The 55,662-nt window shown below is 66.9% G+C and carries 53 protein-coding genes (1 of these 53 only partly in view); 30 read left to right on the top strand and 23 right to left on the bottom strand.

All coding sequences use genetic code 11. The features are described from left to right. The 6 genes from ACP15I_RS21925 to ACP15I_RS21900 form a co-directional block, all read left to right on the top strand. On the top strand, positions 1 to 2,348 hold part of the coding region annotated (locus ACP15I_RS21925) for a monovalent cation/H+ antiporter subunit A (protein WP_424976693.1) (this coding region is incomplete at its 5' end). The annotated region extends 398 nt beyond the left edge of the window; 2,348 of 2,746 annotated nt are visible. Position 2,349: 1 nt separating this feature from the next. Further along, positions 2,350 to 2,745: a Na+/H+ antiporter subunit C gene (locus ACP15I_RS21920; RefSeq protein ID WP_424976692.1), complete on the top strand. Its 396-nt coding sequence runs from the start codon at positions 2,350 to 2,352 to the stop codon at positions 2,743 to 2,745. Beyond that, complete coding sequence (locus tag ACP15I_RS21915; RefSeq protein ID WP_424976694.1) at positions 2,742 to 4,280, top strand: monovalent cation/H+ antiporter subunit D; 1,539 nt, start codon at positions 2,742 to 2,744, stop codon at positions 4,278 to 4,280. The genes ACP15I_RS21920 and ACP15I_RS21915 overlap by 4 nt, the downstream gene beginning before the upstream one ends. Positions 4,281 to 4,283: 3 nt before the next feature. Beyond that, positions 4,284 to 4,775, top strand: coding sequence for a Na+/H+ antiporter subunit E (locus ACP15I_RS21910; protein WP_424976691.1), 492 nt, complete (start codon positions 4,284 to 4,286; stop codon positions 4,773 to 4,775). Then, positions 4,772 to 5,041, top strand: coding sequence for a K+/H+ antiporter subunit F (locus ACP15I_RS21905; RefSeq protein WP_424968810.1), 270 nt, complete (start codon positions 4,772 to 4,774; stop codon positions 5,039 to 5,041). Before ACP15I_RS21910 ends, ACP15I_RS21905 begins: the two co-directional genes overlap by 4 nt. Before the next feature lie 9 nt (positions 5,042 to 5,050). Continuing rightward, a complete protein-coding gene (locus ACP15I_RS21900) occupies positions 5,051 to 5,431 on the top strand; it encodes a Na+/H+ antiporter subunit G (RefSeq protein WP_424968811.1) in 381 nt (126 codons plus the stop codon). On the opposite strand, the gene ACP15I_RS21895 is transcribed toward ACP15I_RS21900, so the two are convergent. Beyond that, entirely contained in the window at positions 5,428 to 6,921 is a 1,494-nt protein-coding gene (locus tag ACP15I_RS21895; RefSeq protein ID WP_424976690.1) for an NAD(P)-binding protein, read from the bottom strand. The genes ACP15I_RS21900 and ACP15I_RS21895 overlap by 4 nt on opposite strands. 276 nt (positions 6,922 to 7,197) lie before the next feature. Between ACP15I_RS21895 and ACP15I_RS21890 the strand changes: the two genes are divergently transcribed. From ACP15I_RS21890 to ACP15I_RS21860, 7 genes are all read left to right on the top strand, one after another. Further along, on the top strand, positions 7,198 to 8,970 hold the full coding sequence (locus tag ACP15I_RS21890; protein ID WP_424976689.1) for an SH3 domain-containing protein: 1,773 nt from the start codon (positions 7,198 to 7,200) through the stop codon (positions 8,968 to 8,970). 259 nt (positions 8,971 to 9,229) lie between these two features. Continuing rightward, positions 9,230 to 10,972 carry a serine hydrolase gene (locus ACP15I_RS21885; RefSeq protein ID WP_424976688.1) on the top strand — a complete coding sequence of 581 codons (1,743 nt, stop codon included), beginning with the start codon at positions 9,230 to 9,232 and terminating at the stop codon, positions 10,970 to 10,972. Positions 10,973 to 11,005: 33 nt separating this feature from the next. Then, positions 11,006 to 11,377 carry a glycine zipper family protein gene (locus ACP15I_RS21880; protein ID WP_424976687.1) on the top strand — a complete coding sequence of 124 codons (372 nt, stop codon included), beginning with the start codon at positions 11,006 to 11,008 and terminating at the stop codon, positions 11,375 to 11,377. Continuing rightward, a complete protein-coding gene (locus ACP15I_RS21875) occupies positions 11,361 to 12,461 on the top strand; it encodes a serine hydrolase domain-containing protein (protein ID WP_424976686.1) in 1,101 nt (366 codons plus the stop codon). The genes ACP15I_RS21880 and ACP15I_RS21875 overlap by 17 nt, the downstream gene beginning before the upstream one ends. Then, complete coding sequence (locus tag ACP15I_RS21870; protein WP_424976685.1) at positions 12,458 to 13,123, top strand: hypothetical protein; 666 nt, start codon at positions 12,458 to 12,460, stop codon at positions 13,121 to 13,123. The genes ACP15I_RS21875 and ACP15I_RS21870 overlap by 4 nt, the downstream gene beginning before the upstream one ends. A 22-nt stretch (positions 13,124 to 13,145) precedes the next feature. After that, positions 13,146 to 14,384 carry a helix-turn-helix domain-containing protein gene (locus ACP15I_RS21865; RefSeq protein ID WP_424976684.1) on the top strand — a complete coding sequence of 413 codons (1,239 nt, stop codon included), beginning with the start codon at positions 13,146 to 13,148 and terminating at the stop codon, positions 14,382 to 14,384. A 168-nt stretch (positions 14,385 to 14,552) separates the two neighbouring features. After that, the gene (locus ACP15I_RS21860; protein WP_424976683.1) at positions 14,553 to 15,353 is read left to right on the top strand and encodes an endonuclease/exonuclease/phosphatase family protein; all 801 of its coding nucleotides are present in this window, start codon (positions 14,553 to 14,555) and stop codon (positions 15,351 to 15,353) included. On the opposite strand, the gene queF is transcribed toward ACP15I_RS21860, so the two are convergent. From queF to ACP15I_RS21840, 4 genes are all read right to left on the bottom strand, one after another. After that, positions 15,350 to 15,823 carry a preQ(1) synthase gene (queF, locus tag ACP15I_RS21855; RefSeq protein WP_424976682.1) on the bottom strand — a complete coding sequence of 158 codons (474 nt, stop codon included), beginning with the start codon at positions 15,821 to 15,823 and terminating at the stop codon, positions 15,350 to 15,352. The genes ACP15I_RS21860 and queF overlap by 4 nt on opposite strands. A gap of 70 nt (positions 15,824 to 15,893) precedes the next feature. Beyond that, a complete protein-coding gene (locus ACP15I_RS21850; protein WP_424976681.1) occupies positions 15,894 to 18,110 on the bottom strand; it encodes a PAS-domain containing protein in 2,217 nt (738 codons plus the stop codon). Between the two features lie 160 nt (positions 18,111 to 18,270). Then, positions 18,271 to 19,473, bottom strand: a complete 1,203-nt coding sequence (locus ACP15I_RS21845; RefSeq protein ID WP_424976679.1) for a winged helix-turn-helix domain-containing protein — start codon at positions 19,471 to 19,473, stop codon at positions 18,271 to 18,273. A gap of 75 nt (positions 19,474 to 19,548) precedes the next feature. After that, positions 19,549 to 20,256 (bottom strand): response regulator, encoded by a 708-nt coding sequence (locus ACP15I_RS21840; RefSeq protein ID WP_424976678.1) that lies wholly within the window; start codon positions 20,254 to 20,256, stop codon positions 19,549 to 19,551. Positions 20,257 to 20,610: 354 nt separating this feature from the next. On the opposite strand from ACP15I_RS21840, the gene ACP15I_RS21835 reads away from it, so the two are divergent. Both ACP15I_RS21835 and ACP15I_RS21830 read left to right on the top strand, forming a co-directional pair. After that, positions 20,611 to 20,979, top strand: coding sequence for a hypothetical protein (locus ACP15I_RS21835; RefSeq protein WP_424976677.1), 369 nt, complete (start codon positions 20,611 to 20,613; stop codon positions 20,977 to 20,979). An 86-nt stretch (positions 20,980 to 21,065) separates the two neighbouring features. Beyond that, positions 21,066 to 21,779: a hypothetical protein gene (locus ACP15I_RS21830; protein WP_424976676.1), complete on the top strand. Its 714-nt coding sequence runs from the start codon at positions 21,066 to 21,068 to the stop codon at positions 21,777 to 21,779. A 384-nt stretch (positions 21,780 to 22,163) separates the two neighbouring features. Here the strand turns inward: ACP15I_RS21830 and ACP15I_RS21825 are convergent, their stop codons facing one another. The 3 genes from ACP15I_RS21825 to ACP15I_RS21815 form a co-directional block, all read right to left on the bottom strand. Further along, entirely contained in the window at positions 22,164 to 22,550 is a 387-nt protein-coding gene (locus ACP15I_RS21825) for a type II toxin-antitoxin system VapC family toxin (RefSeq protein WP_424976675.1), read from the bottom strand. Beyond that, complete coding sequence (locus tag ACP15I_RS21820; RefSeq protein ID WP_424976674.1) at positions 22,547 to 22,777, bottom strand: type II toxin-antitoxin system Phd/YefM family antitoxin; 231 nt, start codon at positions 22,775 to 22,777, stop codon at positions 22,547 to 22,549. The genes ACP15I_RS21825 and ACP15I_RS21820 overlap by 4 nt, the downstream gene beginning before the upstream one ends. Positions 22,778 to 22,918: 141 nt before the next feature. After that, positions 22,919 to 23,620 (bottom strand): GntR family transcriptional regulator, encoded by a 702-nt coding sequence (locus ACP15I_RS21815; RefSeq protein ID WP_424976673.1) that lies wholly within the window; start codon positions 23,618 to 23,620, stop codon positions 22,919 to 22,921. 344 nt (positions 23,621 to 23,964) lie between these two features. Between ACP15I_RS21815 and ACP15I_RS21810 the strand changes: the two genes are divergently transcribed. After that, positions 23,965 to 25,026: a hypothetical protein gene (locus ACP15I_RS21810; RefSeq protein ID WP_424976672.1), complete on the top strand. Its 1,062-nt coding sequence runs from the start codon at positions 23,965 to 23,967 to the stop codon at positions 25,024 to 25,026. Positions 25,027 to 25,191: 165 nt separating this feature from the next. On the opposite strand, the gene ACP15I_RS21805 is transcribed toward ACP15I_RS21810, so the two are convergent. Beyond that, a complete protein-coding gene (locus tag ACP15I_RS21805; protein WP_424976671.1) occupies positions 25,192 to 26,304 on the bottom strand; it encodes a ParB/RepB/Spo0J family partition protein in 1,113 nt (370 codons plus the stop codon). After that, positions 26,301 to 27,605 (bottom strand): AAA family ATPase, encoded by a 1,305-nt coding sequence (locus ACP15I_RS21800; protein WP_424976670.1) that lies wholly within the window; start codon positions 27,603 to 27,605, stop codon positions 26,301 to 26,303. Before ACP15I_RS21800 ends, ACP15I_RS21805 begins: the two co-directional genes overlap by 4 nt. Before the next feature lie 468 nt (positions 27,606 to 28,073). Between ACP15I_RS21800 and ACP15I_RS21795 the strand changes: the two genes are divergently transcribed. Both ACP15I_RS21795 and ACP15I_RS21790 read left to right on the top strand, forming a co-directional pair. Beyond that, entirely contained in the window at positions 28,074 to 28,754 is a 681-nt protein-coding gene (locus tag ACP15I_RS21795) for a DnaA N-terminal domain-containing protein (protein ID WP_424976669.1), read from the top strand. Positions 28,755 to 28,872: 118 nt separating this feature from the next. Further along, complete coding sequence (locus tag ACP15I_RS21790) at positions 28,873 to 29,697, top strand: VPLPA-CTERM sorting domain-containing protein (RefSeq protein WP_424976668.1); 825 nt, start codon at positions 28,873 to 28,875, stop codon at positions 29,695 to 29,697. A gap of 148 nt (positions 29,698 to 29,845) precedes the next feature. Here ACP15I_RS21790 and ACP15I_RS21785 read toward each other — a convergent pair whose 3' ends face one another. The 5 genes from ACP15I_RS21785 to ACP15I_RS21765 form a co-directional block, all read right to left on the bottom strand. Then, positions 29,846 to 30,430: a ferric reductase-like transmembrane domain-containing protein gene (locus tag ACP15I_RS21785; protein WP_424976667.1), complete on the bottom strand. Its 585-nt coding sequence runs from the start codon at positions 30,428 to 30,430 to the stop codon at positions 29,846 to 29,848. 6 nt (positions 30,431 to 30,436) lie between these two features. After that, positions 30,437 to 30,925 carry a twin-arginine translocation pathway signal gene (locus tag ACP15I_RS21780; protein ID WP_424968836.1) on the bottom strand — a complete coding sequence of 163 codons (489 nt, stop codon included), beginning with the start codon at positions 30,923 to 30,925 and terminating at the stop codon, positions 30,437 to 30,439. Between the two features lie 274 nt (positions 30,926 to 31,199). Beyond that, a complete protein-coding gene (locus tag ACP15I_RS21775; protein ID WP_424968837.1) occupies positions 31,200 to 32,489 on the bottom strand; it encodes an aspartate aminotransferase family protein in 1,290 nt (429 codons plus the stop codon). 4 nt (positions 32,490 to 32,493) lie between these two features. Further along, on the bottom strand, positions 32,494 to 33,597 hold the full coding sequence (locus ACP15I_RS21770) for a mandelate racemase/muconate lactonizing enzyme family protein (RefSeq protein ID WP_424968838.1): 1,104 nt from the start codon (positions 33,595 to 33,597) through the stop codon (positions 32,494 to 32,496). A 217-nt stretch (positions 33,598 to 33,814) separates the two neighbouring features. Then, positions 33,815 to 36,289, bottom strand: coding sequence for an FAD-dependent oxidoreductase (locus ACP15I_RS21765; RefSeq protein ID WP_424976666.1), 2,475 nt, complete (start codon positions 36,287 to 36,289; stop codon positions 33,815 to 33,817). A gap of 73 nt (positions 36,290 to 36,362) precedes the next feature. On the opposite strand from ACP15I_RS21765, the gene ACP15I_RS21760 reads away from it, so the two are divergent. From ACP15I_RS21760 to ACP15I_RS21740, 5 genes are all read left to right on the top strand, one after another. Next, positions 36,363 to 37,253, top strand: a complete 891-nt coding sequence (locus ACP15I_RS21760) for a MurR/RpiR family transcriptional regulator (RefSeq protein WP_424976665.1) — start codon at positions 36,363 to 36,365, stop codon at positions 37,251 to 37,253. Then, the gene (locus tag ACP15I_RS21755) at positions 37,250 to 38,338 is read left to right on the top strand and encodes an aromatic ring-hydroxylating oxygenase subunit alpha (RefSeq protein ID WP_424976664.1); all 1,089 of its coding nucleotides are present in this window, start codon (positions 37,250 to 37,252) and stop codon (positions 38,336 to 38,338) included. Before ACP15I_RS21760 ends, ACP15I_RS21755 begins: the two co-directional genes overlap by 4 nt. Then, positions 38,331 to 39,788: an aldehyde dehydrogenase family protein gene (locus ACP15I_RS21750; protein ID WP_424976663.1), complete on the top strand. Its 1,458-nt coding sequence runs from the start codon at positions 38,331 to 38,333 to the stop codon at positions 39,786 to 39,788. The genes ACP15I_RS21755 and ACP15I_RS21750 overlap by 8 nt, the downstream gene beginning before the upstream one ends. A 40-nt stretch (positions 39,789 to 39,828) precedes the next feature. After that, the gene (locus ACP15I_RS21745; RefSeq protein ID WP_424968843.1) at positions 39,829 to 40,215 is read left to right on the top strand and encodes a carboxymuconolactone decarboxylase family protein; all 387 of its coding nucleotides are present in this window, start codon (positions 39,829 to 39,831) and stop codon (positions 40,213 to 40,215) included. A 65-nt stretch (positions 40,216 to 40,280) separates the two neighbouring features. After that, on the top strand, positions 40,281 to 40,808 hold the full coding sequence (locus ACP15I_RS21740; protein ID WP_424976662.1) for a lysozyme inhibitor LprI family protein: 528 nt from the start codon (positions 40,281 to 40,283) through the stop codon (positions 40,806 to 40,808). 14 nt (positions 40,809 to 40,822) lie between these two features. Here ACP15I_RS21740 and ACP15I_RS21735 read toward each other — a convergent pair whose 3' ends face one another. From ACP15I_RS21735 to ACP15I_RS21715, 5 genes are all read right to left on the bottom strand, one after another. Further along, on the bottom strand, positions 40,823 to 41,551 hold the full coding sequence (locus ACP15I_RS21735) for an amino acid ABC transporter ATP-binding protein (RefSeq protein ID WP_424976661.1): 729 nt from the start codon (positions 41,549 to 41,551) through the stop codon (positions 40,823 to 40,825). Continuing rightward, positions 41,548 to 42,204 (bottom strand): amino acid ABC transporter permease, encoded by a 657-nt coding sequence (locus ACP15I_RS21730; protein ID WP_424968846.1) that lies wholly within the window; start codon positions 42,202 to 42,204, stop codon positions 41,548 to 41,550. Before ACP15I_RS21730 ends, ACP15I_RS21735 begins: the two co-directional genes overlap by 4 nt. A gap of 3 nt (positions 42,205 to 42,207) precedes the next feature. Further along, the gene (locus ACP15I_RS21725; protein ID WP_424968847.1) at positions 42,208 to 42,924 is read right to left on the bottom strand and encodes an amino acid ABC transporter permease; all 717 of its coding nucleotides are present in this window, start codon (positions 42,922 to 42,924) and stop codon (positions 42,208 to 42,210) included. 63 nt (positions 42,925 to 42,987) lie between these two features. After that, positions 42,988 to 43,854, bottom strand: coding sequence for an amino acid ABC transporter substrate-binding protein (locus ACP15I_RS21720; protein ID WP_424976660.1), 867 nt, complete (start codon positions 43,852 to 43,854; stop codon positions 42,988 to 42,990). Between the two features lie 28 nt (positions 43,855 to 43,882). Continuing rightward, the gene (locus ACP15I_RS21715; protein ID WP_424976659.1) at positions 43,883 to 44,833 is read right to left on the bottom strand and encodes a pyridoxal-phosphate dependent enzyme; all 951 of its coding nucleotides are present in this window, start codon (positions 44,831 to 44,833) and stop codon (positions 43,883 to 43,885) included. A 100-nt stretch (positions 44,834 to 44,933) separates the two neighbouring features. On the opposite strand from ACP15I_RS21715, the gene ACP15I_RS21710 reads away from it, so the two are divergent. Then, on the top strand, positions 44,934 to 45,809 hold the full coding sequence (locus ACP15I_RS21710) for a LysR family transcriptional regulator (protein WP_424968850.1): 876 nt from the start codon (positions 44,934 to 44,936) through the stop codon (positions 45,807 to 45,809). Between the two features lie 33 nt (positions 45,810 to 45,842). Here the strand turns inward: ACP15I_RS21710 and ACP15I_RS21705 are convergent, their stop codons facing one another. Continuing rightward, positions 45,843 to 46,517: a GntR family transcriptional regulator gene (locus ACP15I_RS21705; RefSeq protein WP_424968851.1), complete on the bottom strand. Its 675-nt coding sequence runs from the start codon at positions 46,515 to 46,517 to the stop codon at positions 45,843 to 45,845. 192 nt (positions 46,518 to 46,709) lie between these two features. On the opposite strand from ACP15I_RS21705, the gene ACP15I_RS21700 reads away from it, so the two are divergent. The 4 genes from ACP15I_RS21700 to ACP15I_RS21685 all read left to right on the top strand — a co-directional run bounded on the left by ACP15I_RS21700 (position 46,710) and on the right by ACP15I_RS21685 (position 50,775). After that, on the top strand, positions 46,710 to 47,786 hold the full coding sequence (locus ACP15I_RS21700) for a Gfo/Idh/MocA family protein (RefSeq protein ID WP_424976658.1): 1,077 nt from the start codon (positions 46,710 to 46,712) through the stop codon (positions 47,784 to 47,786). A gap of 89 nt (positions 47,787 to 47,875) precedes the next feature. Continuing rightward, entirely contained in the window at positions 47,876 to 48,889 is a 1,014-nt protein-coding gene (gene dctP / locus ACP15I_RS21695; RefSeq protein WP_424968853.1) for a TRAP transporter substrate-binding protein DctP, read from the top strand. A 33-nt stretch (positions 48,890 to 48,922) separates the two neighbouring features. Continuing rightward, entirely contained in the window at positions 48,923 to 49,483 is a 561-nt protein-coding gene (locus tag ACP15I_RS21690) for a TRAP transporter small permease (RefSeq protein WP_424976657.1), read from the top strand. Continuing rightward, positions 49,480 to 50,775 carry a TRAP transporter large permease gene (locus ACP15I_RS21685; protein ID WP_424976656.1) on the top strand — a complete coding sequence of 432 codons (1,296 nt, stop codon included), beginning with the start codon at positions 49,480 to 49,482 and terminating at the stop codon, positions 50,773 to 50,775. The genes ACP15I_RS21690 and ACP15I_RS21685 overlap by 4 nt, the downstream gene beginning before the upstream one ends. Before the next feature lie 9 nt (positions 50,776 to 50,784). On the opposite strand, the gene ACP15I_RS21680 is transcribed toward ACP15I_RS21685, so the two are convergent. Beyond that, positions 50,785 to 51,549, bottom strand: a complete 765-nt coding sequence (locus ACP15I_RS21680; protein ID WP_424976655.1) for an HpcH/HpaI aldolase family protein — start codon at positions 51,547 to 51,549, stop codon at positions 50,785 to 50,787. Positions 51,550 to 51,692: 143 nt separating this feature from the next. On the opposite strand from ACP15I_RS21680, the gene ACP15I_RS21675 reads away from it, so the two are divergent. Then, positions 51,693 to 52,604 carry a sugar kinase gene (locus ACP15I_RS21675; RefSeq protein ID WP_424976654.1) on the top strand — a complete coding sequence of 304 codons (912 nt, stop codon included), beginning with the start codon at positions 51,693 to 51,695 and terminating at the stop codon, positions 52,602 to 52,604. An 86-nt stretch (positions 52,605 to 52,690) separates the two neighbouring features. Here the strand turns inward: ACP15I_RS21675 and ACP15I_RS21670 are convergent, their stop codons facing one another. Then, complete coding sequence (locus ACP15I_RS21670; RefSeq protein WP_424976653.1) at positions 52,691 to 55,054, bottom strand: hypothetical protein; 2,364 nt, start codon at positions 55,052 to 55,054, stop codon at positions 52,691 to 52,693. Positions 55,055 to 55,479: 425 nt separating this feature from the next. Here ACP15I_RS21670 and ACP15I_RS21665 point away from each other — a divergent pair. Then, positions 55,480 to 55,662: hypothetical protein (locus tag ACP15I_RS21665; protein WP_424976652.1), on the top strand; the 183-nt coding region annotated here is incomplete at its 3' end.

The following is a 55,662-nucleotide window of genomic DNA, read 5'->3' as shown; positions in this document are numbered from 1 at the left end:
CGGGCGCGGGCGGGCTCGCGATGATCGGGGGGATGCTGATCCTCGGGAATATCGTCGGCAGCTTCAACCTGACGGATATTCTCGCAGCCGGAGACCAGATCCGCGCCTCGGAGTGGTATCTGCCCGCGCTGATCCTGATCCTGCTGGGGGCCTTCACGAAATCCGCGCAATTCCCGTTCCATTTCTGGCTGCCCCACGCCATGGCCGCGCCGACACCGGTCTCGGCCTATCTGCACTCGGCGACCATGGTGAAGGCGGGCGTCTTCCTGATGGCGCGCATGTGGCCCGCGCTGGCGGGGACCGATGCGTGGTTCTACATCGTGTCGACCACCGGGCTGATCACCATGGTGCTGGGAGCGGGGATCGCGCTGTTCAAGGATGACCTCAAGGCGCTGCTGGCCTTCTCGACGGTCAGCCATCTGGGCCTTCTGACCATGCTTCTGGGCTTTGGCACCCAGGCCGCGGCGGTGGCGGCGGTGTTCCACATCATCAACCACCTGACCTTCAAGGCGGCACTCTTCATGACCGCGGGGATCGTGGACCACGAGACCCATACCCGCGATATCAAGCGGCTCGGCGGGCTCAGGCATCTGATGCCGATCACCTTTGTCATCGGCACGGTCGCGGCGCTCTCCATGGCGGGGATCCCGCTCTTCAACGGGTTCCTGTCCAAGGAGATGATGCTGGAGGAGGCCGCCCATACGGGCTGGGCCGGGAGCCATTACGCGGTGCCTGTGCTGGCAACGCTCGGCGCGCTGTTGTCGGTGGCGTATTCCTTCCGCTTCATCGCCCATGTCTTCCTCGGACCGGTGCGGGATGACTACCCGCACAAGCCCCATGATCCGCCCTTTGGCATGTGGGCCTCGCCCGCGCTCTTGGTGGTGCTGGTGCTGGTGATCGGCATGGCGCCCTTCCTCGCCGAGGGGATCGTGACGGCGGCGGCCAATGCGGTGACCGGCGCGGATCTGCACCCGCATCTGAAAATCTGGCACGGGTTCACCCCGGCGCTCTGGATGTCCTTTGCCGCGACGCTCGGCGGTCTCGCCCTGCTGAGCCAGCATGGCAAGCTCGACCCGATCTGGCAGGCCGCGCGCCGCCCCGAGGCCAAGGCGATCTTCGACCGTCTCATGGCCGCGGTGCAGGGCGCCTCGGCCCGCCTGACGGAAGTGACCCATAACGGCGCAATTAGCCGCTATCTCGCGATCTTCACGCTGGCCTCGGTCACCATGGGCTGGATCGCCTATTCCGGCAGCGGCCTTTCGGCCGCCACGCGGGAGCTTTTGCCCGTGCCGCCGGTGATTGCCATCGGCTGGCTGATGCTGATCGTGGCCACAGCCTGTGTCGTGAGCATGCACCATTACCGGTTCCGGGCACTGGTCCTGATCGGGATCATCGGGCTGTCGATCTCGGCGGGCTTTGTCTATCTCTCGGCCCCCGATCTCGCCCTGACGCAGATCTCGGTCGAGACGGTGACCATCATGCTGTTGCTGCTGGCGCTGCATTTCCTACCGAAAGTGACCCCGAAAGAGAGCCCCACGGGCCTCAAGATCCGCGATGGCATCATCGCCGTGGCGGCCGGGCTCGGGGTCGGAGGTCTGGCGTTTGCCTTTCTGCAACGGGACATCTCGACCATCTCGGATTACCACATCGCCAACAGCTATGAGGGCGGCGGCGGCACCAATGTGGTCAACGTGATCCTCGTGGATTTCCGGGGCTATGACACCTATGGCGAGATCATCGTGCTGGGGATTGCCGGGCTCGTGATCTATGCGCTGATGCATGCCCTGCTCAGCGGACCCGCCGCGCGGCGGCTGCGGAATGCCGATTACGATCAGGACCGCTCCCGCGATCGCCACCCGATGATGATGGTCGTGGTGACCCGGGTGCTGATGCCTATCGCGGTGGTGGTCGGGCTCTATATCTTCCTGCGCGGCCATAACCAGCCGGGCGGGGGCTTCGTCGCCGGTCTGGTCATCGCTATCGCGCTTTTGATGCAATACATGGCCTCGGGCTTTGCCTGGACGCAGGAGCGCAAGCGGATCGAGTATCACACCATGATCGGCTTCGGCGTGGTGATTGCCGGTCTGACCGGGGCAGGGGCCTGGCTGGTGGGGCGGCCCTTCCTGACCAGCGCCTATACCTATGTCCACCTGCCGCCCATCGAGGAGTTCGAGCTTGCCACCGCCATGCTGTTCGATCTCGGCGTGTTCCTGACGGTGCTCGGGGCGGTGATGTTGATGCTCTACAGCCTCAGCCGGATCGCGCGTTTCGCGGGCGAGACGGTGAATGTGGAGCCCATGGATTACGACCCGGCGGACAATGCCGCCGAGAGCGAGGTGGAACGCTGAGATGGAAGTCATTGTCGCCAGCACGGTTGCGGTTCTGACGGCAGGCGGGGTCTACCTGCTGCTGCGGTTGCGCACCTTTCCGGTCATTCTGGGCCTCGCGCTGCTGTCTTACGCGGTGAACGTGTTTCTCTTTGCCAGCGGACGGCTGGCCATCGACCAGTCGCCGATCCTGTCGAAATACGGCGAGGCCACCTATACGGACCCGCTGCCGCAGGCGCTGGTCCTGACGGCCATCGTGATCTCTTTCGGGATGACGGCGGTGCTGGTGATAATCGGGCTCGCCGCCTATCTGGAGGCGGATTCGGACCGCATCGACATCCATGACGAGGCTGATGCCGCCGCCACCCCGGACCCCGGTGAGACACCGGAATCCCTCGAAGCGGAGGGCCGGTTCTGATGCATTGGATTATCCTGCCCGTCATCCTTCCGGCGATGCTCGCGCCGCTGATCGCTTTCGTGATGCGCTATGACATGCCGTTGGCGCGCACGGCCTCCCTCGCCGGGACGGTGACCCTGCTCGCCGTGGCGCTGGGGCTGGCCGGCATGGCCGCCGATGGCACGACCCATGTCTACCGGCTGGGCGACTGGCCTGCGCCCTTTGGCATCGTGCTGGTGCTGGACCGTCTCTCGGCGCTGATGGTGCTGCTGACGGCGGCGCTGGCGCTGATCGTGCTGATCCATGCGATCACCACCGGATGGGACGCGAAGGGGCGGCATTTCCACGCCCTGTTCCAGTTCCAGCTGATGGGGATCTGCGGCGCCTTCCTGACCGGCGACATTTTCAACCTCTTCGTGTTCTTCGAGGTTCTCCTGATCGCCTCCTACGGGTTGATGATCCATTCCGGCGGCAAGGAGAGGATCCGCGCGGGCCTGCAATATGTGGTGATGAACCTCGCGGGCTCCACACTGTTCCTGTTCGCGCTCGGCACGCTCTATGCCTCCACCGGGACCCTGAACATCGCCGATCTGGCCGTGCGCATCCCCGAGATCCCGGCCGAGGAGGCTGCGCTTGTCCGCGTGGCGACGATCCTGCTGCTGCTGGTCTTCGCGGTGAAGGCGGCGCTCTTTCCGGTGCAGTTCTGGCTGCCGGCGACCTATGCCAATGCGCCCGCCCCGGTTGCGGCCCTGTTCGCGATCATGACCAAGGTCGGGGCCTATGCGATCCTGCGGATCCATACGACCGCCTTTGGCCCGGGCAGCCCGGGGACCGAGGATCTGGCCGGGACATGGCTCTTTCCCGCGGCGATCGTGACCATCGCCATCGGCGCGTTCGGCGTGCTCGGGGCCAAGCGCCTGATGCCGCTGATCGCCTTCTCGGTGGTCGGCTCCATGGGCACGCTTCTGGTGGCGGTGGCGGCGTTTTCGCCCGGGGCGACCTTCGCCGCGCTCTACTACATGGTGCATTCGACCTTTGCCGCGGCCTGTCTCTTCCTGATCGCCGATCTGGTGATCACCCGGCGCAGCCAGGACAGCCTGACCCCGACAGCCCCCACCATGCAGAACGGCCTCTTTGCGGCGCTGTTCTTCGCGGCGGCCATTGGCATGGCCGGGATGCCCCCGCTCAGCGGGTTTCTCGGCAAGCTGCTGGTGCTGGACGCCCTGCGCGCGCCGGGGGTGATCGGCTGGGCCTGGACCGCGATCCTCGCGGGCTCGCTCCTGACGATTGTCGGCTTCGCCCGCGCCGGCAGCGCGATCTTCTGGAAATCCACGGCCATGCCGCTGCCCGAACCGGTCGAAGGCGCGCCCCCGGTCGCGGTGCCGCCCCGCGCCACCGCCGGTGAGCTGGCCCCGACCATGATCGCGCTGGTCGCGCTCGCCGGGCTTGCGATCTTTGCCGGGCCGGTCTCGAGCTATCTCGAGGCCACCACCACGCAACTGTTCGACCGGTCGGGCTATGTCGGCGCGGTGCTCGGCACCGGGGAGGAGGGTTAACCCATGCTTGCACGCCTGATCCCCCATCCCCTGCTGAGCATCACCCTGGCGCTGGTCTGGCTGGCGCTGGTCAACACCTTTACCCTGGGCAACCTGATCCTCGGCATCGCCTTCGGCATCATCATCCCCATGCTGACCGCCGCCTACTGGCCGGATCGCCCGCGCATCGGCAAACCGCTCAAGGTCATCGAGTATCTGCTGGTGGTGCTCTGGGACATCGTCGTGGCGAATGTGCAGGTGGCGATGATCATCCTGTTCAAGCGCGAGCGCGACATCCGCTCCCACTGGATCCCGGTCCCGCTGGACCTGACCTCCGCCGAGGCGATCACCGTGCTGGCGGGCACCATCACCATGACCCCGGGGACGGTCTCGGCCACGCTGTCGGCGGATGGGGCCTGCATCCTCGTGCATTGCCTGCATTCCGACGACCCGGACGCGGTGCGGGACGAGATCAAGGCCCGCTACGAGGCGCGCCTCAAGGAGATTTTCGCATGATCGAATATGCTCTGCTCTTCGCGGCCCTGTGCTATGGCGCAGCACTTCTGCTGGACCTGTGGCGCATCGTGACGGGCCCCTCTTCGGCGGACCGGATCCTGGCGCTGGACACGATGGTGATCAACATCATCGCGCTGCTCGTGCTCTACGGGATCTGGCGCGGCACGGCGATCTATTTCGAGGCGGCGATGCTGATCGCCATGGTGGGCTTCGTCTCGACCGTGGCCTATTGCCGGTTCCTGCTCCGCGGCGACATCATCGAGTGAGGTAGACAGATGGATTTTCTCGCAGACCTCCTCATCGCCGCCGCCCTCGTGATCAGTGGCGTGTTCGGCTTCGTCGGCTCCTACGGGCTGATCAAGCTGAAGGACACGGTGCAGCGCCTGCATGCGCCGACCAAGGCGACAACCCTCGGGGTGGGCGGCGTGCTCGTGGCCTCGATGATCTATTTCGCCAAGACCGGCTATGTCTCGGTGCACGAACTGCTGATCACGCTGTTCCTGTTCCTGACCGCGCCGATCACCGCGAATTTCATCGCCAAGACCTATATGGCGCGCAATCTGCGCGAAAAAGAGCTCCCCGAGAGCACGGGCAGCTTCGGCTGGTCGGTCTATGACGACCCGCCCGAGAGCAGACCGGACAACCCGACCTCCTAGATCGGGCCCGCGTCGATCCCGTAGCGCGCCGTCACCAGGTCGAGCACCTTGCGGCAATGGGCGAGATCCGCCTTGGCCGTGGCCCGCATCTGCGCCAGCGCCAACAGACGCCGGGGCAGCGGATACCACCGGTCGAGATCCAGCCCGCAGCGATCCAGCAGCATCATCGGCAGGGTCTGCACCGCCAGCACCTGGTTGTGATAGGCCTGCGCCGCCGAGGCCCCGACCCAGGCCTTGCGATCCGCACGAAACAGCCCCTCCAGATCCAGCGCGTAGAAACCCGCCCCGCGCAGCTGGTCGCGATAGAGCAGATGCGCCCCGAAGAACCCGGCGACACTGGTCAGGAAGTGGAACGCATGGCGCGTGTTGATCGACAGGATCGCGCCCTGCGGGGACAGGACCGGCATCACGGGCGGCATCTCGGCATCGCGAAAGAAACTGCCCCCGCAATTGACAAAGATGCTGCCCGGCGGCACCGGCAGGGACGCGCCCTGCCGCAGGCGGATCTCGGGCCCGGTCGCCCCGTCCACCACATCCTCCAGGTAATCCGCATGGGTCGCGCTCAGCCCGGACTGGATGCGCGCCTGCTCCTCCTCCGATTGCAACCCGTAGAGGAACACCTCGTTCGGCGTCTCCGGATCGGTCGAATGGGTCTTGCGGATATGGGCGATCAGCGCGTCGTCCTGCGTCCCGTCATAGGTCAGCGCAACATCCCGAAAGAGCCGCGAGACCAGCGCGCCGGAGGTCCAGCGCTTGATCCCCATGGGCAGGTAGCGTGTCCGGTTCAGGAAGTTCGTGCCGCGCCCCTTGTAGAGCGTGATCTGTCGCGCCGGGTCCGCCGCCAGCGTGGCCAGCACCGTGTCCATCCCGGTCTTGCCCCCGCCCACCACATGGACCGGCGCGCCGGGATGGGCGGCGAGGGTCGCGGCCAGCTCCTGCGGGATGATCGACACGACCTCCGCCGAGCGCAGCGCCAGAGGCTGGGCCAGACCGTAGTTCAGACCGGCCGCATGGATCGCCCGGGCGGCGCGGACCGTGACCTCCTGATCCGGCGCGCCCAGCGGGTGATAGCGGATCTCGGCCATCGGGCCCTGGGCCGTGCTGACCTCAGCGCATGCGGTCGCCACGCAGCCAAAGGCGGTCTGCAAGCCGACCTGCGCCGCGATGGGGGTCAGAGCCTGACCCAGATGGGTCTGCACCTCGTCCCGCTTGGCGAGATAACTGCGCGGTTTGCGCCAATCCCATGCCATGTCTCCCACGGTGAACATCGGGTGGGGCTGATGCAGGCGCACATAGTCATAAGCCGTGTTCCACATGCCCCCGGCATCGGGTTTTTCATCCACCAGCAGGACGCGCGCGCCCTTGGGCAGGTACTCCGTCGCCGCATAGAGCGCGTTCAGCCCGGCAATCCCGGCGCCGATCACCACAAGCGCATAGGTCTCCTGCGCGCTTGCCTCCACATCTGGTGCCGGTGATGTCTGATCCAGCATTTTGTCCCCTCGACCGCCTCGCGTCTCAATTCCGCAAGGGCATCATGGCCGAAACGGGCGGCTGACAACAGGGGGGCGTGGGACGGGCACATCGCCCACCGCTGGACGTACGGTTGGATTTCACAACATAATCTTGCTTACCTGCGTATTGCGCGACGCACCGTGACCGTGCGGCTGCCTGCATCCTAAGCAAATCTCTATCTTTTGCGCGCAAGGATCCCTACCCATGACAGACCCCAGCGTCCCGCGCGTCTCAACCGATTGGATCCCTGCCCCGTGTTCTCCTTGCTTCGCTGCCTGACCCTCTGCCTCTGCGTTCAGTTCGCCTCCACCGCCTTGGCCGAGCCGGTCTTTGTCCAGATGCCCGATCCCGTCGCCTCGGCGACCCCCTTTGCGCCCCTGCGCGACGCGCCGTCCGCCCGTGGCAAGGTGGTCGCCAAGCTCTGGCCCCTGCAGGAGCTTCGGGCCCTGCGCAAGGTCGGTGACTGGACCGAGGTGCAGGCGGGCGCGCATATGCAGGGCTTTCTGCGCAGTGATCGGCTGGGCGCCGAGGCGCCCGCGCCCCTGACTGTGGTCGCCTTCACCCCGTTTGCCGGGCGCAAGACCTATCTGCGCGCGCAGCCGTCGGACAGTGCCCTGCCCGTGGTCGCGGATCCTCTGGCCGCGGACAGCGTGGTGCAGGTGGTCACCCGCGACAGGGACTGGACCCTCGTGCGCAGCTCCCTTGGGGTGGTCGGCTGGGTGCCCATGGCGGTGGCGCAGGTCGCGGCGAACCCCGCGCGGTTCGCGCTGACAGGAGCGACCGTGTTTCACCCGCGCTTCGCGCCGCTTACCGTCCCCGGGCAGGTCTGGCTCGGCGCGTTTCGCGGCCACACGGGGCCCCACGCCTCGCGCGACGAGATCCGCGCGGCGCTGGCCGCCGCGATCGCCGATGCGCCCGCACTGGCACCGCTGGGGGACCGGGATGTGCTTGTTCTGGCCGATGGCAAGCGGGTCTATGGCCCGCTCCTGCCCGACGAAGCGCGCCAGATCCTCGCCCATCCGGCGTTTCGGGCCGCGTTTAAATCCCAGCCGCTGACCTATGAAGGGCCCGAACTGGCCGCGCCGGTGCGCTATCAGGCCCGCAACCTCACCCGGTTCGGCACGCCCGAGGGGGTGGATCCGGCCTATCCGGTCTATGACTTCTCGGGCGGGTGCAGCTTTGCCTCCGCCGCCCCCGAGGACGGCGCTTATCTCAACACCTTTACCGATGTGCTCTTCACCAAAGAGATCTCCGTCTCCTGGCAGGAGGCCCTGCGCCTCATCTGCGGATCCTTCGCGGCGGCGGGGCAGGACCTCGCTCATATCACCTTTCTCGATGCGGATCCGCAAACACCCCAGAGCGTGCTGATCCGCGAGAACCGGGTTGCGTTCCGGATCGCCCATGGGGACTGCACCTATGATTACGCGCTCGACATGACCCAGGTTCTGGCTCAGAGCCGTCGATCGGCCAGCGGCCCGGACTGCCCCGTGGTGCTGCGGGACCTGCGACTGGCGCGGACGACCCGGCTGGTGACCGAGGCCCATCGGGCGCTGGAGGTCGTGTTGCGCGGCACACGGGAGGGCGGCGTCCGCTTCACCCGCCCCGAAGAGGTGCTACGCGGGACCTATGCCTATGACAACCGGGTGGAGATGCGCGCGGCCGCGGGGCATGACACCAGCCTTGCCGCCGCCTGCAAGATCCGGATCGCCATCACGCGCGAGCCCCGCACGCGGACGACCAAGCTGTCGGATGAGATCACCGTGCGCAACAATGTCCATCACATCACCTATGACATCGATCTCCACGGGAATCTGGTGGTGGCCATGGTCGGAGCGGAAGAGTTTCAGCTCTTCGGGAGCTTGCAAAAGATGCGCCGGGGCTTTCGCAAGAACCGGGGCACCGGGCCGGAGGCCAGCTATCGCGAGCTGTCGAAGATCGCGTTTCCCTTTCACGACCATCACGGCGCCGAGATCGCGAAAGAGGCCTGGACCCGGCTGGCGCGGCTCTGCGCCACGCGGCCGGGCTGAGCCCCCGGTGGCCGCGCCGTTGGCGCGGCGACCCGCCCGCCCCCACGCTTGGGGCATAATCCCCGGATCCTGCACCCGGGACAGGGGCGCCCGGGCCTGAAGACCCGGGCGGGCGCGGCGCGGCCCCGCCGTGCCCAGGACCGACCGCGCGCGAGGTCCGACCCAATTGGCGCGGACGTCCGGACGCGCTGGATCCGTCGAGAACGCTTGAAAACACCGTCATGTGCTGCTCCAGACACTTTTTCTGGAAAGGCTTCCCATGACCGTCTTCAACCCATCTGCCCTGACCGCCACACCCGACGCGGTGGCCCAGGCCCTCACCCTCAGCGGCGCGCCCGCAGCCCTGGTCAGCGTCACCGATGGCTCGCTCAGCGCCCATGGTGTCAGCGGCCTGTCCGACGTCGAGACCGGCACCCCGGCCCAACCCGGCCAGACCTTCGAGATCGGCTCGCAGACCAAGATGATCACCTCCGCCGCGCTGCTCAAGCTCGCTGAGGCGGGGCTGGTGGATCTCGACGCCCCGCTGGGCGACTACCTGCCCGCCGAGATGCTCGACGGGATCGCCAACGCGGCCGAGGCCACCCTGCGCGAGGCGCTCTCCATGCGCAGCGGCATTCCCAGCTACACCGATCTGGAGGATGAGGACGGCAACGAGCTCTTTGATCTGATCACCGCCGAGAACCCCGACACCGTGATCGGAACCGATGTCGCGCTGGATCTGGTGCGCGGGATCCCTGCCGATTTCGCCCCGGGCGCGGAGTATGCCTATTCGAACACCGCCTATGCCCTGCTCGGCAAGGTGATCGAGAGCGTGACGGGCGAAAGCCTCGACGCGGCGCTGGAGGCGCTGGTCTTCGCCCCGCTCGGGATGACGGACACCAAGCTCGACGATCACACCACCGACCCCGCCCGCCTGTCGAGCTATCTCGAGGGCGACGCGGGCCCGATCGATGTCACCTATGTGCTGCAGGACCAGTATGCCGAGGGTGGCGTGATTTCGACCACCCCCGATATGACCACCTTCCTGCAGGCGCTTCTGGTGGATCAGACCCTGCTCTCGCCCGAGGCTCTGGGCCAGATGCTCACCTTCGGCGAGACCGACACGGACGGGATGGGTTTCGGTCTGGGCCTGATCGTGCTGCAGGATGCGGAATTCGGCACGCTGGTGGGCTTTGCCGGCGGCACCCTCGGCACCGACAGCGCGACTTTCCTGCATCTGGAAACCGGGCGCATCCTCTCCACCGCCGTGACCACCGTGGATCTGGATTTCGGTGCCCTCTCGGGCCTGACCGCAGCGCTGGAGCTTGTGGCCGAGGACTCCGCCTGGGCGCCGTCGGACGCAGACGGCCCGCTTGAGGTCCAGGGCGTCTCCGCCGCGGATCTGCTTGTGACCGAGACCGAGGACGGGGCCGACATCGCCGCCGAGGGCGCCGCCCTGCACATCGAGGCCCCGCTCGACGCTCTGAGCCGCGCGGATTTCGCCTTCGAGGACGGCTCGATCCTGCTCACCGGGACCGACGGGGCCGACCGGATCGCCCTACGCAAGAGCGACGCGGCCTATAGCGCCGACAACCAGCTTCTGGGACTTGAGGGCAATGACCGCCTGCGCGCCGGGTCCGGCGATGACCGGCTGGTTGGAGGCCGCGGGGACGACCGGCTCAAGGGTCTGGACGGCGACGACCGGCTTGAGGGCGGCAGCGGCGATGACCGGCTCAAGGCCGGGGCGGGCGCGGATGTCCTGATCGGCGGCGCGGGCGATGACCGCATGGTCGGTGGCGCGGGCGCGGATGTCTTCGTCTTTGGCGACAGCACCGAAAACGGCCGCTTTGAAACCGACCGGATCCGGGATTTCGACGCCAGCGCAGACGCGCTCTTTCTCGGCGGCGCCGAGATCACCGAGATCCATGAACGGCAGACCCATGTGGTTTTCATCTTCGACGGCGATGGCGACGCGCTGATCGTACAGGGCGTCTCCGATGCCGATGCCATCACCTTTCTCTGACCCACCAACCCTCTCTCACACAGGACAAAATCCATGACATATCTCTCCTCCTCCCTCTGCGCGCTTCCCCTGCTTGGCCTTCTCGCGGCCTGTAGCGGCACCGGATCGGACTATGTCCCGCTCACCGATGGCGCGCCCGCGCCCGGGTTTGACGCCGATCTCGCCGCATGCCAGGAGGTGGCGCGCCAGAAATCGCTGGTCGATGCGGAAACCCGCGAGGACGCGCTGATCGGCGCGACGATCGGGGCCCTGGCCGGGCTGGCCGATGAGGACGGTTCGGGGCTGGGCGGCGCGCTTGTGGGCGGGGCCGTGGGTGGCACCGCCGGCGCGCTGGAGCGCCATGACGACCGCGCCGAGATCGTCACTGCCTGCATGAAAGGGCGCGGCCATGCGGTTGTCGGTTGATCGGCGCATGGTCTGCGCCGGAGGTCTCACCTATCTGGCCGGGCTCTGGCCCGGCCGCCCCGCCGCCGGACGCGATCCGGTTGAGCGGGCCGTGACCCGGGCCGCCGCCGATCCGGCGGTGCCCGGGGTGATCCTGCGCCACGAGACCGCGCAGGGCGGACGCAGCTGGACCGCCGGGCGGCAACGTCGCGATGGCGGCCCGGCCCTGCGCCCGGCCACCCCGTTTCACATCGCCAGCATCGGCAAGCTCCTGACGGCCACGGCGGTGCTGCAACAGGCCGAGCGCGGCACGCTCGATCTCGACGATCTTGTGATCGACCATCTGGGCGCGGCCAGCCTGCGCGGGCTGGCCGGGGACGCGGCCCCTGCCCTCACCCTGCGCCACCTGCTCGGCCATCGCAGCGGCCTGCCCGATCTCGACAACGACCCGGGGTTTCAAAACGCAGTCCTCCATGACCCGCAGCGGATCTGGACGCCGCAGGACCTGCTGGAGGTCGCGCGCGGCCTGCCCCCCACCGGACGCCCGGGCGCACAGACCAGTTATAGCTCGACCAATTACCACCTGCTCGGGCTGGTGCTGGAACGGGTGACGGGCACCGCCTATGCCAACCTGATCCGCCGCGACATCCTCGCGCCGCTCGGTCTCGGGCGGACATGGCACAGCGTGCAGCACTGGCCCGCCGCGCGCGCCGCACAGCTGCCCCCCTTGCACCACTATGCCGGGACGGTGGACCTGACGGAGCATCACCCGAGCTTCGAATTCGCCGATGGCGGCTTTGTCTCGACTGCGACGGATCTGACCCGCTTTGGCCGCCTGCTGGCCCAGGGCGCGCCCTTTGCCGATCCCGGCACATGGGCCCGCATGATCGAGGCCGAGACCCCGCGCCCGGACGGGTTGCACCAGGCGCTCGGCCCCATGGTCGCCTGGCAGGGCGGCGCACCCCGGGTCGCGCTCCATGGCGGGTTCTGGGGGCTGGGCCTCAAGCTGGATGTCGCGGGCGCATGGGCAACCGTCGCGGCCACGGGACAGGCGGAGGCCGATCCCTGGCCCCTCATGGCGCTGACACCGGAGGGGGTGCGATGAGCCCCCGTCAAACCGCCGGTCTGGGCGCGCTCCTCGTGGCGGGATGCTACCTGACCGGGATCGCCTTCGTGCTCGGCCCGCTGGCGCCGCTGGGGCTTGGCACCGGGGCGATGGATGGCGCAGCGGTGCTGCAGCTGACCCGGCAGAGCCCCTGGCTCCTGCCGCTCTGGATGACGGTGATCTATGATCTGAGCGCTCTTGGCACCGCGCTGGCCGGGCTGGGGCTTGCACGGGCGCTGGCGCGCGACCTGCCCCATCTCGCCCTCGCCTCGGCCGCGACCGCGCTGATCTGGACCGGGCTGACCCTCGCCAGCGGCATGGTCGCCCGGGCCGGGCTGGCCGAGCTTGCAGCACTCGCCCCCCAGGACCTGCCCCGCGCGCTGGAGACCTGGCGGATCCTGCACCTGATCGAGACCGGGCTTTCCGGGCGGACCGAGGCGCTTGGCGGGCTCTGGATCGGGCTGGCGAGCTTCGCGGCCCTGCGGATCGGCGCGCTTTCGGGGGTGGCGGGCCTTCTGGGGGCGGGCGTGGCGCTGGCCGGGCTCGCGACCTACCTGCCGCCCCTGTCGCAGGGCGGTGGGATGGTCTTTGGCCTCGGGGCTATCCTATGGTGTGGCTGGGCCGGGGTGGAATGGATCCTGCCGCGCCCCGCCGAGACCTGACCCCGCAGCCAACGGACCGCCCGTGACCAACGCCGAGATTGCCGATCTGATGTGGAGCAGCGCCGCCCTGGGGGTGGCGTTCTTCGCGTTCTGCGCCGTGCTGGCCCGGCGGATCCGCACGCGCGGCCATGCGCTCTATCTCGATGCGGTGGCGGTGTTTCTTGCGGTGCAGGTCACGGATATGGCCGATGATCTGGTCTTCGGGCCGCCGATCCACGCGCCGCTCTGGGCCTATGGCTGGCAGGATGCGCTGCTGCCGCTCTTCATGATCTCGCTGTGGTTCTTCGTGCGCGGGCTGACCGAGCCCGCATTGCGCCTGCGCCCGCGCGATGCCTGGCATCTGCTGCCCCTGGGGCTGGGGCTGGTCTTTCTGCTGCCCTTCTTGTCCCTGCCGGGTCCGGAGCGCGCCGGGCTTTATGTGGATATCGATCTCGGCGGGACGCGCGTGCTCTGGGCCGAGCTGGGCGTGCTCGCCTTCTGGGTCGGGTGGATCGGGCTCTTGATCGGCTACGGCTTTGCCTGCGCGCGCCGATTGACCCGCCACAAGCGGACGATCCGGGCACTGTTCTCCGATCTCAGCGGCAAGTCGCTCTGGTGGCTCGATGCGCTGGTGGCGATGATCCTCGGCCTTGCCTGGGTGGTGATCGCAGATGAGGTGCTGATCCTCGCCTTCGATGCCGGGTTCCTCGAAGGGGCCGCCGAAGGGGTGCATGAGATCCTGTTGGGGCTGATCTTTGGCCTGTTCGGGATCCAGGCCAAGCCGCCGCTGCCCGACTGGTCCGCCGAGGTTGTCGCCAACGAGACCGCCCCGGCCCCACCGCCCCCCGCCACCGAGGACGAGACCGGGGCCGGAACCGGGGCATCGCCGGGCCGCTACGCCCGCTCCGGCCTCGGGCCCGAGGACCTGACCCGGCTCGCCGCGCGGCTGCAGACCCGCATGGAGGCGTCCCGCCTGTGGGAGGATCCGATGCTCACCCTCAAAACCCTGTCCGAGGCCACGGCCATCCCGCCCATGCATCTTTCAGAGGTGCTCAATACCGAGATCGGTCAGAGCTTTTTCGACTATGTGAATGCCCACCGGATCGAGGCCGCCTGCAGCTTGCTGGCCGAAAGCGAGCTGGGCGTGCTCGAGATCAGCGAGGCGGTGGGCTACAACTCGAAATCCACCTTCAATGCGAATTTCAAGCGGATCACGGACAAGACCCCGACGGAATGGCGCCGCGCCCTGCGCGCCATGACCCGCCCGGCCGCGCGTCCCTGAGATCGGTGGCGTGGGTCCGCACGCGGACCCACGCGGACCCGCGCTGTCCGATCCCGGATAGACGGGGCCCGGGGGCACGCCCCGCCGCCCCTCGCCGCCCCCCGCCGCCTCTTGCTGCCGCGCGCAAGACGCGCGACTGTCAGGCTCGGGGGAACAGGGGGTCGCGCGATGCGGATCATGTGTCTGAACGGCTGGGGCGGCACGCTCCACGAGGAGCTGCTGCCCTATCTGGCCCAGAGCGCGCCCGACATCCTGTGCTTGCAGGAGGTCGTCCACAGCCCCGCCACCGACAAGGACTGGCTGACCTATCGCGATGGCGACCATGTCCTGCCCCAGCGTGCCAATTTCTTTCGCGACATCTGCCGTGCCCTGCCGGACCATGTGGCGGTGTTCTGCCCCGCCGCCCAGGGCGTGCTCTGGGACGGCGACAGCGCGGTCCCGTCGCAATGGGGGCTCGCCACCTTCGTGCAGCGCAGCCTGCCGATCATCGGCCAGGTGCAGGGCTTCGTGCATAAGGACTACGCGCCGGATGGCTATGGCGACCACCCCCGCTCGCGCAGCGCCCATGGGGTGCGAGTCCATGACCCCGGCGCCGGCCGCGACCTGAGCGTGACCCATATGCACGGGCTGCGCGACCTGCGCGGCAAGATGGACACGCCCGCCCGCGCCGTTCAGGCCGCGCGGCTCCGCAGCCTGTCCCACCAAGTCTCGCGCCCCGGGGAATTGCGGGTGATCTGCGGCGATTTCAACGTCGAGGCCGACAGCGCCACCCTGCGCCATCTGGCCGAGGACGGGCTGACCGAACTCGTCACCGCGGGCGGCTTTCCCGGCACGCGCAGCAGCCATTACACCAAACCCGGGCGCTTTGCCGATTACATGCTGATCAGCGACCCGGAGGCCGTGCAGCACTTCGAGGTGGTCACCGACCCCGAGGTCTCGGACCACTGCCCGCTGGTACTGACCCTCTAGCCGCGACCGCGATAGGGCGGCACGCCCTGATCCGGGATCCAGACATCCTGCGGCATGGCCCCGGTCTGCCAGAAGACATCGATCGGGATGCCGCCGCGCGGATACCAGTACCCCCCGATCCGCAGCCATTGCGGGTCGAGGAAATCGACCAGACGGCGGGCAATCGAGATCGTGCAATCCTCGTGGAAGGCCCCGTGATTGCGGAACGCCCCAAGAAAGAGCTTGAGCGATTTCGATTCCACCAGATACGGGCCGGGCACGTAATCGATCACCAGATGCGCGAAATCGGGCTGGCCGGTCATCGGGCAGAGCGAGGTGAATTCCGGCGCCGTGAAACGCACGCAATAGGCCACATCCGCCTGAGGGTTCGCCACCCTCTCCAGCTCTGCATCTTCGGGGGAGGTCGGAAGTTTCGTGTCGCCACCCAGCTGGGTGAGGCCGCTGTAAATCGTTTCCACATCGCGCTCCATCGGTTTCGCCGCGCTGATACACGCCCGGTTTCCGCCGATGCAAGCCCGTTCGGGCGGTGCGGCGCCGGGGTCAGGCCCCGGGCGGGGCGATCGGCAGGCGGATCTCGAATTGCGCCCCGCCCAGATCGCTGTCGGTGATGGCGATGCTGCCGCCATGGCTGGTGATGATCCGGTGGCACAGGGCCAGACCCATCCCCGTCCCTTCGCCCACCTCCTTGGTGGAAAAGAGCGGCTCGAAAACCCGGTTGCGCAGGGCCTCGGGAATGCCCGGCCCATTGTCGGCAATCTCGATCAACGCCGCCCCCCCCTCGGCATCCGGACGGCTGCGCAGGCGCAGATGCCCCGGCCCCGGGACCGGCTGCACCGCTTGCTGGGCATTGATCAGGATGTTGTAGATCACCTGGATCAGGCTGTCAGGATCCCCGAGGATCGGGGCGAGATCCTCGGCCAGAAACACCTCCACCCGGGTCTCCGCCGACAGCCCGCTCTCGGCCACATCAAGCGCGCTCGCGACGATCTCGTTGACCGAGCAGGGCGTCTTTTCAAAGGGCCGCTCCTGCGCCATGTCGAGAAACATCTCGACGATCTTGGCACTGCGATTGGCGGCCTCGGCGATCCGGTCCACCCGGCGCTGCAGCACCGGATCCGCGATCTGACCCTCCAGCATCTGGGCATAGCCCACGATGATCGAGAGCGGATTGTTCAGCTCATGGGCCACCCCGGCCAGAAGCTCGCCCAAGGCCGAGAGCCGCTCTTTCTGGTGGGTGATCTCGCGCTGGCGCGCCAGCTCGGCCTCGATCGCGCGCTGCTCGGTGATGTCGATGAACGACACCAGAAACCCGTCGAGCCGCGTCTTGTGACAGGACGCCACCACATGACGGCCATCGCTGAAGGCCACATGCACATCCTTGCGGTAGGTCAGCACCGTATCGCGCCAATAGGCGATGAACTCATCGACCGTCCGCCCCTCCGACAGCACGAAATGCCCCGCCGCCGCCTGCTTGCGCGTGGCCTCCAGCACATGGTCCCCGACCCGGATCCGCGGCTCCCTGGTCGAGAACAGCTCCGCCCATTTCTCGTTGCCAAAGGTGATGCGGAGATCCTTGTCAAAGAGCACCACGGCGATATCGAGGGTCTGCACCGCGTCGGTGACCGCCGCCAGATTGCGGGTCTCGGCATCCTTGAGCGCGGTGATATCCGTCACCACCACGACGCAGCCGCCATTCTCGACGCGGCCCCGTTCCACGAGGAATTGCTGCCCGGATTTGAACCGCACCTCGAAGGGTTTCAGGGTCTCGCGCTGCTGCAGGATCGCGGCGCGAAAGGCCGCGCCCAGATCCTCGGCGCGGGCATCGTTATCCACCGAGACCAGCTGCGGCGACAGATAGGCCATCCGCGCCTCGGGCGGCATGGCGATCAGATCCGCAGCACTCAGGCCATAGGGCGCGGCAAAGGCCTCGTTGCAATGGGTGAACTGGCCGCTGGCATCCTCGATCGCCACCCCCACGGGCAGGCGACTCATGGCGCCCACGATCAACTGCTCGGCCTGCCGGTCCTCGGTGACGTCCTGCATGGTCAGAACCCGCCCGCCCAGCTCGGTGTCATAGACATTCCCCAACAGGGCCGAGCCATGGTTGTTGGGCACCGGGAAATCCCGGGCATTGGTGTCGATCAGCTGATCCATCGCGTCCAGCAGATGCTCTTCGGCCATCCCCTCGGGCAGCGGGAAAAGCCCGGTGCGGATCGCATCCCGGTGGATCTGGCGCATGCTCCGCCCGGCAATCAAGAGCTCATCCCGGGGGTCGCCATGGGCGCGGAACTTCTTGTTGGCAAAGACCAGCCGCTGGGCCTCGTCGATCAGGGCGACACCGAAATTCACATTGTCGATCGCATCGGCAAAAAGCGCCCGCGCATCCCGCGTCTCGACCGACGGGGCCGGGGTCGCCGCCAAAACGAGCGTCGCACCGCCATCCGCCCGCGCATGGAGCTTGAGCGTCAGCTCCCCCTGCTCCGGCAGGGGCAGCTCTGCGATCAAACCGGTCTTTTGCCGGTCTCGCGCCTGCGCCAGGGTCTGGATCAGCCCGTCCCCCTCCGCCGCGCCGAGCAGCGCGGCCAGCGCCTCCGCCAAGGTCGCAGGCGTCGCCACGGCCTCGGCAAAGGGGGCATTGGCCAGGGTCAGCGCGCCCGCCGGGTCATAGACCGCTACGCCATGGTCGAGACAATCGAGCGCCTCGGCCAAAGGGCCGTCCATCCCGGGGGCCGCGCGGGTGCTGTGCAGATCATCCATGGCATGCCTCGATCCTGTTGGCGGCGGATCCCGCCCGGTGCCAAGCCAAGCACGGAACGGGCGCGCGGGGGACCGGGCTTTTTGTAACAATTGTGTCTGACACCCGGTGCCCTCCCCGTCCCCCTGCAGTCTGTCCCTATGCAATCTGTCCTTATGCGGTCTATGCCGCCGGCCGCAGCCAATCCTCGGCGCAGACCACCTCGGACAGCCCGGCCAGATGGCGCACGCGGTTCAGCTCTGCCATCAGCCCCGCGACCCGGGCCCGCCCCATGCGCAGCCCCGCCTCGGGCCAGACCGCGCGCAACTCCAGCATCTCGCCCACCCGCTTGGCCTCCAGCCGCCCGATCAGGCGATCCCCCTGCATCGCCGGAAAAACGTAATACCCGTAACGCCGCTTGGCCTCGGGCACGAAAATCTCGATCCGGTAGTGAAACCCGAACAGCCGCTCGGCCCGCGCCCGGTCCCGCAGGGCCGGATCGAAGGGCGACAGCAGGCGCACCCGCCCCGACGGCTCCGGCAGGTCGGCGGCCTGATCAAGGGCGGCCTCCGTGGTAAAGCTGCGCCGCCGCGCCCCGTCGGCCATCTCGATCTCCGCCTCGCGGATCCGCCCCGCCGCCAGCGCCTCGGCGCACCAGACCTTGGCCTCATCCCGGGTGACGATCTCGAAAAACGCGGCCAGCTCGCCGCTCGTGGCAAAGCCCAACCGCTCCAGCGCGGCGGCCATGGCCCAATCGACTGTCTCTTCCCGCGACAGGGTCACACCGCGCAGCTGCGACGGGATCACCCGCTCGGCCAGATCGTAGTATTTGCGAAACCCCTGCCGGTGACAGATCGCGAGCTTGCCGGACCGCCAGAGGAATTCCAGCGCGGTCTTGGACGGATGCCAGTCCCACCAGCCCGTCGACCCCCGCGTCTCGCCCTCGCCCACATCGCGCGAACACAGCGCGCCGCGATCGGCCACATGGCGCAGGATCTGGTCCAGCTCCTGGGTCCAGCCGGGCCGACGCGCCTCGGACCAGCGGGCCTCCATCCGGGCGCTGTCGCGGGCGAATTTGAGCCGCCACATGGGGTAAAAGGCCATGGGGATGACCGAGGCATCGTGGGTCCAGTGCTCAAACGCCGTGCGATGCCGCGCCACCAGATCCTCCAGCGCGCGGGGCCGGTACTGACCGCGCCGGGACCACAGGATCAGGTCATGGGCCCGGGCCAGCGTGTTCACGCTGTCCACCTGCACGAAGCCAAGCGCGTCGAGCACCCCGTCCAGATCCGCGCCGCGCCCCGGGCCGGTCCCCGGGCGCAACAGCAGATGACGGTCGAGAAAGAGACGCCGGGCGCGGGTATTGTCGAGAACAGGTCGGGTCATGCCAACGGTCTAGCGCCTCGCGCCCCGGCAGGTCCACCGCATCGCGACCCGATGCGCGGCCAACGCTGTGACCTGCTAGTCGAAGATATAGCCGATCCCCCGCACCGTGCGGATCGTCTGGGGCTTGGCCGGGTTGACCTCGATCTTGCGGCGCAGGCGCGACACCCGCAGGTCGATGGACCGGTCGAACGGCTCCCATCCGCGTTTATGCGCGCCTTCGAGGATCTGATCCCGGCTGAGCGCCCGCCCCTTGTTGTCGAGAAACAGCTGCAGCAGATCGAATTCCATGGCCGTGATCGGGATCTCCTCCCCCTCCGGACCAAAGAGCCGCGCGCTCTCCAGATCGACCTGGCACTGCCCGAAGGGCACCATGCCCCCGGCCCGGGCGGTCGCGGCGGCGGTGACCGGGGCCTGCTGGCGCCGCAGGGCGGCCTTGATCCGGGCCTCGAGCTCGCGCAGGTCCACCGGCTTGCCCAGATAGTCATCGGCGCCCATCTCGAGCCCGACAATCCGGTCCACCACATCCCGCGCCGCCGTCAGCATGATCACCGGCACCGAGGAATAGACCCGCATGTCGCGCAGCGCCGAGAGACCGTCCTGCCCCGGCATGTTGATATCCAGCAGCACCAGATCCGGATCGTCCCGCTTGAGGCTGGAGGTCATCTCGTTGGCATTGGCCGCCTGCAGGATGTCATAGCCCCGTTCCGTGAGGTATTCCGCCACCATCTCGCGCAGGCGCGGCTCGTCATCACAGAGCAGGATCTTGAGCGGGGCGTCGGTCATGCGCGCATCCCCCTCCTGCATGTCATCCTCAAGACCATCATCGTCATCACACCCTGCTTGCAGCTCCGGAACAGCCATCCGGATGCGGAATTGCCCCCCTCATGTCACACGCCCCAAGTGAACCATGGAACGCCCCGGGGCGAGAGGGCCTGATTTGTATCATTTGTGTCAAAGATGACGCCTTTGCGCGGGAACAGACACAACAGTTACCGGCTGCGAAATCAGAGAGATAAGCCCGGCCGATAGACCAACGCCATGGCCAGATTGGGCCTGTGAACCTGCGGACCGTTTCTTCTCCGCGCGGCCTTCCGGTCGGGCGGGATCCCCGCAAACAGCCTTATAAAGGACAGTGACATGCCAGTGACCGGTTTTATCAAGATCAAGGACATCCCCGGGGAGTCCCTCGGCGCGCGCGCCACCAGAACAGAGATCGACGCCCCCGAAGCGCCGGGCCCAATGACGGCCGCGCTCCTGCTGCCTGCGGTGCAGCAACTCGCCCTCGACCATTTCGAGTTCAACGACACGTCGGAGAGCCCCTATTGCGTCGATCACGACCCGTCGCCGCCGAGCGGGGAAGACCTGCTGGCCAGCGCCGAGGACGAACCCTGTGACCCGTTCCTGTCCGAGCTGTCCGCCGGCACCGCCGAGCCCTGCGAGCCCTTCATTGCCGAGCTGACCTTCGGCACCTGCGAGCCGCTCATCATGGAAGACGCGCTCTTCTGATCCCGCGCGCCGCGCCCCTGCCCGGTCGCGGCCTCTCTCCGTTCCGCCCTGCCCTCGCGCAGCGGCCCAATTCCAAAGGACATGCCATGAAACCCTTTCCCCTGATCGGAGCGCTGCTCCTTGGCCTGCTGCCCCTCGCGGCCCAGGCCGCCCCGGTCTTTTACAGCGACCGGACGAGCTTCACGAATGACGCAAACCCCAATGGCAGCGAGAATTTCGAAGGCGAAACCGCCGGGACAACCTTCGAGAACACGCCCCTCAATACCGGTTTCATGACCCTGACCGGCGGGCCGATCCCGATCTATCCCGATCAGGGCGAAGCGAATATCATCGCGCCCGGCGGCTCCTGCTCGGACAATTCCGACCCCAATGGCAGCAACTATGTCTGCGCCTATGCCGATGTGTTTTCCAGCATGCGCGTCGATTTCGTGGCCCCGGTCACGGCTTGGGGCGCGGATTTCCGCGATATCGGCGATGGCAGCCGCAGCACCACCGTGGATTTCCTCGACAGCGATGATGCGGTGATCGCCAGCTATGAGTTCACCAACAAGGGCGAGGGGCAAGCCTTCTTCTTCGGCGCTGTGCTGGAGGATGACGCGGCCATGAGCCTTGTCTTCCGCGCCACCGCTCCGAAGCAGCAGACAACCGACCTCTACGGGTTCGACAATGTGCTCTTCACCGTGCCGCGCGACGTGCCGCCGGTCCCGCCGGTGCCCCTGCCCGCCTCCTTCGTGCTCTTGCTGAGCGCGCTTGCGGGCGGCGCCGGTTTCTCGCGCCTGCGCCGCGCCAGAACTGCCTGACACGGGGCCTTGGGCGGGCATCACCAGCGGCCCGCCCGGCATCCGCCCGGTCGCCATCCGGACCCGGGCCCCTTCTGTTTGAGACCCGAGTAACGGGTGTCGGTGGCGCGGTCCGAGATCTCGGACCGCGCGGACCCGAGCCGCGGCGCACGTCGGTCGAAGAAATGCGGGTCGCGCTCCGCAAAACCGCCCTCCGGTCCCTCGGTCAGCGCGCCGACGCCACATCTGAACCAGGCGATCAGGGCCACGAGGACCTGCATTTTCCATGTAGAAGAGCCGCTTTTGGCTCAACAACCAACCTTTGAAGCAGTCTCTGGTGACGCAGGACCACGAATGGCACAGTCCAGCCCCCCCAGCCGCCATGACACCCGTCTCAGGCCCTGCTCAGACCAGCACGGCCGGTCCGCCATAGGCCGCGACCTGTTTGTCCGCCGTCAGCAGGATCATCCCCTCCGCCGTGGCCTGCAGGACGAGCATCCGGTCGAACGGATCACCATGGAGCGTGGGCAACGTGCCCAGCCCGAGGCAATGTCGCCCATCCATGGGCAGCTCTTGATAGCCATTGGCCAGCAGGCCCGCGCGCAGCGGGCCGGGGTCTAGGGTGAAATCCGGACGACCAAGACCGCGTTTGATCGCGACCTCCCAGATCGAGACGGCGCTGAACCAGAGCGTATTGGCCGGGTCCTTGACGATGCGGTCGGCCTTGGCCGACATCATGTTCTCGCGCAGGGCCGCCCAGATCAGCAGATGCGTGTCGAGCAGGTAGTTCACCCTTCGAACATCTTGCGGATCTCTTCCGCGCCCATGGTGTCGAAATCCTCGGGGATCTCTGCATGACCAGCCATGAACCCCGTGCGGCGGGGCCCCTGCCCCTCGAGCGCGGTGACCTTGACCAGCGGCGTGCCAGCTCGCGCGATGACGAAGGGCTCTCCGCTGCGCGCGGCCTCCACGAGCCGCGACAGGTTGGATTTCGCATCATGCATGTTCACGGTCTTCATCGGGACCTCCAAGGTTAGCCCACTAAACTTAGTCCACTGAGCTCATCGGGTCAATGGAAGGCGCAGACATGGGACGCGCGAAGGTTGTCGCGTAGGTGGGCTTGGATTGGGCATCACCAGCGAGGCCCCCGGATCGCCGCATTACGCCGTAAAGAGACCGGTGGTCTCCATCAGCGCGTCCCGGGACCAGTTGATATGCTCGGTCAGCGTGGCACGGAACAGCGGCAGGTCATCCTGCCGCAACGCCTCGACAATCGCTTCGTGGTGGCGTGTTGCAGTGTCCCAGACCCAGTCGGCCTGCGGGAACCGGCTGCGCGCCGCCATCGCACAGACCTCAATCGGGTGATACATCTTGATCAATTGGGCATTGCCCGCCGCTTGCACCAGCAGCCGGTGGAAGACCGTGTCCCCGTCATGGCGCGACTCGAACTCTTCGGGCGCGCTGGCCGGGGCGCGCATCCGGGAAAGCTCCCGGTCGAGATCCTGCACAAGGGTCGCGCGCTGATAGGCATTCGCCATCTCGACCCCGCCGGTCTCGAGCAGAAGCCGCACGGCGAAGATCTCGCGCAGTTTGGCCTTGGTGAAGCTGGTCACGAATGTCCCGTGCTTTGGACGGACCGTGACGAGATCGAGCGACATCAGCATCATCAGCGCCTCACGCACGGGCGTCCGGCTCACGCCGCAAGCCTCGGCATAGGCGCTCTCGGAGATGCGGTCGCCGAACCCAAGAATACCTCGGGTGATATCCAGCCGGATCTTCTCGGCAATCATCTCGCGATCCGCCGAGCGACGTGGCTCAGGGGGAGGCGTACCGACCTGGGGTTGGGGCGTCTTCAGGGGCATAGGGCAGCCTATGCCGAAGCGGATCACTGATTCCATCCCCAATCCCCCAAACCGGCGCCCTGTTGCCGCCCTAAAGCGAAACAATAACGCCATTTTCTTTGTTTTGTTGCCACTTATAAGCCCGAAACCAGACTTGTCGCCTACGTAGTGAGCTCTTACACGCAATTAACGCTTTCTTATATACATCATAAAATTCGTTAAATATATATTAACAGCCCGCGCAGTCAGCACGGGCTCGGCGGAGCTGGTCGAACCTTCCCCGCCGCGGTGATCCGGAGCGCCGCCATTCTGCAGCGCTCCCAGTAAGGTTCCGTGCCTGGCGGGCACGGGCGTGGAGGATGGAATTGTCTAGCGAATTGAAGATCAAAGAGGTTGGCGTCAACAAGGTCAGCGCCGCAAGCGGGAATACCGGCGTCGTGGATCTCGGCGACCGGGGCAAGGAATACCATATAGATCTGGAGAGCCTCGACGCGCTCAACGTGCTCGACCACAAGCACAATGCGGATCTCCAAGCGGTCATGACCCTTGGGCAGGACGGCAAGAACTTCCAGAAGAAACAGATCGGCTTGACCGACAACGAGACCGGGGAACTTGACCCGGAATTCGTCGCCCTGATCACGCTCGCGGCCAGCGGCGAGAGCGAGATGATCCGCTTTCTCGATGCGGGCGACGGCTTTGTCAGCATCGAGGTGGATGGCGACTGGTCCACGGATGTCTTCCGCTTCGAAGGGGACCAGATCAACAAGCTCCTCGCCGACCTGTCGGATTTCGACGTGGTTTGCGATGCGCTCGACAGGGGGCTCGACCTCAAGAACAAGACATCCGAGATCGGCGTCTACCTCTACGAGGATGACAAGGATCGGGCCTTTCACGGCAATGACGCCGATGTGGACAGCGCCGCCGTCAAGGCGATCCTCGGGGGCAGCTCCCTCGACCTGGACGAGGCGGTTGCCCTGACCGAATACGCCCTGAGCGAGGCGGGCCAGGCCGATGACGGCATCCGCATCGACTATACCGGCTCCAGCGTCATCCTAGAGATCGAAGCCAGCCGCGACACGGTGGACACGCTGGTCCTCAAGGGCGACGCCTTCTTCGAGGCGTTCAACACCACGGTCAATCTCAAGAACAACGCCTCGCAGATCGGGGTCTTTGACTACGACAATGGCAATGGCTTCTTCTCGGGCGATGACGGCAATGTGGACAGCGCTGCGGCCAAGGCGATCATCGGCGGCTCCAAGATCGACGCTGAAGAGGCGGATGAACTGGTGACCCTTGCCCTGTCCGGAAGCGATCCGGATGTGCGCTATCTGGGCGGCGATGACGACTCGGCCATCATCGCCATCGAGGCCTCTGGCGACACCGTGGACACGATCCTGATCTCGGGCGACGCCTTCGATTTCGCCTGAGCATCAGCCACCACTCACATTGGCAGGGCGGTCCCCGTGCCCGCCCTGCCCCACGGACCCCGTACCAACAAAAAACCTTCCCCGTGGGGAAGGTTTCAATGGGTCGTCCTGCCATCGATCCGGACCGGCGACGTCTTGGCCCGACCTTCCCCGCGGGGAAGGTTTTCAGTCGAGTTGATCCAGGAAGCTCTGTACCGCCTGCTCCAACTTGCGCCGGTCCACCGCCGAGAAGTCACGCGCCATGCGGATCTCGACCCGCCCATTGGCGGCCGTGCATTTGGCACGGCCATGGGGCCGGGTCATCTGGAAGGTCGTCTTGGCCTTGGTGCCCTGCGCCGCAGGCGCGCGCGGCGCGGTGACGGGCCGCGCCACCGTGCCCCCGTCCCCACCGGCAAAGCGGCGCAGCACAGCCAGTTCCTCGACGATGGAGCGGTTCTCCCATGTCTTCAGCTCGGCGCGGATCGCCCCCGGCGTGCCCTCCATCTCGTCAAAGCGCGCGGCCAGCTGCACCCCCAGCGCCCGCGGGATCTCGGCCGCGAACTGCAGGTCCTCGCCCAGCTCGCGCATCACCCGGATGAAGCTCCGGATATAGCTGCGCTTGGAGTAGCTGGCCGAGCGGAACAGCTCGGCCACGGCCTTGTTCGGATCCATCTCGGAGGTCCCGGGATCGGCGGCGTAGTTCAGGGCCAGCTGAGCCATCTCGGCAAAGGAGATGTCCTTGCGCACGAGGTTCTCATCCACCATCCGGCGATAGAGCGCCTCCAACGCGTCGCCGGTGGCCACGATCCCCGCCGGGATCGCGCCCCAGCGCTCGGCATCGCCGGTCTCGTCCAGCAGCGCGCGATAGGCCTGCACCCGGCGGAAGCCCTGTATCAGCTCGAACCGGCCATCCTCGCGCGGCTCGACCCGGATCGGGTTCGACAGACCCAGATCCCGGATCGAGGCGATCAGTTCCGGCAGGGTCTCATCCGCGCCGGGCAGACGGTCGCGCACCAGCTTGTAGGTCTCGATCTGGTCGAGCGGGATCCGGTCGACGACCAGACCGGCCTTCTTGAGGCGCACGAACTCATGGGCCAGCGCGTCATTCTCGGCCCGGATCTCTGCCTCGAGCGCGGCGCGGTCCCGGGCACTGTCCGAGGATTCCGCGATGGCCGAGGCCATGGGCCCCCGGCGCGCGGGTGCGCTCGGTTCGGAAACCTTCCCCGCGGGGAAGGTCGGCTCCGCTGCGGGGGCCTCTTCGGGCATGTCGATGTCGAACATCCGGCGCTTCTTGCTCATGACCTATCCTCCAGGTTCTCCCAGGCTGCCAGCATATGGCCGCGAAACTCCGTATAGGCGGCGTCGAAGGTCGCCCGGGCCCGGCGCCATGTGCCCCGGGTCATCTCGCGGTAATCGATCTCGTACACCGATGAGAGGAAGCGCCCGGATTGTTCCACTGCGCGGGTCATCTCGATCGGGCTCTCGGCGACCCGGTCGCCAAACACCTTGCGGAAGGCGTCGAACATGGCCCGGTGCAGTTCGTTCCCGGGCTCGTAGCGGGTCATCAGGAAGCGGATATCCTGAAACACTTTCGGAAGGGTGACCTGACCGTGCGCAAAGCTGTCGGCGCCATGGGCGAGATCCTCCAGCGCTTCGGCGAGCTGGCCGATGAAGGAGGTCGTGCTGTCATATTCCCAGTAGCCCGGGCCCGAGGGGATATAGAGCATGTCGGCGGCGAAGACCGCGTTCATGGACTGGTAGCCGATGGCGGGCGGGCAGTCGAAGAGGATCATGTCATAGCTGTCATCGGGGATCTGATCGAGGAAGCGCGAGACGGCGGCGAAGAAGGACCATTCGGGGTTCAGATGGCGGTACTGGGCCGAGGCGAACTCCACGAAGGCGGCATTGGCGCAGGAGGGGATGATGTCGATGGTCGGCCAGGCCGTGGGCTGGATGAAGTCGCCCATGCGCAGGGCGTCGAGGCCCAGATCGCGGATCGCGGCCGGGATCTGGCGCTGGGGCAGGGCGGTCCCGCTCTCGGCCCCGGCGACGCTGGCATTCATTCGGTCGGTTTCATGGATCAGGTCGCGGGCCATGATGCCCCAGACCGTGTGATCCTCGACCACGTCGCTCAGCCCCATGGAGTGGCTGAGGGTCGCCTGAGGGTCGAAATCCACCGCCAGCACCCGGTATCCGTCCAGCGCGGCGGCATGGGCGAAGTGGAGCGCCACGGTGGACTTGCCCGCGCCGCCCTTGAAGTTGGCGATGGCCACGCGGATCGCCCGCTTGTTCGCCGGGCGCGGGGGCAGGAGGGTTTTGCGGTTGATCTTCATCCGGCGGCGCAGCTCGTTGATCTCGGCGAGGCTGAACCAGCGCTGGCGGCCATCCTCCTCGACTTCCCCGGAGGGAAGGTTCGGATCTGCGGCGAGACGGCCCCGGAAGGTGGATTGGTTGACCTTGAAGATGAGCTCCGAGACCTCCCAGCTGGAAAACCGGCGCAGGGTCTTGGTGTTCTCGGGCGAGAAGGTTTGCCGTCGGATCCAGCTCTGCATCTTCAGTGATTGCGCCTGGAGCCGGGCGAGATCCTCATGGGTATACATGGTGCGATACTCCGCGGACGTAGATTTTTGGCTTTTCCTCTTTTACGCCGAATTTGCAGAAGAGCAAAACACTTCCTACGCTGCTCTCAGGTTTTGGCGCCGATCCGGGTTTTGCGAGGCGAAACAGGGGACTCGGTGCGAATCGGGGGCAGGGGGCCGCGGACCGAGGCTCTTGATCGCGGGACCAGATTTAGGGGGACATGGCGCGTGGCTCCCCCGCCTATTGGGGGACATATGGGCCCGATTGGGGGACAGACAGTATGTCCCCCAATACCATTGATACCGATATTCTCTCTCAGATTGAGGAAGGGGTGGCGCGGTGCAGGACAAATCGGTTGACAGAATCGAAGTTGCGGACGCAAATAAGCCAAGCTGACGGAAAAGCGTTGAGATAAGCGGACCGCAGCCCCCGAGAGGCGTGAGCAGTCTTCGTCTCAGCATAGCAACGCCACCCCAAAGGAGGGTGCGATGTCCCTGAAGGCTCCGGTCGGGCGCGCGGCGTCGGCCAGGAAATATGATCTGCTGTCTGCGATGATGGCGTTCGGTTTGTCGGCGGGCAAGCATGAACGCCTTTTGGTCATGCGACTGATGGCGTTGATTACCACGCGCTACAATTGGCAGCGGGACGAGCTGGCCGTGGGGCAACGGGAGATTGCCCGGCTCTGGTGTGTGGATGAACGCACCGTGAAACGCGAGATGGCCAAGCTGCGCGCGCGGGACTGGGTCGTGGTGAAACGGCACGGGGCCCGAGGCCGGGTGACGGTGCATGGGCTTGACCTCGCGCAGATCCTGCGGGACACGCGCCCGGCTTGGCCCCATATCGGTCCGGATTTCGAGGCCCGGATGAGCGAGGGGACAGCCCCGGTGGCTCAGAGCAATGTCGTCCCCCTCCATGGTCTGCCGGAGATCACCGCGGGCGGAGAGGTCTGGCCCGCGATCCAAACCCAGCTGCGCGAGAGCCATCCCGCGCTCTTTGCGGCTTGGTTCAGCAAGCTTGACGAGGTGGAACGGACGGGGGACTGCCTTACGCTTGCGGCGGCCTCGCCCTTTGTCGCGACGACCGTGGCGCGCGATTATGGGGAACACCTGTTGCGTGCTGCCCAGAGCGTGGACCGCGCCATTCGCCGGGTGGAGATTGCCCGGAGCTGAGCGAGACGGGCGAAAACAGGCTCTGCACAAGGGGCTTTGCGACACTTGGCGGACTGCGCCGCGCGGCGAATTCTTGGTAAACTCAACCCGTCAGTTTTCGATGTGCGGAGGAGTTTCCATGAGACGTTTTTCGACAATTTCACTCGGTCTGGCCTGTGCAGGGCTCTGCATGGCGAGCGCGCCCGCGCTGGCGGCGACCACCCTGACCGTGACCTTCTCGTCCCTTTATAACGAGGTGGCAGACCAATGTGTCTCCAGCGGGACGGAAGGCGGGATCGCCTATCAGAATCCGGGGACCTGCGCGGCTGCGGATCACGCGGTTCTGGGCGGCGGCAAGACCGATTTCCCGGGGCTCGTGCTTGAGGCCACGGGGCCGGTGGCCTCATTTGACCTGCTGGCGATCGAGATCATCAATTCCTTTCCCGAGGTTCTGGGCGTGCCCAGGACGGTTCTGCCGAGCGGCGTCGATCCGACCACGACGGCGGGATACGCCTATGTCTGGGACAACAACCTGTGGAGTCCGGTGGCGGTCGACAATCTCCATATGCGCGGGCTGCGAGAGGGCGCGGTGGTGGCGGAGGCGTCCTATTTCATTCCCGATACCTGTTTGCCCGGCCTCGGTGGCTGTCCGTCCGTGACGTTGCCCAATGGCGACGGGCCGATTGCCGGCGTGTTCGAAGAGATCGACCGGCTGGAAATCGCGGTTGTGCCCGGTTTTGGCCCTGCGACGGAGTTCGGGATCCTTGGGGATGACACCTATTGGTACACCTGCCTTGGACCTTGCGGCCGGCTTGTGCTCGACAATGTGGCGTTGCGGATTACGCCCGTGAATGGCGGCGGGCCGGTAGATCCCGGGCCGACCCCGATCCCGCTGCCGGCAGGCGGTTGGTTGATCCTCGCCGGGTTGGGCGCTCTGCGCGCGGTGGGTCGATCCCGGGAGTGATCCGCAGACTTATTCTGGGGCTAAACCGGGTGCTGTGGCCGTCGGGAACTGCACGAAACAGGCTCTAACAGGGCGTTTAGGCGCGTTTGGTGTGAGGGCTGGGCATGGTCCTCTACGGGCACTGGCCGTTGCGCCCCGTGCGCTTTGGTCAGCGGCGCGTGCCCCAGCGGGTGACAAGGGCCCGGGTCACGGCCAGCCCCACCAGCAGGCAGAGGCCGAGCTTGGTCAAAAGCTCCATCGTGCCGTCGATCAGCAGGGCATGGGCGATGGTGCCGCCCGCGATTAGCGCGGCGAGGGCGAGATGCGCGCGCCGCCAGAGCCGGGGATGCAGGTGCAGCCGCCGCCAAGTGACGGCGAGCAGGGCGTTGGCAAAGATCCCCCACATGGCGAGCACCCCCCAGATCGAGAAGGGCGTCGGCGAGGTGAAGGTCAGCGCGTCGATGACATCGGGAGGTGAGGTGATCCAGAGCCCGACCACATGCAGGATCACCGCCGCCACGAGGCTCGCTCCGGTCCAGCCATGGATCCGCCGGGCATGGGGCGCGCTCAGCCCGGGCAGCAGCCCCAGCGCCAGCAGCGGTTGCACCAGCAGCAGGCCGAGCCCGATCACCCCGGCGAAGCCCGCCGCGATATAGACCGGCTCGCGCCAGGCGAGCAGCGGGCTGAGGGCGGCTGCGCCGAGGGGCAGGGCGAGGGCGAGCCCCAGCCCGCCCCAGATCAGCGCCGCGCGCATGGGGGCTCAGGCAGGGGTGAGGACGAAATGCGCCTCGAGCGTGGTGGCGTCCCGGCGCGACATGACCGGGCGCAGGAAGACGGTTTTGAACTCGGGGCTGTCATAGGCGAGATGGCCGTGGGGCTGGCCGAAGGCGGGGACGATTTGCGGCATCTCGAGGCGGAAGACCCCGTTGGCATCGGTCAGGGTGGCGCCGTGGCTGTGCCAGTCGCGTTCGTGTCCCTCGGTGGTATGGGCCCAGATCTGGATCCGTTGGCCTTCGAGCGGGGCGCCATCGCCGGCGCGGCGGACCGTGCCGGTCATCCAGAAGCCGCCGCCGCCGATCCGGTCGACGATGGGGGCGCCGGGGCGGTAATTGTTGGATCCCCCGCGCATGGAGCGGGTGGGGGCAAGGCCGCTGGCCCGGGCCGGGCTGCGCAGACCGGTGGTGCTCGTGGCGAGGGTCGCGCCGGCGGCGGCGATGAGGGTGCGGCGGGTGAAGGGGGTGTGGGTCATGGCGGGTCTCCTGTCGCGGCTGCGGGTCGGGGGCCTGTGTTTGTGCAATGGTAGCCTGTTTCGCGTCGAAGGCCAAAGGGTTGGGACGGCGGATCGGCAGGCGGGTGCCCACATCTTCGTGAGGGCGAGGCAGGGGGTGGCATGGCGCGCGCGTTGCGCGCGCGGACGCGCCGGTGGCATCGAGGGGCCTGCGCCCCCGCGGGGTTTGCGCGGGTGGCCCGGGCGCCCAGCGGGTCCGCGCCCCTGCATGCAGGGGCGCCTGGTATGCCCGTGGTCAGGCGGTGCCTGCCGCCTGTGCGGTGGCCTCGGCGGCGCGGGTGATGGCGGTGAGCGTCCTGGACAGGTCGAGATCGCTCAGGGCGAGGCAGGGATACATCTTGCCGGGGGACTTGAAGACACCATTCTCGCGCAGCACCCGATTATAGGTGACGTTCCGGTTCGGATCCCCGTGGCGCGCGGAGCGGTAATCGAGCGGCTCGGCCTCGGTGAAGAGCACATCGAACAGGGTCGGATCCCCGCAAATCCGGTGCGCCAGCCCGACGGCCTGCAGGGCGGTGCTCTGCATCTCCTGCAAGCAGGTGCCGAGGGCGCGCAGCCGGTCATACTGACCGGGTCGGCGCAGCACCTCCATGGTCTTCAGCCCCGCCGCGGCGGCCACCGGGTTGCCCGAGAGCGTGCCCAGCTGCATCAGCCAGTTCTCGGCTCCCACGGCCTCCTTGTCGAAATGGGACATCACCTCGGCCGAGCCGCCGAGGGCTGCAAGCGGGAAGCCGCCGCCGATGATCTTGCCCAGGGTGCAGATATCGGGCGTCACCCCGTAGCGGCCCTGCGCGCCGCCATAGGCCAGGCGGAAGCCGGTGACGATCTCGTCGAAGATCAGCAGCACCCCGTGGCGGTCGCAGAGCGCCCTGAGCCCGCGCAGGAAATCCGGCCGGGGCGGGATGATGCGTTGCAGGGGTTCGACAATGATCGCGGCGATATCGCCGTGCTCGTCCATCAGCGAGGCCACCGCCTCGAGGTCGTTGAACGGCGCGATCAGCATCTCTTCGGCGACCGAGACGGGGATGCCCGCGCTGTCGGGCACGGCCTGGGGGAAGTTGACCTCGCGGGCGGGGGCGAGGCTCATCTGTGCTTCGGCGGACATGCCGTGATAGCCGCCTTCGAATTTCAGGATCTTGCTGCGTCCGGTATAGGCACGCGCGAGGCGCAGGGCGTACATGTCCGCCTCACCGCCGGAGGTCACGAAGCGCACCTGCTCGCAGCAGGGCACCGCGTTGCAGATCGCATCGGCCAGTTCGATCCCGCGGGCGTTGTTGGCAAAGAAGGTCATGCCCCGGGGGAGCTGTTCGAGCACGGCCTCCATCACCTCCGGATGGCCATGGCCGAGCAGCATCGGTCCCGAGCCGATTAGGTAATCCACGTAGTCGCGGCCATCCTCGTCCCAGACCCGGGCCCCGTCGCCCCGGGCGATCACGATGCCCGGGTCGAAATTGCCAAACCCGGCGGCGGGCAGAACCTCGCGCGCGCGGGCAATCCAGTCGGCTTGGGAATGGGTGCGGTGCATGGGATCACTCCAGGATGAGGTCGGGGGCGCCGAGCAGGTCGGGATCGGGGGCAAGGCCGAGGCCCGGCCCCTCGGGCGGCGCGATGCGCCCGGCGGCCCGCGCGGGCCCTGCCGGGGCGAGGCGCGGGGCCACATAGCCCGAGAGGTCGCAGACATTGAGCAGCCGCGCCGGGTCGGTCGCCGCGGCCAGATGCAGGGCGGCGGCCATGGCGATGTCGCTGCCCCAGGTGTCCTCGATGCACATGACCGGGCCGAGATGCAGGCAGAGATCCCGCGCCCGGCGCAGGGCCGAAAGCCCGCCGAATTTCGACAGTTTCAGGGCCACGGCGTCCAGAAGGCCAAGCTGATGCGCCGCCAGAAGAGACCCGGTATCCCAGGCCAGCTCGTCGAGCTTCATGGGCAGGCCGGTGCCATCCCGGACCCGGGCGCATTCGTCGAGGGTTTCGCAAGGCTGTTCGAGCATCACGTCGAGATCGGCCACCGCCCGCCCGACCCGGGTCGCGCTCAGGCTGGTGGTGCCGCAATTCCAATCCCCATAGAGCACCGGGCCCGGCCCGATGGCGGCACGCACGGCGCGCAGGCGGGCAACATCCTCGGCCCAGTCGCCCCCGGCGCCGAGCTTGGCCTGAAACTGGGTGATCCCTTGGGCCTGCGCTTCCTGGGCGATCCGAGCCATCTCGTCCGGATCGGTGCAGGTGATGGAGTGATAGAGCGGCAGGTCCGCCTGCTGCCGCCCGCCGAGCAGGGCGTAAAGCGGCAGCCCCGCCGCCTGCCCCGTGAGGTCCCAGAAGGCGATGTCCAGCGCCGAACGGGCATAGAGATGCCCGGGCAGCCAGCGTGCCACCTGCGCGGTCAGGGCCTCGGCCCCCAGCGGGTCGGCGCCGATCAAAACGGGCGCAAGCTCGGCCAGCGCGGGCCCGACGCCGCGCGCATAGGCGGGCAGGTAATGGGGGATCGGACAGACCTCGCCCCAACCCGTACGGCCGTCATCCGTGTCAACGCCGAGCACCACGGTCTCCACGGTCGCACAGCTTTTACCCGCCGCCATGTAATAGGTTTCATGGGAGGTGAGCGGCACATGCCAGAGGCGGATCCGGGTGATCTTCATCGCGGGACGGGGCAGGGCAGGGCCACGCGGCCTTTTGCGAGACGGGCGGCGGGACGGACGCGGCGGCAAAGGCGTTGCATCGGGCGGCTTGGGGGCCATCCCTCGGGGCCAAACCGCAGTCGGAGGTGGGCATGGGGGAGGGTGCGCCCACCCGGTGTGTACCCGTGCGCCCGAACTGGTCCGGGGGCAGCCGGGGCGAGGAACAGGCGCGGGGCGCTCATTCGGCGGCCTCCAGCGCGGCATCCGTGCGGGGCAGGCGGCTGTCGGGGTCATAGGCGGGCGCATCCAGCACCCGCGCGGCGCGGGGCGTGCCGTGGATCACCACCTCAAGCGCGGTGCCCGGCGCGGCGGCCTCGGGGGTGAGATAGGCGAAGGCGAGGATCTTGCCCACAGTCGGACCATAGGCGACCGAGGCCGTGGCGCCCACCACGCGGCCATCCCGCAGCACCGCCTCACCGCCATGGCCGTCGATCTGGCCATCTGGATCGATCTCCAGATAGGCGCAGCGCCAGCGGACGGTGTCGCGGTTCAGGGTCTTGTCGCGCCCGAGATAGTCCTTGTCCGTCCGGGCAAAGCGCAGCACATCCGTCTCGGCCAGGGTCACTTCGTTGGTCAGCTCGCCCGCGCCCTTGAAGCCCTTTTCCATGCGCATGGCGTTCATGGCAAAGCTGCCGTAATCGGCGATGCCATGGGGTGTTCCGGCCTGCCACAGAGCCTCATAGACCTGTAAAAGAGCCGCTTTTGGCATGTGCAGCTCCCATCCCAGCTCGCCCGCATAGGACATGCGCAGGGCCCAGAGCCGCTGGCCCGCCACCGCGATCTGCTGGGCCGAGAGCCAGCGGAAGGACGCATTGTCGAGCGGCGCATCGGTGCAGGCGGCGAGCACGTCGCGCGCCCGGGGGCCGTTCAGCGCCAGCGCGCCCCAGTCTTCGGACCGGGAGGTGATCGTCACCTCCGCCCCGTCGCGATGCTGGTCCAGATGGTCGATCAGGCGTTGCTCGAAAAACGCGGCGCAGACGAGGTAGAATCGATCCTCTGCAAGGCGGACGAGGGTGGTTTCGAGCTCGATGGTCCCGGCGCGGTTGAGCATATGGGTCAGGGTGATCGAGCCTGTTTTCCGGGGCATGCGGTTGGCGGTCAGCCGATCGAGCAGGGCCTCTGCATCGGGGCCCGCGACCTCCAGTTTGGTGAAGGCGGTGACATCCATGATCCCGACGCGCTCGCGCACGGCGCGGACCTCTTCGGCGATGATCTCGTCCACCTGAGTGCGGCGGAAGCTGTAGTGATCCACGGCGGGCACGTCGCCGCGCGCGAACCAGCGGGGGCGCTCAAACCCGTAGACCTCCTCATGGACGGCGCCCTTGGCGGCGAGGGTTGCGTGCAGGGGGGAGGGTTTGACGGGCCGTCCGGCGAGACGGTTGAAATGGGGAAAGGGGATCTCGTGGCGCAGGCAGTAATCCTCGCGCGCCTTGATCACCTGCCACTCTGGGGTGGCGTAAGGGCCGAAGCGGCGCGGGTCATAGTCCCGCATGGAGATCCCGGCGGCCCCATGGACCATCCAGCGCGCCAGTTCGCGGGTCAGGCCCGGCCCCCAGCCGATGCCGATCTGGGTGCCGCAGCAGCACCAGTAGTTGCGCACCCCCGGGGCCGGACCGATCAGCGGGTTGCCATCGGGCGGGTGGCTGATCGCGCCATGGACATCGCGGGTGATCCCAAGCTCGGCAAAGATCGGCATCCGGTTCAGGCTTTCCTCGAGATAGGGCATGACCCGGTCGTAATCGGCCTCAAACAGCCAGTTTTCATACTCCCACGGGCAGTGATCGTGCCAGACGGAGTTCGGGTTCTCCTTCTCGTAGATCCCGATCAGGCCCTTGTTCTGCTCCATCCGGATATAGCCCGAGACCTTCTTGTCATCGCGGATCACCGGCAGTTCGCGGTCGAGATCGCGGAACTGGGGCACCTCGTCGGTGACGAAATAGTGGTGGGTCATGGAGGTCATGGGCAGTTGCAGCCCGGACCATGCGCCCATCTGGCGGGCATAGGTGCCGCCCGCATTGACCACATGCTCGCAGCGGATCGTGCCGCGGGGCGTCTCGACCAGCCACGATCCGTCCCGGTCCTGGGTGATGTTCGTGGCCCGGCATTGGCGGATGATCCGGACGCCCTTGGCGCGCGCGCCGGCGGCCATGGCCATGGTGACATTGGTCGGGTCCACATGGCCGTCATCGGGGGTGTGCAGCGCGCCGCGCACCCCGTCGAGATTGTAGAACGGGTGCAGCGCGGCCACGCGATCCGGGCCGACAAGCTCGATATTGAACCCCAGCGCGCGCCCGACCGAAAGCGTGTGGCGCAGCCAGTCCATCTCGTCCTCGGTATAGGCCAGCCGGAACGATCCGCAGCCATGCCATGTCACGGCCTGACCGGTTTCAGCCTCCAGCGCGCCGGAATAGAGCCCGATATTGTAATCCACGCAGGTGCCGAGGCTGAAACTGCTGGTGGAGTGGGTGATCTGCCCCGCCGCGTGCCATGTGGAGCCCGAGGTCAGCTCGGCCTTTTCCAAGAGCACGGTCTCGGCGCCCCAGCCCTCATGTCCAAGGTGGTAGGCGAGGCCGACGCCCATGACGCCCCCTCCGACGATGACCACGCGGGCCTGGGTGGGAAAGACCTGTGTGGGGAATGCGGTCTCACTCATGGTCGCGTCCTTTTTCCGGCGCTCTGGCGAATTTCCTCGACAGGGCTAGAGAACATATGTACCAGAGTCAATCATGAATGGGACAGATGTATCATCCAGCGTGCTGGACCGCCTTTCCGCCGAATGGGACGCCCTGACGCCCGAAGCGCAGAAGGCCGCACGCTACGTGCTCGAGAACCCCGCCGATGTCGGGGTCTCGACCGTGCGCGAGATCGCCGAGGCGGCGAAGGTGAAACCGAACACCGTGGTGCGCATGGCGCGGCAGGTGGGATTCGAGGGCTACGAGGATTTCCGCGCCCCGTTCCGCGATGCAATCCGGCAGGGGGCGGTCAGCTTCCCGGACCGGGCGCGCTGGCTGCAGGAGATCCGCAAATCCGGGGATCTGGGCGGGCTCTATGCGGATATGGTCGAGGGGACGATGCGCAACCTCGAAGAGACCTTTGCCGGGATCCGGGCCGAGGATCTGAACCGCGCCGCCGAAGAGATTTGGAACTCGCGGCAGGTCTTCACCCTCGGGGTAGGCGTGAACAATGCCAATGCGCGCAACTTCACCTATCTCGCCTCCACGGGGATGACCGATTTCCACGCCATCCCGCGCCCGGGCTCGACCGCGGTCGATGATCTGGCCTGGGCCAATGGGCGCGATGTGCTGATCGCCATGACCTGCCGCCCTTACCGGACCGAGGTGATCGAGGCCGTGCGCATCGCCAAGGATCAGGGCGTGCGGGTCATCGCCCTGTCGGACAGCCCCGCCAGCCCGATCATCCGCGCCGCCGATCACGGCTTCGTGGTGGCGGCGGACACGCCGCAGTTTTTCCCGTCCTCGGTCTCGACCATCGCTCTGCTCGAAACCCTGCTGAGCTTCGTGATTGCCGTGGCCAGCGACGAGATCGTGGACCGGGTCGACCAGTTCCACCGCCGCCGCCACGAGCTGGGCATCTATGACGGGGAGGGGCCCGCATGACGCACGGCCCGGGGCCGACACGCTCGCTGGAGGCGCGGTATTACACGGATCCAGCCGTGTTCGAGCAGGAAAAGACCGGGGTTCTGGCCCGCACATGGCAGTTTGCGGGCCATGCCAGCCAGCTCGAGGCGGTCGGGGATTACTTCACCTTCGAGATGGCCGATGAGAGCCTGTTCTGCATCAAGGGGCGGGATGGGCAGATCCGGACCTTCTACAATGTCTGTCAGCATCGCGCGCATCAGCTGGTGCAGGGCGCGGGCCGCACGCGGGTGGTGGTCTGCCCCTATCACGCCTGGACCTATGAGCTGACCGGGGCCCTGCGCGCCGCGCCGAACGCGAAATCCGTGCCCGGCTTCGACGCCAGCAAGATCTGCCTGACCGAGATCCGCACGGAGGTCTTTCTTGGTTTCATCTTCGTCAATCTCGACCCCGAGGCCGCGCCCATGGAGGACTGGTTCCCCGGCGCGCGGGCCGAGCTGGAGGCGTTCATCCCCCATTGGGCGACCCTCAAGCCGCTGGAATGGGTCGAGATCCCGGAGAACTGCAACTGGAAGGTCTCGGTTGAGAATTACTCGGAATGCTACCATTGCAGCCTGAACCACCCGACCTTTGCCACCGGTGTGATCAAGCCCGAGACCTATGATATCCAGCCCCAGGGCCATTGCCTGCGCCACAGGACGGAATGCACCTCGCTCGACCAGCTGAGCTACGATATCGCGAGCGGCCACCCCAACCATGACAAGTATTCGAGCTGGTTCCTCTGGCCGATGTTCTCGTTTCAGGTCTATCCGGGGAACCTTTTGAACACCTATCACTGGCGGGCGCTGGGGCCGGAGCGGGTGGTGGTCTGGCGCGGCTGGTACTCGGTCGAGGGGCGCGATGATGAAACCGTGCGGCGCATGGCCCAGCAGGACCGCGCCACCACGGTCGAAGAGGATATCCATCTGGTCGAGAGCGTGCAGCGCGGGCTGAAATCCCGCGGCTATGTGCCGGGGCCGCTGGTGGTTGACCCGGCCTCGGGGGTCAATTCCGAGCATTCGATCCTGCATCTGCAACGCTGGATGCGGGAGGCGGTGGATGGCTGATCCCCAATTGGCGCCGCTCTGGGACAACTTCATCGACGGGCGCTGGTTGCCGGGCGGGGCAGGCCGGATCGTGGTCAGCGATCCGGCCACCGGTGCGCCTCTCGCCGAGCAGGCGCTGGCCGATGCGGGGGATGTGGACCGCGCGGTGCAGGCCGCGCGCCGGGTCCATCTGTCCCGCGCGCTCAGCGATCTGCGCCCGATCGCGCGCGGGCGCATGGTGCAGGCCATGGGCCGCTTCCTGCTCGCCCATCGCGACGAGATCGCCCGGGTTCTGACCCTCGAGCAGGGCAAACCCCTGTGGGAGGCCCGGATCGAGGTCGAGAGCGCGGCGCTCTATTTCGAGTATTACGGCAATCAGGCCAGCACGGTGGAGGGCCGCTCGGTCCCCCTCGGGGGCGGCTATTGCGACTGGACCGAGATGGAGCCTTACGGCGTCTCCGCCCAGATCATCCCGTGGAACTACCCGCTCGAGATGGCGGCACGCTCGCTCTCGGCGGCGCTGGCCACGGGCAATGCCTGCGTGGTCAAGACACCCGAGCTGACCCCGCTCTGCGCCACCTATCTCGCCCGCGCCGCCGAGGATGCGGGCCTGCCCCCCGGGGCGGTGAACATCCTTTGCGGGCGCGGGGCCGAGGCGGGGGCCGCGCTGGCGGCGCATCCTCAGGTCAACCAGATCGTCTTCACCGGCTCCGTGCCCACGGGCATCGCCATCGCCCGCGCGGCGGCAGAGAACGTGGTGCCCTGCGTGCTGGAGCTGGGCGGGAAATCCGCCGCCATCGTCCACGCGGATCACGACCTCGCGGCGTTCGAGACCGATCTGCGCTGGGGCATCTATTTCAATGCCGGGCAGGTCTGTTCCGCCATGAGCCGGGTGATCGTCCATGAAAGCCGCGCCGACGAGCTGATCGCGCGGGCCGAGGCGGTGGCGCAGTCGCTGTCCACCGGGCCGGGGATCGACCGGGCGGAGGCGGGGCCGAGCATGGGGGCCATGGTGTCCGAGCCTCAGCGCGACCGCGCCGTGGCCATGGTCGAAACCGCCCAGTCCGAAGGCGCGCGGGTTGTCACGGGCGGGCGGCCCCTGAACCGGCCGGGGGCCTTCATGGCGCCAACGGTGCTGGCGGATGTCCGCCCGGAGATGGAGATCGCGCAATCCGAGGTGTTCGGCCCGGTCCTGTCGGTGCTGACCTTCCGCGACGAGGCCGAGGCGCTGGAGATCGCCAATGGCACTGAATACGGGCTGGTGGCGGGGGTGTTTACCCGCGATCTCGACCGGGCCACGCGCGCCGCGCGCCAGCTGCGCGCCGGGCAGGTCTTTGTCAATGAATGGTATGCGGGCGGGGTCGAGACCCCCTTTGGCGGCGTAGGCAAATCCGGCTATGGCCGGGAAAAGGGCCGCGAGGCCTTGTGGAACTACGTCCAGACCAAGAATATCGCGATCAAGCGGGGCTGACCCCGCACCGCCCCTTTTCCCCAGATCCTCCGGAGACAGCATGGACGAAGACCTCTTCCTCAAGGGCCTCGAGCAGCGCAAGGCCACCCTTGGCGCGGCCTATGTCGAGAAAAACCTCGCCGCCGCCGATGACTTCACCCGCCCGTTTCAGGAGGCAATGACCGCCTGGTGCTGGGGCTTTGGCTGGGGCGACGAGGTGATCGACGCCAAGACGCGTTCGATGATGAACCTGTCGATGATCGGCGCGCTCGGCAAGATGACCGAATGGGAGATCCACTGCCGCGGCGCGCGCACCAATGGCGTCAGCCAGGACGAGATCCGCGCGATCATCCACGTGATCGGGATCTATTGCGGCGTGCCGCAGGCGCTGGAATGCTTCCGCGTGGCCCGCAAGGTGCTCGAAGAAGAGGCCGACGCGGCCCCCTGAGGTCCTTGCCCCCGGCCCCGGCACCCGCAAGACTGGGCATGACCACGCAGAGTTTGGGGTGCAGGATGAAATACGTGATCGCGATGCTGGCCTGTCTGGCGGCGCCGTTGCCGGCGCTGGCCGATGAGGTTCCGGCCGAAACCGTTGCCGAGATGGGCGAGATGCTGGACGCCTGCTGGCAGGATGAGACCTGCGCGCCGGACGGGGCGCTCAATTTCTGCGGCGAGGCGATCAATGCCGGGGGCTCGCCCAATGCCTGGGCCTTCTGTCAGCAGGTGGTCTATGAGTGGTGGGATGCCAAGCTGAACGCCACCTATCAGGCGCGCATGACCCAGCAGGAGGCGTATGACGCCGACCAGGACGGCACGCCCTATCAGGACGCCCTACGCGACATGCAGCGGGCCTGGATCCCGTTCCGCGATACCGCCTGTGAATTCGCCGCCCGGGGTCAGCCCGGAGGCTCTGGCGCGATCACCGACCATATGGAGTGCCTGATCCAGATGACGATCACGCAGCTCCAGTTCATCGACAGGCCCCTGACCTGCCTGATGGACCCCGCGCTCTGCACCACGCCGCACGAGATCCGGTTCTAGGGGCGCGCGCGCCCTTAGTGATTGAGGATCTTGGACAGGAAATCCTGTGCCCGCATGCTCTCGGGATTGCCAAAGAACGCTTCGGTGGCGCGATCCTCGACGATGGCGCCTTCATCCATGAAGACCACCCGGTCGGCCACCTTGCGGGCAAAGCCCATCTCATGGGTGACGACCATCATGGTCATGCCGTCCTGCGCAAGCTCGACCATCACGTCGAGCACCTCGTTGATCATCTCGGGATCGAGGGCTGAGGTCGGCTCGTCAAAGAGCATGGCAATCGGGTCCATGGCTAGCGCCCGGCTGATCGCGACGCGCTGCTGCTGACCGCCCGAAAGCTGGCCGGGGAACTTCTCGATATGCTCCTTGAGGCCGACGCGGTCGATCAGGGTCTCGGCCTTGGCATTGGCCTCGTCCGAGGACCGGCCCAGCACTTTCTCTTGCCCCAGACACAGGTTCGCGCGCACGGACATATGGGGGTAGAGCTCGAAATGCTGGAACACCATCCCGATGCGCGAGCGCAGTTTGGTCAGGTTGGTGCGCTTGGCGGTCACGTCGGTCTCTTCGACGCGGATCGTGCCCTTTTGCACCGGCTCCAGCCCGTTGACGCATTTGATCAGGGTGGATTTGCCGGACCCGGAGGGCCCGCAGACCACCACCACCTCGCCCGTGTCGACCTTGGTGGTGCAGTCGGTCAGGACCTGAAAATCCCCATACCATTTCGAGACGTTATCAATGGTAATCATGCGGTTTTGGCCTTTTGAAGCCGCCGGACGAACATGGACCCGGCGAAGCAGATAATGAAATAGACGATGGCGGCGAAGATATACATCTCGACCAGGCGCCCTTCGGTGCGGGCCACGATGGACGAGACGGTCATGAAGTCCCGCAGGGAGACGACGAAGACGAGGCTGGTGTCCTGAAACAGGATGATGCCTTGCGTGACGAGGATCGGGATCATGTTGCGGAAGGCCTGCGGCAGGACCACGTAGCGCTGGATCTGCCAGTAGTTCAGCCCGGTGGCCTGACCCGCATGGACCTGCCCCTGTTTCACCGACTGGATGCCCGCGCGGATAATCTCCGAGTAATAGGCGGCCTCGAACATCACGAAGGCAATGAGCGCCGAGTAGAACCCGCCAATGGGCCGCCCGATGGCCAGCGGCACCAGAAAGTAGAACCAGAAGATCACGAGGATCAGCGGCACGGACCGGATCAGGTTCACATATGTGGCCGCGAAGAGAGACAGCGGCAAAAACCCCGACAGGCGCATCAGCGCGAGCCCCGTGCCCAGCACGATCCCCCCGATGATCGCGAGGAAGGTCAGCCAGAGCGAGAGCTGCAACCCCTGCCAGAGAAACGGCAGGTTGTTCCAGATGACGGCATAATCAAAATCACCCATGGATCAGCCCTTTCCTACGAAGCCGGGGATCTGGGTGAACTTCTCCAGCGACTGGGCGATCACCGTCGCCATCAGGGCGATGCAGACATAGATCACCGTGGCCGCCGTGAAGGCCTCGAACCCCTGGAAAGTGAACTCCGCGATCTGTTGGGATTGCGCCGTCAGCTCCAAGAGGCCGATGGTCAGCGCGAGGGAGGAGTTCTTGAAGATCGTCAGGAATTCCGAGGTCATGGGCGGCACGATCAGCCGGAAGGAGATCGGCAGCAGCACATAGCGATAGGTTTGCGCGGTCGAGAACCCGTTGGCATAGGCCGCCGCGGTCAGCCCCTTGCCCACGGCCTGGATCCCGGCGCGGACCTGCTCGGCCACGCGGCTGGCGGTGTAAAGCCCCAGCGCCACGACCGCGGTCACGTATTCCGGGTTCGGCATGTCGCGCTTCATCCAGCGGCCGATATCGTCGGGCATGATTTCGGGCACGGCGAAGTACCAGATGAACATCTGCACCAGCAGCGGGACATTGCGGAACAGCTCCACATAGCAGGTGCAGATAAAGGCGATGGGCTTGTTCGGCAGGGTGCGGCCCACGCCGATCACGATGCCGAGGCTGAGCGCGATCACCCATGCGGCAAGGGCAACCGCGAAGGTCCATTGGACCCCTGAGATCAGCCAGCCGAGATAGGGATCAGCCCAGAGGACCGACCAGTTCCAGTTATATTCCATGGATGTGTTTCCGGGGCGAGGAAAAGAGCGAGGCGCACGCTGGGCGCGCCTCGCGACAGGGTCTTATTCCGGCAGGGCGTTCAGGGCGAAGGACGCCTGCAGCAGCGGGGTTGCGGGCACGCCGAGCGGGTCGAACCACTTGGAATAGATCTCCATGATCTCGCCGGTGCGGAACACTTCGGCCAGCGCGGCCTTGCCCACCAGTTCAAAGGCGCTGTCATTGCGGCGCACCATAAGACCGTAAGGGTCATAGGAGAGGAAATCGCCCACGACCGCGAAGTCTTCGGGGGTCTTGGACTTGGACATCAGACCATAGAGCAGGATGTGGTCGGTGGCGTAGACATCGACCCGGTCGGTTTCCAGCGAGAGCATCCCCTCGGCATGGTCCCGAACGGGCAGAACCTTGACGTCCTCAAGACCGAGCTCTTCGATGGCGGCCTTCACGGCCAGCTCATTGGTGGTGCCCTGCGCCAGAGCCACGGCCTTGCCGCCCAGATCCGCGACCGAGGAAATGCCGCTATCCTTGCGGACCATCAGCTTGGTGCCGGTCACGAAGGTGGTGGCGAGGTACTCGACCTGCTCCTGCCGGGACAGCTTGTTGGTGGTCGAGCCGCATTCCAGATCGATGGTCCCGTTCGCCATCAGCGCCAGGCGCGTCTTGGGGTTCACGGGGACGTAGCGGACCTCAAGCTCCTTGCCGACGGTCTCGGAGACCTTCTCGACGATCTTCATGCACAGATCGATGGAATAGCCGATCGGCTGCTGGTTCTCGTCGAGATAGGCAAAGGGCACCGAGCTTTCGCGGTGGCCCAGCGTGATCACGCCGCTCTCGGCGACCTTGGCCAGCGTGCCGGTGAAATCCTCCGCCGCGGCAGGGAGGCTGGCGGCAAGGCCGAGCGCCCCGGCCAGAGCGAGTTGCGTCAGTTTCATGGAGTATCTCCTTGTTGGATGAGGAAGGTCATGCCTGAGCCTCAGGCATATCGAAGGGGGGCGGGCCCCCGGTCTGGGCCGGGTGGCCGCCGGTGGGCAGAAAGAGGATGTCGGACAGGCCGTCGAACCGGCCCGCGCGGGACTGCGCGATCAGGCCTGCCAGGGCCGGGCCCGACGCCTCGGGGTCGAGGGTCAGACCCTCGAGCCGGGTCAGAAGCTGGCGCGCCTTGTGGCTGGCAAGCGCCGGCGGGGCCGGGTGGAGCCGCAGGGCCCGGCGCGGGATCACCACGCCCGCCCCCAGCAGATCCGCCGTGGCGGTGGCAAGCCCGTGGATCCGGTCTGTCTGTGTGTCCCGATGGGCCCGCACGCTGATCCCCTGCAGATCGATCTCGCTGCCAGTGGAGCACAACCCGACCAAGAGGCCAGCCTGACGCCCGCCGCTCTGCGTGGGATGGATCAGCGCGTCGAAGCGGATGCCCGAATCCTGGGCCTGTTTGCTGAGTTCCGCCGCACATGCCACATAGCCGAGCGCGCCCAGAGCGTTGGAACCGCCCTCGGGGATCAGGTAGGGCTGCGCGCCCTCGGCCCGCAGGCGGGCAACCAGTGCCGTCGCCTCGGTCGCGGTGGGGGCCGCGTGGCAGTCCAGCCCGAGCTGCGCCGAGGCCGCCTCGGTCTGGCGAAGATGGGCCGTCCGGGCCGCGCCATGGGTCACGACGCAGGACGCGCCGATCCGCAGGGCCTCGGCCAGCAGAAATTCGAGGGTGCGCGGCGCACCGCCGCCGCCTGGAACGGAACCCGCGCGATCCTCGCGCTTGATCCAGACCCGGGGCCCGCCGAGATGCTCGGATAGCCGGTCCAGCGGCAGGATCGGCGTCGGGAACTGCCCCAGCCGCACCCGGGGATGCACCTCCAGGGCGCGCTCCAGCATGGCGATCTGGGCCCGGGTCTCGGGACCTTTGGTGAGGTCTGCGACGGTCAATTCTGTTCCCAACTCGTACCTGCGAGAAGGCTAGACCGAGAATTCCCGCCGGAAAAAGTGCCGACTTGGCATAGTAGCCATACCATTGGTAAGGGTAGCCATGGATACCCGCCTGCTCGAAGACGCGCTCGCCCTGATCGAAGAGGGCACGATGAGCGCGGCCGCCCTCCGCCGCAATGTCACCCAGCCCGCCTTTTCGCGGCGGATCAAGGCGCTGGAGCACTGGCTCGGCGCGCCGCTGGTCGAACGGCATGTGAACAAGGTCGTGCTGACCGAGGCGCTGCTGGCACGCGAGGTCGAGATCCGCGCCATCCTCGAGACGCTGAACCAGTTTCGGCGCAGTTCGGGGAGCACGCGGCGGAGCTTCATCGCCGCGGCCCAGCATTCGCTCGCCACCTCGGTCTTCCCCGAGATCTATCCCCGCATCCAGGCGCTGGACGGGATCGACCGGGTGCGCCTGCGGACCCGCAATCAGGACGAGATCATCGCGCTCTTTCTGAAATTCGAAGTCGATCTGATCCTGAGCTACCAATATGAGGGCGCGCCGCGCCTGCCCTTTGACGAGACAGTGATCCGGCGCACCTGGCGGCGGGATTCCCTTGTGCCGGTGGTGGGCGGGGCGCTGCGCTTCCTGCTGGCCGAGGACCAGACCCTGACCGAGCCGGTTCCGGCCCTGCGTTATCCCGCCGAGAGCGAGTTCGGCCGCATCATCGGGGCCTATGCCCCGGCGCGGGACCTGCTGCGCGACGAGGTGGTCGTGGTCGAAAGCGCATTCGCCGCCAGTGTCGTCTCGCTGATCAAGCTCGGGGCCGGGGTGGGCTGGGTGCCGCAATCGCTGGTGCGGGACGAGATGCGGCGCGGCGAGGTGGTGCCGATCTCGGCGGCCTATGGCCGGATCCCGCTGGACGTGGAGCTCTCGACCCATCGCACGAATGCCATGGGACGGCTGGTGCTGGATACGCTTGTGCCCGCCTGAGGTCACGCGCGCCACGGGCCGCGTGGTCGGCGTCTAGGCGTCGGGCGCGGCGTCTGCCATCGCGCGCAGGGTGTGGTCGAGCCCGTTCATGATATGCGCCGTCAGCACGGATTTCGCCCGACCCGCGTCCCGGGCAAGGGCGGCGTCGAGCATGGCCTGATGCTCGGCCATGGCGGCTTCGCCCCGATTGGTCAGCACCAGCATCTGGTAGCGCAGGTACTTGTCATAGAGGATCGCGTGCAGGCTCAGCAGGTTGCGGGACTCGCAGGCCTCGATCAAGGCGAGGTGAAATTCCCAGTCATAGCGCTTCCAAAGCTCGGTCTTGGACAGATCCCCCGCGCCGATCTGTCGCTCGATCAGGTGCAGCTTGTGATGGGCGGCGACCAGACGCCCCTCCCATTCCGTGTCGCCCCGGGCGAGGGACTGTTCCAGTGCATCGCATTCCAGCAGCACCCTCAGATGCGCGATCTCTGCCAGATCCTCGGGGCTGACCGGGGTGACGAGGAACCCGCGCTGCGCGGGGGCGTCCACGAACCCCTCGCTGGCCAGCCGGTTCAGGGTCTCGCGCAGGGTCGAGAGGCTGGCGGCGTAATCCGCGCGCAGGCGTTCAAGCTTGAGCTTGGCCCCGGGGCGAAGCACGCCGAAGATGATGTCATGCTTGAGCCGTTGATAGGTGGTCGCGCCGACGGTGGCGGAGGTGGCGCCCATGCCCTGTCCCCTTCGCTGGAGGTCTTCTCGGAAACCTTAGGCAAAACGCGAAACATATTCAACTCGGCCAAAAATCGGCAAACTTTCAAAATATCATATAGAATTGCCAGACCCCGAGAATCCGGGTAGCGTCCTACCGGAGCCGCCAGACAGAGCCGCAAAGGCCGGGCGGAACAGGGAGGAACAGCGCCTATGCCGCAAGCCGTGCCGCTTGCCATAGCAGGCTTCGGTCTGGTCGGTCGCCGTCATGCGGAGGCCATCGCGCAATGCGGGACGGCGGCGCTCGTGGCGGTGATCGAGCCGGAGCCGGCGGCGCAGGATGCGGCCCGCGCGCTCGGCTGCGCGGTCTATGCGGATCTCGACGCGTTTCTGGCCGCCGGGGGCGCGGCGGGGCTGATCCTGGCGACGCCCAACCCGCTCCATGTGGCGCAGGGGCTGCGCGCGGTGGCGGCGGGGTGTCCGGTGCTGGTGGAAAAGCCCATCGCGACCCGGGCCGAAGACGCGGTGCAGCTTATCGCGGCGGCGGAGCAGGCGGGCGTGCCGCTCCTGGTGGGGCATCACCGGCGTTACAACCCGATCATTCAGGCCGCGCAAGAGGCGATTGCCCGGGGCGATCTGGGTGAGACCCGCGCGGTGCAGGCGACCTGCTGGTTCTACAAGCCCGATGCCTATTTCGACATCGCGGACTGGCGCAAGCGCCCCGGCGCCGGGCCGGTGGCAGTCAATCTCGTTCATGACATCGACCTGCTGCGCCATCTGTGCGGCGAGGTCGTCTCGCTGCGGGCGGTCGCGGCTCCGGCGCGCCGGGGCTATGAGAACGAGGATCTGTCCAGTGCGATCCTGACCTTTGCCAATGGCGCGATCGGCACGGTGAGCGTGTCGGACAGCATCGCCGCCCCGTGGAGCTGGGAGATGACGGCGCGCGAGCATCCGATCTATCCGCCCACCTCGGAGAGTTGCTATATGATCGGCGGGTCGCGCGGGGCGCTCTCGTTGCCGGATCTGCGGCTCTGGCATCACGGCGCGGGCGAGCCGGATTGGTGGGCGCCGATCTCGGCCACCAGCCTGATGCGCGCGGCCACGGACCCGCTGGTCAACCAGATCGCCCATTTTACCGATGTCATCGCCCATGGCGCGACCCCGCTTGTGTCGGGGCGCGAGGGGCTGCGCACGCTCGAAGTGATCGAGGCGATGCAGCTGTCCGCCGCCGAGGGACGGGACATCGCGCTTCAGCCCGCCGCGCCGAGGGAGGTGGCGCAGGCGGGCTGATCCGCGCGCGACGCGAAAGAGCTTGATGAAACGGGGGGATCGCAGATGATTGACCCCCACGGGACAATGAAAACGATAGGGAGGATATCATGTTTTCTGGGATCACGAGACGGGCGGCGCTGAGCGCGGCCCTTGCGGCGGGAATGGTCGCCGCGACCACGGGTGGCGGGCTGGCCGATGGCCACAAGATGACCTTTACCATGGCCACGGCAGGCTCTGAGACGGATCAGCGGTCGCAGGCCATGGCGCAGGTCTTTGCGCCCATGGTCGCCGAGTTTGCCGAGTTTCAGCCCGGTTATAACGCGACGCTCTTTGCGCAAGGTACCGAGCTTGAGGCGATCAGCCGGGGCAACCTGACCATGTCCATCGCTTCGGCGCAGGAGCTGGCGCAGTTCTTCCCCGAATTCTCGATCTTTGCCACGGGCTATGTCCATCAGGATGCCGCCCATCAGGTGCGCGTCTTCAACGACCCGCTGATGGATCCGTTCAAGAAGACGGTCGAGGACGAGCTGGGCGTCAAGCTTCTGTCGGTGATGTATCTCGGCAAGCGCCATGTGAACCTGCGCCAGACCCGCGAGGAGCTGGACGTGCAAACGCCCGAGGATCTGGCCGGGGTGAACCTGCGGATGCCGGGCACGGATGCGTGGCAGTTCCTCGGCAAAGCGCTGGGGGCGGCCCCCACACCCATGGCCTTCACCGAGGTCTATACAGGTCTTTCGACCGGCGCCGTGGATGGGCAGGACAACCCGCTGCCCACGGTGGTGGACGCCAAGTTCTATGAGGTGACCAAGCAGATCGCGCTGACCTCCCATCTGGTGGACCTGAACTACATCGCCTTCTCGAAAGAGGTCTGGGACGGGCTCTCGGCGGAGCAGCAGTTGCAGGTTCAGCGGGCCGCCGATGCCGCCGCCGCCTGGGGCCGGCTGAAGCAGCTCGACAAGGAAAACAACCTGGCCGACTTCATCCGCAGCAAGGGGGTCGAGATCTACACCCCGGATCTGGATGCGTTCCGCACCCATGTGCAGGCCCAGTATGTGGGCAGCGAAGTGGCGTCGAGCTGGCCCGATGGCGTGCTTGAGAAGATCAACGCGCTCGGCAACTAAGCGCCGCGCCCGACACACTCGCGGGAGGACCCCATGCGTTTCATCACAAGATGGTTCACCCGCGGGACAGAGTTCATCGCCGCCGCGCTTCTGGCGGCGATGTTCATCACCTTCCTGCTGCAGATCTTTTCGCGCTACGTGCTGGTGCAGCCCTTTGGCTGGACGCTGGAGCTCTGCCTGATCCTCTGGGTCTGGATCGTGTTCTTCGGCAATGCCTTTCTGGTGCGCGAGCGGGATCAGGTGACCTTCGACATTCTCTATCTCGCCGCCCCGCGCCGGATCCGCCGGGTGCTGGCCCTGATCGCGGCGGGGTCGATCGTGGCCGGGCTGGTCTGGTCGGCCTATCCGACCTGGGATTACGTGGACTGGATGAAGATCCGCAAGACCACCACCGTGCGCAACCCGTTCACCGGCGACAAGATCCCGATGCGGACGATCTTTTCCATCTATATCGTGTTCATGGCGGCGGTGGGCCTGCGCTATGCGTGGCGCTTCGTCGATGTCTGGCGCAACGGGCCCCCGGATGCGGATCACGAGCTGCCCGGCCACGAGCATGGCCCGCCCGCGATCCGGCAGGGGGATGAAGCGGTATGAGCCTCGAGCTCGCCCTGTGCCTGATCGCGCTGTTCGGCCTTGCGGGGATCGGGACGCCCATCGGCTATGCAATCATGCTGGCCTCGCTGGTCTATCTCGGCATGTCCGGCAAGGATCTGGCCCTGACGGGCGAGAAGATCCTGCAAGGGCTCTATGGCAGTTTCATCCTGCTGGCGGTCCCGCTTTTCATCGTGGCGGCCAATATCATGAATGCCGGCTCGATCAGCGACCGGCTGCTGAATTTCTGTATCGCCGTGGTCGGGCGGTTCCGGGGTGGGTTGGGCCATGTGAATGTCATGGCCTCGCTGATCTTTTCCGGCATGTCCGGCTCGGCGGTGGCCGATGCGGCGGGGCTGGGCAAGATCATCATCGGCATGATGACCAAGGAGGGCCGCTACAGCCGCGGCTATGCCGCCGCGATCACCGCCGCCACGGCGACCATCGGCCCGATCATCCCGCCCTCGATCCCCATGGTGCTCTATGCGCTGGTCTCCAACAGCTCGATCGGCGCGCTGTTTCTGGCAGGCATCGTGCCGGGGCTGGTGATGGGCGGGGTGCTGATGGGGATGAATTACCTGATCTCGACCCGGCGCGGCTTCGCCCGGGAAGAGCCCGTGCCCCTGCGCGATCTGCCCCGGGTGACGGGCAAGGCCTTTCCCGCGCTTTTGATGCCGGTGATCCTGCTCTACGGGATCTATGGCGGGGTGACGACACCCACCGAGGCCGCCGCCGTCGCCGCGTTCTATGCGCTGATCCTGGCGGCGTTCTTCTATCGGGCGCTCTCGATCAAGACGCTTTACGAGATCTTCGTGGACAGCGCCCGGTCCTCGGCGGCGGTGGGGATCGTGATCGGCGGGGCGCTGATCCTGAATTTCATCGTGATCTCGGAAAACATCCCCGCCATGCTCTCGGCGGCGCTGACCGGGCTCGAGATTCACCCGCTGATGTTTCTCTTGCTGGTCAATGTGCTGGTGCTGCTTCTGGGCTGCGTGCTGGATGCGACGACGATCATTCTGGTGATCGTGCCGCTCTTCATCCCGACCTGTCAGGCGCTGGGGATCGATCTGGTGCATTTCGGCGTGCTGGTGGTGGTGAACTCGATGATCGGGCTGATCACGCCGCCCTATGGCATCCTGCTCTTCGTGATCAACGCGGTCACGGGCATTCCTCTCAAAGAGATCATCGCCGAAATCTGGGCCTTCCTCGCGGTGCTGGTCGCAGCGCTCGTCTTCCTGATCCTGTCGCCGGATGTGGTGCTCTGGCTGCCGCGTGTCTTCGGCTATCAGGGCTAGGGCGCGGGGCTACGGGAACTGCGCGCGCAGGGCGGCGGTCGCCTCGGCCAGAAGGACCAGATCGACCCCCACGGCCGTGAACTGCGACCCGCCCGCGATGTAGCCCTGCGCGGCTTTCGGGTCGAGCGCCATGATCCCCTTGGGCACGCCAAGCTTGGCCAGCCGGGCAAAGGCGTCGTCGATCGCGGCCAGAACCTCCGGATGGTCGAACTGGCCCGGATAGCCGAGGCTCGCGCTCAGATCCGCAGGGCCAATGAAAACCGCGTCTACGCCCTCGGTCGTCGCGATCTCTTCCAACGCCGCGAGCCCCGCGACGGTCTCGACCTGCAGCACGAGGCAGAGCTCGGTCTCGGCCTCGGTGAAGTAGCGGTCCACCTGGCCATAGCGGGTCGCCCGGGTCATCCCGGCCATGCCGCGGATCCCGTGGGGACCATAGCGCATGGCGGATACCGCGTCCCGGGCCTGGGCGGCGGTCTCGATATAGGGCACCAGAAGGGTCTGCGCGCCCATGTCGAGCAGGCGTTTGAACAACACCGGGTCATTGGCCGCCGGGCGCACGATGGCCGAAACCTCCGGGGTCTGGCCGATGGCCTGCAGCGCCGGCAGGACCTCAACCGTTTCCACCGCCGCATGTTCGCAATCCACCAGCACCCAGTCGAACCCGGCCCCGGCCAGCATCTCGGGGATGGTATTGCCACCCACGGTGTTCCAGATCCCGAGCTGATGCGCCCCGGTGGTCAGGGCGGCTTTGAACCGGTTCTTCGGCATGTCCATGGGGCGTGGCCTTTCCTGAGACGGCGGAGCCCGACTGTAGACCCAAGGGGCGGGGCGTGACCAGCGCCTTGGTCCGGGCGGCAGCGACGGGCGGCGCGGGGAGGGCACTGGACTTGCCCCGGACCACCGCGTCAAATGCGGCCATGGCAGATGCGGATATCCTGACCCTTGGCGAACCCCTGATCGAGATGGTGCGCCTGCCCGGCCCGCCCTCGGATGCGCCCGATGCGCTGGGGCTCTTTCAGCAGGGGGTCGGGGGCGACACGCTGAACGCGGCGGTGGCGGCGGCGCGGGCGGGGGCCCGGGCCGGGCTGCTGGGGGCGGTCGGAGGCGATCTGCTGGGGGATGCGGTGCGCGGGTTCTGCGCCGAGGAGGGGGTCGCGACCACCCATCTTCTGTGCCGGACCGAGGATCCCACAGGGCTCAACGTGATCGATCCGGACCCGGCGGGGCGGCGGTTTGCCTATGCGCGGCGGGGCTCGGCAGCCAGCTTCTACGGGCCGGACGACCTGCCGGTTGCCGTAATCGAGGCGGCCCGGGTGCTGCACGTGTCGGCGGTGAGCCAGGCGATCAGCCGCCCCATGCGCGAGGCGGTGTGGCGCGCGGCACAGATCGCGCGATCGGCCGGGACGCTGGTCTCCTATGACCTGAACCTGCGGCTCAGCCTCTGGTCGCTGGAGGAGGCGCGGGCCTGCATGACGGCATTTCTGCCCATGGCGGATATCGTCTTGCCCTCCGAGGATGAGGCCGCGCTCTTTCTCGGCCATGAGGATCCGGAGGCGACGCTGGCCTATTTCGAGGCGCTGCCGGCCCGGCATGTGGTGTTCAAACGGGGCAGGGCGGGGGCGATCCTGTGCAGCGGCGGGGCGCGGCATGTGATCCCGGCCATCTCCGTGGAGGCTGTGGACAGCACCGGGGCCGGGGATTGCCTTGCGGGTACGTTCCTCGCCGGTCTGGTGGCCGGGTCGGATCCGGGCGCGGCGGCAGCGCAGGCGGTGCGGGCCGCCGCCGAGACGGTGCGCGCCTATGGCGCGACCGCCGGGCCCTTGGCATAGGGCGCCCCGGTACGGGGCGCGGGCCGGGGATCCGGACACTATATATATCCACGCCAAATACGGCGATGCCCGCCCCTGGGGTCGGATCAGATCAGCGGGCCGCCGAGACTGGTCCAGGCGTCCTTGGGCGGGGGCCATTGGCTGGCCTCCCAGCGCATGTGGAACGCATTGCCGCTGATCCCGGTGCAGACCACCTCGATATGGTCGCCATTGACCAATGCGGTGGGGCTGTCGATGACCTGCCCGCCCAGCGGGGCCCAGTCGCTCCAGCTCCCGCCAGTGCCCCGGATCGCGAAGACCCCGCCGGAAATCCCCGTGGCGAAGATCACCACGTGATCTCCCGTGCTGACGGCGCAGGGCGGGCCCATGATCTGGCCCCCGAGATCGGTCCAGCCCGTGGCCGATGGGCGCCACCCCCCGCTGCCCAGCGTCTTGGCAAAGAGCTTGCCGCTGATCCCGCGCCCGCAGACGAGGATCCCGCCATCATGGGCGCAGCCATGGGGATCGGCGCTGAGCTGTCCGCCGAGCTCGGTCCAGCTCGGCTGGCTCTGGGTGAGGGCGTCCTTGGGGATCAGGGCATGGACCGGCATGCCCGTCGCGCGGCGCGTCACCACATGGAGCCCGTCGGGACCGGGGATGCCATGGGGACGTCCCTCGAACGGGCCGCCCAGCCGGTGCCAGCCGAACAGGGACGGGGCCCAGCCGGTGCTGCGGCTCTGCTTGACGAAGATATCGCCCGAGATGCCACGCACCAGCGCCTCGTTGAACGCACCGCTCTTGCTGGGCGCGACCTCGCCGAGGATCTCGCCGCCCATATTCTGCCAACTGGCGGGCGACCATGTGCCATCGGCGGCCATGCGCTTGTGAAAGGGCGCGCCGCTGACCCCGCGCACCCAAACCGACAGCTCGTCGCCCGCCTGAGAGACCGTGGGGCGGTCGGTGATCTCGCCCCCCATATCCCACCATTCGGTGCGGGCAGGCAGCCATGTGCTCCCGGTTCGGCGCTTGTGGAGGGGCGATCCATCGGCCTTGCGCGCAAAGACATGCAGATCGCCGCCGCTTACCCGCGCCACATCAAGCCGGGGCGCCCGGTTCCAGCTGATGCGGATCCGCGCCTCCTGCCCGGTGATGTCGAGCACCTCGATCTCCAGCCCGTTCTCGTGCCCGCCGTAAAAGGCTGTGTCGCTGGCCTCCAGCTTCTGACCCGTCCGCAGGGAGCGCAGCTCGGTCGCCTCGCGCGGCTGGCCCGAGATCAGGGTGACCTGCGGCTCCGCCTCGCCCGGCGCGCCGCCTTTGATGTCGGTGCCGTTCACGTGATAGACGAAGACCCCGTTTTCCAGCGGATTGCGCAAGTTGCGGTCGAACCGGATCGCGCTGCCATCGGGTGTGCGACCATTCCGGGTGCGGTATTCAACGATGAAGAACTCGCCGGGGCGGCGGTTCTTTTCGGGCCGGATCACCAGCGCATTGCCCGGCGCTCCATAGGTCGGGCGCAGCGTGATCTCGCGGCTGGCAAAACTCGGCTCCACAAGCTGCGGGTCGGTCCAGTTGAGGAAGAACTTGAGAAACCCGTCGAAGTGGGGGCTGTCGAAATGCAGGGCCATGATGCTGGCATCGCCGAGATAGCCGAGCGCATCCTCCTGCGTCACGCGCGTGCCATCCACCCGGCGGTTGTAATAGTCGCCGATCCCGAAGAAGAGATGCCCAAGCTCATGGGCATGGAGCTGCGCCGAGGACGCGCCTGGGCCCTGCGAGCTGAGCACGATCTCCTGAAAGGGCATGCCGGGGGCCAGCTCGGTCGCCACGGGCAGGGTGCGTTTCACCGCGCGGTTGACCTGGCTTGAGCAGACATAGACCGAACCGCCGCCCCCGGTCGGAAAGGCCCAGTCGGCGATTTCGGTCAGGCTTTCGGCGTCGTCCCAGTCATGGTCCGGCCCCGCCTCGATCTCGGTGATGAGATCCGCGATGATGTTGCGGCGATGGATGTTGCCATACTCACGCAGCACGGGATTGCCGTTCCCGGTGCCGAAGCGGGCCGGGTCGCGGCCATGGATCCGGAAGGCGGCGTAGCCTGTGTAGCTCTCGGGGGACATGAAGTCCCCGGGATTCTCGAGCACCCCGCTCGCCGCGTTGTAACGCGGCTGGATCCCCTCGAGATTGCCGCGCCAGTCCCGCGGATTGGGCAGGATCCCCGAGCGGACGCGGTACTCGAAATCGAGGCGCTCAAAACTGTTTTCGCGGTAAAAGGCCCGGGCCAGATCCATGGAGGCGCGGGTCGATTGCACCAGCGTGCGAAGCGCGGTCAGCCCGCCCATCCCGTCGGCATAGAGATAGGTCAAAACGGGCAGGCGGATGAGACGGGTTTGCCCCTGCTGTGACAGCCGGTTGCGGCTGCGGTCATGGGCTTCTTTCTTGGAAAATCCGGCAATATCGGACTCGATAAGGCGCATAAGGCTCACCTTTCAAATTGGTACATATTTAAAATCGGCTCTCGTCGGGATCCCGGAAATATCGGGCCCGTGGCGGGACAGTGCCCGGTCCCGCATGGCTTGGCAACTGTTTCTGCATCCATAACAAAACCGTGAAAACGACCGGATCACACGCTACCTGCACCGGGCCTTGGAGGGGCCTGCCGCGATCAGCCGCGGCGACCCAGGCACCCACCGCGCCGGGGGGATCCGCAGGCCCGGCGCGATCCCCGGACTGGGGCGAATTGTGCCATCTAAGGTCTCTCGCTAAGGGGGATGCTTTGCTGTATTGCTGATCGGAACGGCGCCACCCAAGGCGCAGACTGCAAGATCCGTAAGGGCATATTATGAGCCACGGGGGCCCTCTCCTTTTCATTATCGCATTGCTGCCATTCATTGGCGCCCTCATGCCCGGGGTGATGATCCGGGCCGGGCGAACCGCATGCGCCTCTTTCACGGCCGTTCCCACGGCGCTCGCCTTTCTCATGCTGCTGTCGCTGGCGCCCCAGGTGCTCGACGGGCAGGTGATCCAGGCCGAGGTGCCATGGTTGCCCCAGCTGGGCCTTTCGGCGTCGTTCTTCCTTGACGGG

Origin of the sequence: Dinoroseobacter sp. S124A, from assembly GCF_049801015.1 — a bacterium.
Classification (GTDB): Bacteria; Pseudomonadota; Alphaproteobacteria; order Rhodobacterales; family Rhodobacteraceae; genus Dinoroseobacter.
Note: the sequence above shows the minus strand (reverse complement) of the source record. Positions and strands in the feature narration are given on the sequence as shown.

What these genes read in the sequence shown, in the direction of transcription:
- ACP15I_RS21920 (WP_424976692.1), top strand. Translation starts at nt 2,350, where the DNA reads ATGGAAGTCATTGTCGCCAGCACGGTTGCGGTTCTGACGGCAGGCGGG.
- ACP15I_RS21910 (WP_424976691.1), top strand. Translation starts at nt 4,284, where the DNA reads ATGCTTGCACGCCTGATCCCCCATCCCCTGCTGAGCATCACCCTGGCG.
- ACP15I_RS21905 (WP_424968810.1), top strand. Translation starts at nt 4,772, where the DNA reads ATGATCGAATATGCTCTGCTCTTCGCGGCCCTGTGCTATGGCGCAGCA.
- ACP15I_RS21900 (WP_424968811.1), top strand. Translation starts at nt 5,051, where the DNA reads ATGGATTTTCTCGCAGACCTCCTCATCGCCGCCGCCCTCGTGATCAGT.
- ACP15I_RS21895 (WP_424976690.1), bottom strand. Translation starts at nt 6,921, where the DNA reads ATGCTGGATCAGACATCACCGGCACCAGATGTGGAGGCAAGCGCGCAG.
- ACP15I_RS21885 (WP_424976688.1), top strand. Translation starts at nt 9,230, where the DNA reads ATGACCGTCTTCAACCCATCTGCCCTGACCGCCACACCCGACGCGGTG.
- ACP15I_RS21880 (WP_424976687.1), top strand. Translation starts at nt 11,006, where the DNA reads ATGACATATCTCTCCTCCTCCCTCTGCGCGCTTCCCCTGCTTGGCCTT.
- ACP15I_RS21875 (WP_424976686.1), top strand. Translation starts at nt 11,361, where the DNA reads ATGCGGTTGTCGGTTGATCGGCGCATGGTCTGCGCCGGAGGTCTCACC.
- ACP15I_RS21870 (WP_424976685.1), top strand. Translation starts at nt 12,458, where the DNA reads ATGAGCCCCCGTCAAACCGCCGGTCTGGGCGCGCTCCTCGTGGCGGGA.
- ACP15I_RS21860 (WP_424976683.1), top strand. Translation starts at nt 14,553, where the DNA reads ATGCGGATCATGTGTCTGAACGGCTGGGGCGGCACGCTCCACGAGGAG.
- queF (WP_424976682.1), bottom strand. Translation starts at nt 15,823, where the DNA reads ATGGAGCGCGATGTGGAAACGATTTACAGCGGCCTCACCCAGCTGGGT.
- ACP15I_RS21850 (WP_424976681.1), bottom strand. Translation starts at nt 18,110, where the DNA reads ATGGATGATCTGCACAGCACCCGCGCGGCCCCCGGGATGGACGGCCCT.
- ACP15I_RS21845 (WP_424976679.1), bottom strand. Translation starts at nt 19,473, where the DNA reads ATGACCCGACCTGTTCTCGACAATACCCGCGCCCGGCGTCTCTTTCTC.
- ACP15I_RS21840 (WP_424976678.1), bottom strand. Translation starts at nt 20,256, where the DNA reads ATGACCGACGCCCCGCTCAAGATCCTGCTCTGTGATGACGAGCCGCGC.
- ACP15I_RS21835 (WP_424976677.1), top strand. Translation starts at nt 20,611, where the DNA reads ATGCCAGTGACCGGTTTTATCAAGATCAAGGACATCCCCGGGGAGTCC.
- ACP15I_RS21830 (WP_424976676.1), top strand. Translation starts at nt 21,066, where the DNA reads ATGAAACCCTTTCCCCTGATCGGAGCGCTGCTCCTTGGCCTGCTGCCC.
- ACP15I_RS21820 (WP_424976674.1), bottom strand. Translation starts at nt 22,777, where the DNA reads ATGAAGACCGTGAACATGCATGATGCGAAATCCAACCTGTCGCGGCTC.
- ACP15I_RS21815 (WP_424976673.1), bottom strand. Translation starts at nt 23,620, where the DNA reads ATGCCCCTGAAGACGCCCCAACCCCAGGTCGGTACGCCTCCCCCTGAG.
- ACP15I_RS21805 (WP_424976671.1), bottom strand. Translation starts at nt 26,304, where the DNA reads ATGAGCAAGAAGCGCCGGATGTTCGACATCGACATGCCCGAAGAGGCC.
- ACP15I_RS21800 (WP_424976670.1), bottom strand. Translation starts at nt 27,605, where the DNA reads ATGTATACCCATGAGGATCTCGCCCGGCTCCAGGCGCAATCACTGAAG.
- ACP15I_RS21795 (WP_424976669.1), top strand. Translation starts at nt 28,074, where the DNA reads ATGTCCCTGAAGGCTCCGGTCGGGCGCGCGGCGTCGGCCAGGAAATAT.
- ACP15I_RS21790 (WP_424976668.1), top strand. Translation starts at nt 28,873, where the DNA reads ATGAGACGTTTTTCGACAATTTCACTCGGTCTGGCCTGTGCAGGGCTC.
- ACP15I_RS21785 (WP_424976667.1), bottom strand. Translation starts at nt 30,430, where the DNA reads ATGCGCGCGGCGCTGATCTGGGGCGGGCTGGGGCTCGCCCTCGCCCTG.
- ACP15I_RS21780 (WP_424968836.1), bottom strand. Translation starts at nt 30,925, where the DNA reads ATGACCCACACCCCCTTCACCCGCCGCACCCTCATCGCCGCCGCCGGC.
- ACP15I_RS21775 (WP_424968837.1), bottom strand. Translation starts at nt 32,489, where the DNA reads ATGCACCGCACCCATTCCCAAGCCGACTGGATTGCCCGCGCGCGCGAG.
- ACP15I_RS21770 (WP_424968838.1), bottom strand. Translation starts at nt 33,597, where the DNA reads ATGAAGATCACCCGGATCCGCCTCTGGCATGTGCCGCTCACCTCCCAT.
- ACP15I_RS21765 (WP_424976666.1), bottom strand. Translation starts at nt 36,289, where the DNA reads ATGAGTGAGACCGCATTCCCCACACAGGTCTTTCCCACCCAGGCCCGC.
- ACP15I_RS21760 (WP_424976665.1), top strand. Translation starts at nt 36,363, where the DNA reads ATGAATGGGACAGATGTATCATCCAGCGTGCTGGACCGCCTTTCCGCC.
- ACP15I_RS21755 (WP_424976664.1), top strand. Translation starts at nt 37,250, where the DNA reads ATGACGCACGGCCCGGGGCCGACACGCTCGCTGGAGGCGCGGTATTAC.
- ACP15I_RS21750 (WP_424976663.1), top strand. Translation starts at nt 38,331, where the DNA reads ATGGCTGATCCCCAATTGGCGCCGCTCTGGGACAACTTCATCGACGGG.
- ACP15I_RS21745 (WP_424968843.1), top strand. Translation starts at nt 39,829, where the DNA reads ATGGACGAAGACCTCTTCCTCAAGGGCCTCGAGCAGCGCAAGGCCACC.
- ACP15I_RS21740 (WP_424976662.1), top strand. Translation starts at nt 40,281, where the DNA reads ATGAAATACGTGATCGCGATGCTGGCCTGTCTGGCGGCGCCGTTGCCG.
- ACP15I_RS21735 (WP_424976661.1), bottom strand. Translation starts at nt 41,551, where the DNA reads ATGATTACCATTGATAACGTCTCGAAATGGTATGGGGATTTTCAGGTC.
- ACP15I_RS21730 (WP_424968846.1), bottom strand. Translation starts at nt 42,204, where the DNA reads ATGGGTGATTTTGATTATGCCGTCATCTGGAACAACCTGCCGTTTCTC.
- ACP15I_RS21725 (WP_424968847.1), bottom strand. Translation starts at nt 42,924, where the DNA reads ATGGAATATAACTGGAACTGGTCGGTCCTCTGGGCTGATCCCTATCTC.
- ACP15I_RS21720 (WP_424976660.1), bottom strand. Translation starts at nt 43,854, where the DNA reads ATGAAACTGACGCAACTCGCTCTGGCCGGGGCGCTCGGCCTTGCCGCC.
- ACP15I_RS21710 (WP_424968850.1), top strand. Translation starts at nt 44,934, where the DNA reads ATGGATACCCGCCTGCTCGAAGACGCGCTCGCCCTGATCGAAGAGGGC.
- ACP15I_RS21705 (WP_424968851.1), bottom strand. Translation starts at nt 46,517, where the DNA reads ATGGGCGCCACCTCCGCCACCGTCGGCGCGACCACCTATCAACGGCTC.
- ACP15I_RS21700 (WP_424976658.1), top strand. Translation starts at nt 46,710, where the DNA reads ATGCCGCAAGCCGTGCCGCTTGCCATAGCAGGCTTCGGTCTGGTCGGT.
- dctP (WP_424968853.1), top strand. Translation starts at nt 47,876, where the DNA reads ATGTTTTCTGGGATCACGAGACGGGCGGCGCTGAGCGCGGCCCTTGCG.
- ACP15I_RS21690 (WP_424976657.1), top strand. Translation starts at nt 48,923, where the DNA reads ATGCGTTTCATCACAAGATGGTTCACCCGCGGGACAGAGTTCATCGCC.
- ACP15I_RS21685 (WP_424976656.1), top strand. Translation starts at nt 49,480, where the DNA reads ATGAGCCTCGAGCTCGCCCTGTGCCTGATCGCGCTGTTCGGCCTTGCG.
- ACP15I_RS21680 (WP_424976655.1), bottom strand. Translation starts at nt 51,549, where the DNA reads ATGGACATGCCGAAGAACCGGTTCAAAGCCGCCCTGACCACCGGGGCG.
- ACP15I_RS21675 (WP_424976654.1), top strand. Translation starts at nt 51,693, where the DNA reads ATGGCAGATGCGGATATCCTGACCCTTGGCGAACCCCTGATCGAGATG.
- ACP15I_RS21670 (WP_424976653.1), bottom strand. Translation starts at nt 55,054, where the DNA reads ATGCGCCTTATCGAGTCCGATATTGCCGGATTTTCCAAGAAAGAAGCC.